Origin of the sequence: Methylocystis rosea SV97 (assembly GCF_000372845.1) — a bacterium.
GTDB classification, from domain to species: Bacteria; Pseudomonadota; Alphaproteobacteria; order Rhizobiales; family Beijerinckiaceae; genus Methylocystis; species Methylocystis rosea.
In genome coordinates this window covers 2,653,159-2,710,269 of sequence record NZ_KB889963.1, presented here as the reverse complement: position 1 = coordinate 2,710,269, position 57,111 = coordinate 2,653,159, and the positions used below count along the sequence as shown (strand labels likewise).

Here is a 57,111-nt window from a genome sequence, read left to right as displayed (position 1 = left end):
CGTAGTCCTGCGCCGGCGGCTGCTTGCGATAGTGTCGGATGGCGAAGGGCGTATTCTCTAGGATCTCCCATCCGACTTCGAGGGCCAACGCGATCATGAAGCGCTGCCCGACCGACAGTCCCGGCGCAGCAAGCCAAAGCAGTAAATAGAACAGCACGCCGTGAATGATATGCGTGAAGCTGTACCAGTCGGTGAGCTGCTGAGAGAGGCCGGGAGAGGAGGCGTCGCCCTCCCAGAGCTTGAATTTGCCGCAGGCGCAAAGAAACGGCCGGCCGAGCGCCCAAAGCGCGCCAGCCTGAACGATAAGCGCGGCGATCGTCGCCGCCGCGACGTCACACGCCGTCGATGCGCTGATACTCATATCTTCTCAACTGGAAAATCGGGCGATGGAAAACTAGTCTCCCAGTCCGACGACCTCGGCGTCTGGGGTCTTCTTGCCGGCCGCAATCGAGAACTCCTCCAGCTCCTCAGTCCAGCATTCAAATTGTCTGCGGCCGTAGCCGACCATGGCTTCGGCGACGTCGTGCGGCGATCTCGCCGCCCATACATCTTGCCCGAATTGCAGCGCCGACCGCGTGTTGATCAGGCCGAAGTCCATGAAACGCGATGCGCAGTCCTGACAGGTCTTGAGCGAAGTGAGGAGGAGGGAAGGCGCTGGCGAGATCATGTTATTTCCCCTGGAGCTGTCGCTGTGTGCGCGCCAATTGCAAAAGGGGGAGACGCGGCAGCGCCAGCGTCTCCCCAACGACTGAAAAGGGCTGCAATATACCCCCTAAATAGCGTCCGCTTGATACGAACCTATGACTGGAACACGAGTTTTGGCGCGAGGTCTTGAGCTAGGTCAAGCATATGAAACTATTGCATAATTTTCATTTTGGTTCTATCCCTCTTTCAGCGTGTGGCTGTTGACGGGCGACTCGTGAGGCGGAATTCTCTGGTCGGATGGCGGCGGCGCTGGGAGGCCACTGATGCATCGACTTGTTTATTTCAGTAACGCGGATCTTGATCTGAACCTCTCCGCGATCGAGGGAATGGTCGAGAAGTCCGCAGAGCGGAATCGGCCGCTGCGCATCAGCGGGGCGCTGCTCTACAACGGCCTGAATTTTTTGCAAATTCTGGAAGGTCCCAGACAAGCGCTGACGCCGCTCTATTTGCAAATCCGGAGGGACTCCCGGCACTCCGGCGTCGTCAAGCTCGTTCACGAACGCATTTCGATGCGCAGCTACCCGGACTGGGGCATGAAGCTCGTGTGCGGCGCGCCGGAATACACGGCCGCTACGCGGGAATCGGCGCCGCGCGACGGCGGTCTTTCCCCGATGGTTGACGGTTTTTTTAGATTTGGTCAGGCGTCGGCGTTCGCCGAGCTCAGGTGAGCGCAATTCTTGCTTAGGCAGTTCGCGGACATCGGGCGCGCTGTCCGCCCTTCGGAGCGACGAATGTTAGGAATTGCCAAGAAAATCGGCTCGTCTGAGAGCGAGATCAAGGCGGCGGCTAGGGGCCGGGACGGCCGGCTTTTATCCGGTTATTTGGTCAATCTGCATCGCGGCGCGGCGCCGGTGAGAGAACTGATGCTCGCCGACATCGAAAGGTTCCAGTCGCTGGGCGCGACAGGATATGCCGACGATTTGCGCACTGCGCTCAAACGGTTCACGTCCGAATTCATCGACCTGAAGGATAGACGCTAGGCTCCGCTTGCGCTCATTTTCTGTCTGCGCAGAGAGGAATTCGCCCAGTTCGCGGCCGAGCGTTCGGCCGCGCCAAGTTCGCCAAACCATCAGTCGATCAAATGCGCGCGAGTCTCGCGCTCATAGCTGGCGAGTTCGTCGCTAATCGCCACGTGATAGCGCGCCTCACGCGATTGCAGCATCCGCAGATGCGGCGGCAGCGCAGCGAGCTGCTCTTTCGCGTAATCGCGAATTTGCGGAAGGTCGCATGACTGCTCCGCGACCCGGCGACCTGACAGCATGAACGGCTGCAGCAATGGGACGCCTGGCAGAGTTTCGCCCTCTCGGGCGATGACGTCCCTCACCGCGACGCCGTCTCTAAACTCTCGAAAAACCTGCTTGCGGCCCGGCAGCGAGCGCTTGCCCGCCGAGAGTTTCATCCGTCCCTTGCCGGCGTATTCGGTCAGCTTATAGGCGATGTCGAGGTTTGGCGCGTCGCTCGACACCGCCATATCCGTCCCGACGCCAAAGACATCGATAGGCGCGCCGCCCGACGTCAGAGCGTCGATCTTGGTCTCCTCAAGGCCGCCGCTGGCGACGATCTGCACGTCGGTCAAGCCGGCTTCATCAAGGATGCGGCGCGTCTGGCGCGACAGCATGTCGAGATCGCCGGAGTCGAGACGCACCGCGCGAATGTTGAAGGTCGGCCCGCGCGCCTTCGCGAGCGCGACGACCTTCTTGACGCCTTCGAGCGTGTCATAGGTATCGACGAGCAATGTCGTGCCGGGAAAGACCTCGCTGAAAGATTGAAAGGCGTCCATCTCGGAGGCGCAGGCTTCGATAAAGCTATGCGCCATCGTTCCGGCGACGGGCAATCCATAGGCTTGCCCGGCCGCGACATTGGAGGTCGACTCGACTCCAGCGATATAGAATGCGCGCGCGCCCTTTGTCGCCGCATCCATGCCTTGCGCGCGTCTTGCGCCAAAATCCACGACGCTGGCGCCGCGCGCCGCGGCGACGACGCGCGCCGCTTTGGACGCCAGTATCGTTTGCAGTCCGATCTGATTGAGAACGAACGTTTCGATGAGCTGCGCTTCGGCGATGGGCGCTACCACTTCCAGGATCGGTTCGTTTTCAAAGAACGGCGTGCCCTCACGCATCGCATAGATGTCGCCGGAAAAGCGGAAGTCCGCGAGCCAGTCGAGGAACGGCTTCGAAGAAATTTTGAGCGAGCCCAGATAGTCGATGTGGTGCGGCTCAAAACGCCAGTGCTCGATCTCATGAAGAAGATCGTCCAAACCCGCGGCGATCAGAAAATTGCGTTGGGGCGGCATATTGCGCACGAAAAGGCTGAACGTCGCTTGCGCGTTCATGCCCAATTCGAAATAGGCGCGCAGCATCGCGAATTCATAAAGATCCACGAAGAGCGCGCTGCTGGACACGACCGCTCCTTTTAACGCGTCGACTGGATAGAGCTGGAAGCGCTCACGCGCCGGTCGGGACCATAGCTACGCCGCTAGGCACGGGCAAATCTTCATTGCTGTAATGTGCGCATGCCGTTCAAAATTCGTCTTGGCTATCTTCGACGAAGACGCCCGCCTTCCGCATCTTTTTGACAGCGTCTCTTCCGCCTTCCGGCGTTATGGCGCGCGCGCCGGAAAGCCGCACATGCGTTTCAAATTCTTCCGAGACGGCGTCCAGCGCCGTCTCGAGCACGCAGACGTCGAGCGCCAGTCCGACGATCAAGACGCGACGCACGCCAAGACGCCGCAGCCGCTCGCCGAGACCCGTGCCGTTGAGCGCGGAAAGCTGATCGCGCTCGAGCAATTCTCCTTTGCTGACGATGATGGCGCGCTCGGGCAGGCGCAGGTCTGGATGGAATTGCGCGCCGGCGCTGTCCTGAACGCAATGCGCCGGCCATGGTCCGCCGCAGTCGCGAAAGCTGGCATGGCCGGTTGGATGCCAGTCGCGCGACGCGACGATGGGAACGCCGGCGGCCACGGCTTCCGTGATGAGTTCATTGACAACGGAGACGATCTTGTCGGCCCCGGAAACTTCTAAGGCGCCGCCGGCGCAGAAATCGCGCTGCACGTCCAGGACGATAAGCGCGTCGCCAGGCCGTAGCCGGATCGCTTCGCTGGCCATGATGTTGCTCCGCGAGGAACGGCGCGCGCGCCCGGTTCTTATCGAAAGCGGGCGCAGGGCGTGTTCCTTGGGGATGATCCTAGCTGCGGGTGCGGCTCAGCGCGAGCGCCAGAGGCGGGCTCAGCGGTTTGCTAATGAGAGGGCCGCAATGAGCGAACTCGCTAGGGCCGTCGAGATTTGGCGCTGGCGGGATTTCGACGGTTCGTGCGCGTCGGGCTCCCGCCGCCGCGCCCCCAATCCAACTCGGCCATCACATCCATGATCCTCTTGGGCAGCGGCTCTGTGAGGACGTTGGCGAACTTGGATCTCAGCTGCTCGCTAATCGATTTCATTGCGGCGTCGGGCCGCTCTCCCATCTTGCCGCCGGCCGCGTTCCGCCAATCGCCCGGCGCTCTGTCCGGCATGACACATCCTCCTTGAAGGGAGAGAAACCGCGTCACATTTGCATTGTTCCCCTGCAAAGTATTTTAAAATTAAAGTCTTAGCGCAGCCAAAGCAGTGGATCGGATGCGTGGGCGGCGGCGCAGCCCAGTTCTGCCGCGCGATGTTGCGGCCTGGCTGAAGATTGCCCAATCGCGCGAGAGTAGCAGGCGCTATCCGGCGCTAGACATCCGACAGCTTTTGCGGCGCCGGTCTTCCGCTTCAGCGATCTGTACGTCATGGGGTCGCCGAAGTCGGCCGCTTCATCGAGCGGACGGACTCAATCTCAAGGGCCTCGGCCCCCAGCAAGAAACCGCTGCTGAATCTGGATCAAATTATTGTTTCATGAGTGGCAGGAGTGGCCGGGATCGAACCGACAACCCCCGGTTTTGCGATCGAGGCAATCAGGCCCGGCGCCAAGCGCAAGGAAGTTCCCGACGGCAAGGTGACTGGCCTTTATTGGGTCGTCCAGCCGAGCGGCGCCAAGTCATCGGCGCTCCGCTACCGGTTCGCTGGCCAGCCAAAAAAGCTCACGATCGGGGGGTATCCTGCCATCGGTCCGGCCGACGCCCGCAAGGCGGCGCAGGCCGCTCTGGGCGAGCTGGCGCGCGGGAATGATCCCGCGGCCCAGAAACGAGAGGCGAAGGTGGCCGCCAGGGCCGCCGCACGGGCCGAGGAGCGCGCGGAGCTCGACGTCGTCGAAAAGGTCGTCGACGAGTTCATCGAGCGGTATGCCAAACCCAACACGAGAGACTGGAAAGAGACGCAGCGCCTGTTACGCAAAGACGTTGTGGCGACATGGCAGGGCAGGCGGCTTTCCGAAATCGGCAAGGCCGACATTCATCGGCTTTTGGACAAGATGGTTGATCGCGGCGCCGCTGTGACGGCGAACAGGACATTCGCCCAGCTAAGAAAGTTGTGCCGGTGGGCCGTCAGCCGCGGAATCCTCGAACACAACCGCGAAGGTATCGAGGCCCCGACCACTGAGCGGCCGCGCGATCGAGTCCTTGACGAGCGCGAGTTGGCGTTGGTCTGGCGCGCCGCCGGAGAGCTTGGCTTCCCCTACGGGCAAATCGTTCGGCTCCTGATCCTGACTGGCGCGCGTCGAGACGAAGTCGCGGCGGCCCGATGGGAAGAAATTGATCTCGAAAAGCGCGTGTGGAATTTGCCCGCGGAACGCAGCAAAAATCGCCGCGCGCACTCCGTTCCGCTATCGCCGGCGGTTGTCGAGATTATCGAGCGCTTGCCACGATTCGAGGGCTCCGGCTTTCTATTCTCAGCGGGCAAGACGCCTCCGACCGCATTTTCGAAGGCGAAAGCGCGCCTCGACGCTCTAATCACGGAACAGAACGGCGGCGAGCCGATTCCGCATTTCGTCATTCACGACATACGGCGAAGCGTCGCGTCCGGCCTCGCGTCGATCGGCATTCCTCTCCACGTAATCGAACGCGCTTTGAACCATGTCAGCGGCTCTTTTGGTAGAATTGTCTCAGTTTATCAAAAACATAGCTACGCCGACGAAATGCGGTCCGCCTTCGAAGCGTGGGCGCGCCACGTCGAGCGCATCGTTTCGGGCCAGGCAGCTTCGAATATCGTCGCCCTGTCTTTGGCAAGGGGCTGATCGGTGGCAAGCCCGCGAAATAGGACGCCTGATGCCGCAAAAATCGAAATGCGCGATTCCGCCGGCCCGATAGATTTCGAGGGGGAAGCCTTCAAGGCGCTCCTGGCGCGCCTCAGAGCCTTGCTGATCGAAGGATCGAAGGACGGCGCGCCCGACGACCTGTCGAATCTCGAAACGAGCGTTAAAGGCGTAATTCTGGCCTACACGGCCGATCGCTACGCCGCCGACCATGCGGCGCGCTCGGACTTGCACGAAGCCGCGGAACCGTTGTCGCGCGCGCTCGCGATCTTGCGCAACGATGCGAACGCGCCCGCGATCTTCTCCGCGATCGCCGGCGACGATTTGATACTTGCGAGCCAGCGATACGAAACGCTGATCGGCGATCTTGAAAAGATCGCCGCCCGGGCGAACTCGTCGGCAACACGGAAGGCTGCAGCGAAGAGGCCTGCGGACGTCTGCTTGCGCCTGTTGGTCGGCGACCTTGCGAACATATGGCTTTGCGCGACAGGCGAGGAATTTTCAGCGAACTGGCACAAGGGCGAGCCCGTAAGCGCCGGCGCTCAATTCCTGCATGCCGTCGTGGCTTTCACAGACCCCGAGAAATTGCCGGCGCTTCGTGAAGCGCATCGCTGGACCATCGGAGAGCGCTGACAAGGTCGCGTGCCCGGTCCGTTCAGTGCTGAAAGCCGACGCGCCGCAATTTCCGTTAAGTCACGCGCGAGGGGATGACTTAACGGACACGCATTTGCTCGCAAGGCGCGGTCGATCGCCTCATCATCCGTCGTCAAATCAGGACGGAGTGAGCAATGGCCAACATACCGGAATTTCCCAAGCCGATTGAATTCAATGGGCGGAAAGTCTTCGCGCGCTCGCAGGTCGAATACTACAAGCGTGAAATCATCGCGGCTTCCGTCGGCGGAACCTTGCCAGCCTACGAACCGCCGGAAGTTGAAGAGTTCGTTCCTGCACGCGTCGTTGCGCAGGAAATAGGATTTGGACGCCGGACGCTCGGTCGTCGCATGGCGGAAATAACGAAAAGCGCCGCCAAGGTGGACTCCGACGGGGAGGCGGCCTGAGACATGCCCAAAATTGCGAAGAGCCCGCCGGCGGCGACCGGCGGGGCTCGGGAATGCATCGCTGTGGGGGCGAATGGTCCCGAAAGGAGCACCTCCCGACTCAATCTCAAGGGAATTCCGGGCCGCGCGACGCTCGTGCGGCGGTGGCAAGGACTGAAGATCAATCGCCTGACATGGCGCTGGGTCGACGACGCCAGCGGCGCCAGGGGCAACGATTTCGGGTCGCTGTTTGCCTTCATCAATGAGGGAGGCGTCGCGCAATGACGAGAATCATCGGCATTGACCCCGGCCTTGATGGCGCGCTCGCGGTTATGACCGAGGGCGGCGAGCTCGTCGAAATTCACGACATGCCGACGCTGCTCGACGGTGCGAAAGGTCGCCGCGCGGTCAACCCCGCGCTTTTCGCCAACATCGTGTATTCGACGCACGCGACTCGAGCCTTCTGTGAGTTGATCGGGCCTCGCCCGACAGATGGCTCTGCGGCCGCATTCGGCTTCGGCCGCACGCGGGGAATCATCGAGGGAGTCCTTGCGGCCGCCGGCATTCCTCTCGCCATGATCGCTCCACCGAGTTGGAAGCGAGTCGCTGGCATTGCGCCGGGCAAAGAAAACAAGGACAGCGCCCGAAGCGTCGCAATCAGCCGATGGCGCAGGCCACGCTCTTCGCGCGCAAGTGCGACTGCGACCGCGCTGAGGCAGCGCTGATCGGCCTTGCAGGACTGATGCGCGTCGCCGCGCTTCACGCTCAAGCGCCACCCCACGGGGAGGCGCGCTCATGAGCGACGATCACACGCGCACACTCCGCGGGTGCTTCCGATTTCGCTGTGCACTTCCGCGGCGCTCAGCGCATCGGCTTCTGACGCTGCGAACGCGATAACGACAGGAAAGATGCATTCCTCCAAAAAATGCTAACGCCGCTTCGAACGACCATTCCGCGAGATATCAACGAGCGGCATCGACCTTTGATCTAGCGAAGAGAGGCTCAGGCAGCGAGAGCTGCGTTGCTCACACGACATTCGACGACTAGCTCCGACGGGTGAACGCTGCTGCGGCCAGTCACGATAAGATATCGCAGCCTTCTCTTGAGAATGCATTCTTTGCACGGGCAATTCTCGATCGATGCCAAGGCAGTCGAGATCCCTGCTCGAACGAGGGTCGCTCCGGTAAAATCACTCACCTTAATAAAGGATCCTTCCGAGCTTGCCACACGAAGAGCAAGGGCTTCGACGGAAGGCCAAATCGCCTGGCCTTCAGGCAGCGACACGATCTCAGCCGGCAACTTCACCTGCCCCCACTCCACAATCTCGAGACGATACTCACGCATTTAGGAACCCTTTTCCCTCGTACGCCTGCGAGCGTCAGGGCAAAAAGCATGTAAACATGACAAAGAAGCTTCAGCGGCGCCGGAACCCGCAACAGTTGCGCGCCTGCGTGCGACCTTAGACATTTTTATCTGCGTGAGATGGAAGGCGTGCCGGCAATTGGGAACAGTTTGACGGCCGCTTTGGCGTCTATCTCTCTACGAGACGCAAATTCACGATGCGGGCGCTGCGCTGGAGTTGGCGAGCGGATCTCGAGTTGCGACAGAAAGTGCGATTCGCGGAAGACCAAGCGCGGCGCGGAAGCGCTGAAGCGTGCGGACCGTGTAAGGCTCCATATCGTCTACGGAGCCCGCTATGTATTCCACAACGTCTATCGCATCCTGGCGTCGGCGTTCGGGTATGAGATCCGGCAGTGTCTCTATGGCGCGATCGGGTTCGAACTCGGCGATGATTGATTGTTCTCGGATGAGCGCGGCGCGGCGCTCCGTCCCAAGCGAGGCGAAAGGCTCGTCGTTGGTTAGAACGTGCGCCGATCGTTGAAGCCGATCGCGGCGGACGGAGCCACGCGCCTCGGCAAGAAGAATCAGCATCCGGATGACGGCTTCCTCGAAGCCTCCGCGATCAATGCCCACTAGAATGGCTTGCACCTCGGGCAGCCACCGAAGATCCTTCGGATCCTTGCGCGTCCGCTCGAAAGCATGGGGAGCGCCGATCCAAGTCATCAAGGGCGAGCCGTAGGTTGAAAGAAAGATCGCTTCGTAGGCCGCGTCGCGGAAGTCGCGCATAAAATCTATGGTCTGCAAGACGCTCGAGGCCCACCACCTCTCAAGTGCGAGGAACGGATGGCTCGGATCCAAAGGTTCGCAATCCTTCGAAATGCGCGCTGCAAATTCACAAACCGGCTGCATTAGGGGATTTTGATCGGTGAAAATGAGGCGCTGAGCCCGGGCGGGATGCGTCGACTTGATCATTTTAGCGGTAAACGGCGTCACCATCGCTTGCACGAAAGGGCGCATCGCCAGATCGTAAAGCTCGACGCTCAACTCCGATAGGCGCGCAACCGCAGCAAAGCCGACTTCGTCGGAACGGTCTTCGTCGTCAAACGCGAGCACGTCGCTAATCGTGCGCTCCTCGAAGCTCACGAGGAAGCGCGCATCCAATCCTTCGCCAATCTGCTCGTCGATCTTCATTTCATAGAGCCCGGGGGACAGCGCCTCGATGGTTTTCATCGTCGAGGCGACTTCCGAGTGCTCCTTCTTTGCGATCGTGGAGGAGACGAAAATGCCAAGATGTCCCGTGGTCTCGTGCACCATGTAGATGATGCGCTGGCCGCGAATCTTAATCTCATGCTCGTCCGCATAGGTGTCGACGATCCAGTTGAGGGCCTGCTGGGGAGGAGTGATGTTGTCGCCCCGGCTGGTGAAGACAATGATCGGCGATCGGATCGCCTTGATGTCGAGCTGGCGCCCTCGCTCGATTCGCGCCTCTCCGCGCGAGAGACGATTCCCAATGAAAAGCTGTTCGACGATCCACCGGATTTCGGGCTCGTTCATGAAATGCAATCCGCCCCACCAGCGCTCGAACTCCAGGAAGGCGGCGCGATCGCGGTCGATATTTGCAAAGAGGTCGTAATATTTGCTGAAATAGTTGCGGCCAGGATTGAGCATTTCGAAATTGGTGACGAGATGCGCGCCGTCGAATTCTCCATATCCCAAGTCTGCGAGAACTAAGGTAGGCAAGGTTCCTCCAAAAAGCCCGCCAAGGTAGCGCATCGGGTTTTCGCCGATCCTGCCCGACCAGAAGGCCAGCGGCGCGCCATTGATGACCAATGGTCCGGTGATGTCCGGATTTGCCGCCGCAAGGATCATCGTCGCCCAGCCGCCCTGACAATTGCCGACGATAATCGGCTTGGGAGCTTCAGGGTGGCGCCGACGTATTTCGCTCACAAACGCCGCCTCGGCTCGCATGACGTCAGCGAGCGTTTGGTTCGGCTCGGGATGGGGACGAAACACCAGGAAATAAACCGGATGGCCGTCGCGGAGGGCGACGCCGACCTGGCTATCAGACTTGAAGCCGCCGATTCCGGCGCCGTGGCCGGCCCGCGGGTCAATGATCAGATAGGGGCGCTTCCAGTTCAAGCTTTCGACGCCCTTGGGAGGAATGATCCTCAAGAGGAGGTAATTCACCGGCCGTGGCAGATTGCGGCCGTCTACGACCACCTCGTTGTCATAGATGAGAGCAGGGGGCATGCCGGCGGCTTCGTGAGCGATGTCGTTGTTTCCCCTCTCGCGAAGCGTATCTAGCGTCAGCACAGTCCGTCGCCCGGCGTCGACGGCGTAATCATACGCGGCGCGATAAAGATCGCCCGCCTCTTGCGCCCTGTTCAATTCGGACCGTATCGCCTCGGCGTCTGTCCAGAACTGCTCTAGGCGCCGACCGTGGTCGCTCGCCATCTTCTCCATTCGCCGCGCATAGCCGGTCATGACGCGCTGCTGCGCTGTCGCAGCGACTTTCTGATCCTCGACTGAGCGTTTTGGAGCGTTCTGAAGACTGAAAAGCGGCGTCATCGCCCGAGTTCTCCTGTAAGCGGACGAAGGCGAGCGCATCTGTCGGGAGGCGGTTCGGCGTGGCTCCTTAGAGAGCCGTTCCGAGATTCGGGCGCTCGACGACAGGTGCAAGTCGCGTGCTTGATCCTAGCCCTGATGACAAGCGACTGCGCCCCTTCACGGGAGGACAACCTTCCGACGGGAAGGCGTCAGATCCCGTGTCAGAAGTCATTGTTGCGGCGTCAAGTGACAAAGCGGTGACTCCCTCGCTCTCCGCGCAGAGCGCCGCGTTATTCAGAGCGCGGTTTCATCAAGTTGTCATCTGACGGCCTCAAGCGACCCGGACAATAGACGCGCGAAGCGACTCCTTTACGCGTCGTCACGTCATTGCCGCGGGTCTACGAACGACGCCCGGCGCGAATTTGCATTCGAAGAAACGAAGATGTCCTCAGATGCGCGTCAAAACGGCGGCTCCGCTCCCTTCCTAATTTGCGGGCTTGGCGATGTCGGCCGGCAATGCGCCCGTCTTCTACGTCAATTCGATGTGAAGGTCATCGGTGTGGACAGCGCCGCTTCGCTCTCCCAGGAGGACCCCGGCTCGGTTGATCTCCTGGAAAGACTGATCGTCGGTGACTGCTGTCGAGCCGAAATACTGGAGCAGGCGGGCATCGTTCACTGCCGCGCGGCGCTCATGGTTACGGGAGACGAGCGAGCCAACATCATGGCTGCATTTGCGGCCCGGTCGCTCAATCCCAACGCGCGCCTCATCATCCGGTCGGCGCAGGGTGCACTTGGCTCCCTTCTTCAACAAAATATTGGGAATCTATTCGCGTTCGAACCGACGCAGTTTCTGGCAAACGCTTTCGCCCTCGCTTCTCCTCAGGGGCTTTTTGAGGTGGCGGGGGAAAAGATGCGGCTGACGCGGATACAAATCAGAAGAGACGATAGATGGAAAGGCCGATTTCTTTACGAGCTGAGCACTTCATCTCGGCGGATTCTCAGTCATGCCAGGCAAGCGGAAGCAGCGGCGCCGATATTTGCTTCCTGGATCCCGGATGATGTGCTCCGCGAAGGCGACACATTGGTCTATGTAGAGGACATATCTGCAGTCTCCCAAGCCCCATGGCGTGGTCGCAGCAAGACCGCCCAGCATCCTGTGTCCACGCGGTTTGCGGACCTCTTTGCCAGCTTAAGGCGGCTTCCGTTTAGCGCAGGCGTTCCCCGGGCGGCGCTGGCGTCGGCTGTCATCGTCGCCTTGCTCATCTTCGCCGGCACAGTCTTTTATCGTATCGAAAACCCGGGAATTGGCTGGTTCGATGCGTTCAACGTTTCGGTCGTCTTGGCGTTCGGCGGCTTTGACAACGTGTTTGGCGCTCTACGTGTGCCCTTTCCGATTTCTTCACGGCTTTACCTCTTCTCCGTGCTCGCGACAATCTCGAGCGCCGTGTTTCTGGGCATTCTGATCGCTACTTTGACGGAGCGGACTCTAAGCGCGCGACTTCAGATAGCGCGACGGCGGCCTCGCGTGCCTGACGCGGGGCATACGGTGATTGTCGGCATGAGCGCCACGGGACGACGTGTTGCGGCCATCCTTCAGGACTGGATGCATCCAGTGGTGGGACTTTCTGAGCAACCAATCGGCGAGGAGGTGCTGCCGGACGTCCCGATACTTGTTGGCTCGTTCCGCGACACCATGCAGCAGGCGAATGTTGCAACAGCCGAGAGCGTCATTGTCGTTACTGACGACGAAATCGCCAATCTGGAGGCCAGTCTTGTCGTCAGGTCCCTCAATCCGAACTGCGTCCTAATCTTTCGGGCCTTCGACCACCGACTTGCACAAGACGTCGCTTCTCTGATTCCCGCTTCAGTGGGGATCGGGGATTATGCGATCGCCGCAGAAGCAATCACCGCCGCCGCTTTCGGAGAAAACATTCACTGCGCCATTCATCTCGAGGGGCGCTCAGTCTTCGTCACGGAATATGCCATCGCAGCCGGCGACATGCTGATAGATCGTCTTTTAGCGGAAGTCGCCTACGGTTATGAGATCGTGCCGATCCTCCATCGGCGAGGAGAGCAAGTTCGTCTTATTCCAAGCGACGATATCCGTTTGGAGGCAAATGATCGCCTGGTGGCTCTCGCGACGATGGGCGGCTTAAAGCGCGTCGAAAATGGCGATCCAATCGCCGCCATGTGTTATCTGCAAGTCGACCGTTCGCACGTCGTTGACGCTGTCTTCGACGCCGCCAATACGATCGCACGAATATCAGGCTGCGATTTCCGCTTGGCGCGAGACGTCATGAACCGCCTTCCTTCAAAATTAGCTGTCCCACTCTACCGACAACAGGGTCTGCGACTGGTGCGAGAATTGAAGGCCCTCGGCGTCCTGTCTCGATTACAGGCGAATTAGATTCGTAATTGTCTCAATCACTTCACGAAAGTCTTGGTTCAGCGACGCATCTTAGAATCCACATTTTGCTTAACTGTCACATTGCCTTTGCGAATTTGTCGGGAGGCGCGAATATCGATGATCGGTCAGCCGCTGCATTGACGGAGGCGGGCGGCGGAGGAAGATTATGCTCCAAGGCAAGACAGCAGTCGTTACCGGCTCGACGAGCGGCATCGGATTGGCGATTGTGCGCGCCTATGCCGAGAAAGGCGCGAACGTCGTCATCAACGGCTTCGGCAAGGCCGACGAAATCGAATACAAGCGCAAGGGCATCGAGGAGGAGTTCGCCGTCAAGGCGCTCTACTCGCCGGCGGACATGTCTGCGCCGGCGCAGATTGCGCAGATGATCGCCGAGGCTGAACGCGCCTTTGGTTCGGTCGACGTTCTTGTCAACAACGCCGGGATCCAGCACGTCGAGCCGATCGAGCATTTTCCGATTGAGAAGTGGGACGCGATCATCGCCATCAACCTGTCATCGGCGTTTCATGCGATCCGCGCTGCTGCGCCTGGAATGAAAACCCGCCAGTGGGGGCGGATCATAAACACCGCTTCCGCTCATGCGACCATCGCGTCTCCTTTCAAATCCGCTTATGTCGCCGCGAAGCATGGCGTCGCCGGCTTGACCAAAACCGCCGCTCTCGAATTTGCTCGCGACCACATCACCGTCAACGCCATCGCGCCGGGCTATGTCTGGACGCCGCTCGTCGAGCATCAAATTCCCGAGACAATGGCGGCGCGGAACATGACTCGCGAACAAGTTATCCACGACGTTCTTCTTGAAGCTCAGCCGACCAAGGAGTTTGTCACGTCGGAACAGGTCGCCGCGCTCGCCGTCTTTCTTGCTTCTGAGGACGCTCAATCAATCACGGGAGCAATTCTGGCCATGGACGGCGGCTGGACAGCGCATTAGAAGGCCGGCGCGGTCGACAAGGAGAAAGCAAGCGAAGGCGACTGTCGAATTTGCAGTCGACATTCTTCTTCGCAGCAGTCTCTTGCTCACAGGCTGATGCGCACCGCCACAATCGCTTGCCAGTTTCGAAACAGTTGAGGGCCATTGAGATTTTGATAGATCGGAACGCCCGCTTCAATCGCGAACGTGGCCCTGTCCAACCCTAACAGGCTTCCGGCGATCGTCGCGCCGCCATAAAGCTCGACGCGCTGCCCGCCGTAAAAGAAGGGGTTGGCCGATTGCGATTTGCCGTCGATTTTCGGATCAAAACCGCGAATTGGGCCGCGAGTCGTGCCGGTCACGCGAAGCGTCGTTGTGAATTCGGGAATCCAGGAATATCCGATCCAGCCGTGGAAGTCGTGAAGATCGCCGTAACGGTAGCCCTCGGGATTTGGCGCCAAGGGCCAGCGTCCGCGATAAGCGATTCCCCATGAGTAGGGTCCGATCACGCCGCCATAGGTGAAGCCGGGAAGAAAATCATACGTCCCCGTGCCGGGCTGCATCGAATAGAACGCGCGCACTGTCCCATAGGCGCCGTCGCTGAGAAGCAGCCTGAACTGGGATTCGTTGCTCCCCGTCGGAAACGTCAATCCAAGCGAGATGAGAACGCGATGAACCTCGTCGCGATAGATGCGTAAGACCGCTGCGGCTTCGAGATCCGTGACGCCCGCGACCGTGGCGTAGCTTTGACCAAGAAAACGCGTTCCGCTCGGCGCGGCGTAGGTCAGCGCGGCGACTCTTTTTTCGACCGCCCCCGCCGCCAGGACGATCCCGAAATTTTCCGCCACGCCGTAGCTGAAGGAGATTGTCTGGATGGTCGCGAAGACGCTCGAGGGAACAAGCCGGACGGGTTTCCTGGGGTCGAAAAACCATGGCGTGGTCGAAACAATATACTTCGGCGATACGATTTTTGTCCCGATCCTTGAATTGGCGAGCCCCGTGAAGACGCCGGAAAACGCCACCGAAAATTTTCCGACAGCGCCGATATCGGAGCCGAATACGCCAAGCGGAGCCGGAGGCGCTTTTTGCGTTGCTGGGCTGGGCGAGCCGTCTGGAACTCCGCCGCTGCCGCCCGCCTCTTGCGCGAGGGCGGTCGCGCTGAAGAGCAACCCCAGAAAAGGCAAAACTTTTCCGGGAAAGCCCATCGCGTCACCCACCCGGAACTCGACGACCCTCGGATCAGTGCAGTATGCGCTGACCTTGTAGCGCGTCTGGCATAGGGCGCTTCTAAAACGTCCTAATGACTTGGCTTGCGAGAGGCTTGGCGAGAATTGCTTTTCCCAGTGTTGTTGCAACACTGTCACGCACACATGCTGCTTTAGGCAGACTGCCTCAGCGAAGGCTAAGATTGCCGAGAGTGGTAAGAGTGACTTCGACAACTGCGGCCAAACGGTCAGGGGACGCGCGCACTCGGCCGGCAGCTCGCGCCATCGACGCGACAACGTCGACGGCATCGAATGATCCAGGGCGTTTTGTCAATCGCGAATTGTCCTGGCTTGCCTTCAATCGACGCGTTCTCGAAGAGGCGTCCAACGAATCTCATCCGCTGCTCGAGCGGCTGAGGTTTTTGGCGATCTCGGCGAGCAATCTCGACGAATTTTTCATGGTCCGAGTGTCGGGCGTCATCGAGCAAATTGAGCGCGGCCAGACGCCGGGAATGGATGGTCTGACGCCGTCCGAGCTACTCGCCCGCATTTTCGAGTCGACCGATAAAATGAGCCGCGACCAGGAAGCGGCCTGGAGAATCTTGCGCGAAAAACTTGAAGGCGTTGGCGTCACGCTGGTGGAGCGCGCCGATTGGACGAGCGCCGATCTTGACCGACTCGACGCTCACTTCAATCGCCACATTTTTCCCGTGGTGACGCCCATCGCGATCGATCCGTCGCACCCCTTTCCCTTCATCCCCAATCTGGAATTGTCCCTAGCTGCGCAACTGGTTCGGGAGAACGATGGGCGCGACCTCACGGGTCTCGTTCGCATTCCGGGAAAGCTGACGCGATTCGTGCGCCTCGACGACGGTCCGAATGACGCTCTGCGTTTCGCGCGCATTGAGGACGTCATCGCACAATTTCTCGGTCGACTTTTTCCGGGGTGTGAGATCGGCGCCCTGGGCCTGTTCCGAGTCGTGCGCGATCTCGACATCGAATTCGCGGAGGAGGCGGAGGATCTCATCCGCGAATTCGAGGCGGCCATCAAAGAACGCCGGCGGGGCTGCGTCATCCGACTCGAAGTCGACTTATCAATGCCCTCGGCGCTGCGCGATTTTGTCGCGTCACAGGTCGACATCTCGCCAAGGGGGATGATCGTTCAAAGTGAAAAACTGGATTTAAGCAGTCTTTCGCAGATCGTCGGCGTCGATCGTCAGGACCTGAAGTTTCCATCTTTTTCGCCGCGTCATCCCGAACGCATCAGCGACTTCGATGGAGACTGCTTCGCAGCGATCCGCGCGAAGGACATAGTCGTTCACCATCCCTACGAATCCTTCGACGTGGTGGTGACGTTCCTCCAGCAGGCGGCGCGCGACCCCAAAGTCGTGTCGATCAAGCAGACGCTCTACCGGACTTCCTCGGACAGTCCGATCGTCCATGCGCTGATCGAGGCGGCCGAGAACGGCAAATCGGTGACGGCGCTTATCGAGCTCAAGGCGCGTTTCGATGAAGAAGCCAATATCCGCTGGGCGCGGTCCCTGGAGCGGGCGGGCGTTCAGGTGGTTTTTGGTTTCCCTGAGCTGAAGACGCACGCCAAACTTTGCATGGTTGTCCGCGAAGAAGAGAATGACTCCGTCGCAACTTATTGCCACATCGGGACGGGCAATTACCATCCAATCACCGCGCGCATCTATACGGACCTGTCGACATTTACCGCCGACCCGGCAGTCGGGCGCGATGTCGCGCGCATCTTCCATTACATCACCGGCTCGGGCGTTCTGGCCCCTCTGGAGCGGATGTTTGTGACGCCGGTCACGGCGAAGCAGCGGCTGCTTGAGCACATACGAATCGAGGCGGAGCATGCGTCCGCGGGTCGACCTGCCGCAATCTGGGTGAAGTGCAACTCCCTCGCCGATCCGGAGATTATTGACGCGCTTTATCGAGCCAGCGCCGCCGCGGTCGAAATAGACCTCGTTGTGCGGGGCATCTGCTGTCTGCGGCCCGGCGTGAAGGGGTTATCCGAAAACATTCGCGTGAAATCGATCGTTGGACGCTTTCTCGAGCATTCACGCATTTACGCTTTCGCCGACGGCCACGGTCTGCCGCACAACAAGGCCGCGGTCTATATCTCCTCGGCCGACCTGATGCCGCGCAATCTCGATCGGCGCGTTGAAACGCTGTTCCCGATCACGAACGAGACGCTGCACGAACAAATTCTGGAGCAGGTGCTGCTCGCCAATCTGCTCGACAATGTCCAGAGTTGGCAAATTCTCGACGACGGCTCGAGCCGGCGCATAGCGCCGTCGGAAGGCGAAAAGCGCTTCGGTGCGCAAGATTATTTCCTCGACAATCCGAGTCTTTCCGGCCGCGGCGGGGCGTTGCGCGCTTCGGCCCCGCGGCGCTTGACGAAGAACGAGGAGTCGGTCGAAGACGCCGCGGAATAGTATTCCTTATCGCGTTCGAAATTCGCGTCAGTGATCTGACGCAGTTAAATTTCGTCTCTCGGGCAAAGTTCACGGCCACGTCATTTACGCGGCCTAACCTTGAACCGTATCGACGGGGATCGTTGAAAAGATCAGCAACCGCGATCCATTGAGAGAGTCCGCGAGATCAGAACGCGGTGAGACACCGTCGCGCGACACCCATCTCATGCGAGGCGCCACTATGAACGACGTCGCTCTACTCTCTGACCCGCTACCCAAGGTTTGGAATCCCGAAAGCCGCATCGGAGACATGTTGCGCGGCAAACGGGGTCTTGTCGTCGGCGTCGCGAACGAGAATAGTATCGCCTTTGGATGCGCGTCTAAGCTGCGCGCCTTTGGCGCCGAACTGGCGGTGACTTACGCAAACGAGAAGTCCGAACGCTATGTTCGTCCGCTCGCCGAACAAATTCAGGCGAGCTTGATCATGCCTCTCAATGTCGAGCATCCCGGGGAGCTTAAGGCCGCTTTCGACCAGATTCGCACTGAATGGGGACGGCTGGACTTTGTTATTCACTCCATCGCGTTTGCGCCGCGCGACGATCTTCATGGACGGGTGATCGACTGTTCGCTCCAAGGCTTTCAGCAAGCGATGCAAATCTCCTGCTATTCATTCATCGAAATGGCGCGTCTCGCCGAGCCGCTGATGACGGAAGGCGGGGCGATACTGACGATGAGCTATTATGGCGCCGACAAAGTCGTCAATCACTACAACATCATGGGTCCCGTCAAAGCCGCGCTGCAGGCGACGGTGCGGTATTTGGCCGCGGAGCTCGGCGACAAGGACATCCGCGTCTACGCGGTTTCGCCCGGTCCGCTGAAGACGCGCGCCGCCAGCGGCATCGCGCAGTTCGACGAACTCGTCGACGCGGCTGTCGCACGCAGCCCCGCGCATCGACTCGTCGACATCGCCGAAGTTGGGCGCGTCGTCGCCTTCCTCGTTGGAGGCGGCGCGTCCGGAATGACTGGCGACACGATCTATGTGGACGCTGGCCTGCACAACGTCGCCTGAGGAGCACATAATGCAAGACGGCATTTCGGCTGAAAGGGCGGCGGCGATGATCCCTGACGGCGCCAGCGTCATGTTCGGCGGCTTCTTGGGCGTCGGCTCTCCGGAGCGTGTGATCGACGCTTTAGTGGCGCGCGGCGCGCGCGGGCTGACTCTGATCTGCAACGACACCGCCTCGCCGGGAAGAGGCGTCGGCAAGCTCATCGAGTCCGGATGCGTCGCACACGTCAAGGCGTCGCACATCGGGACGAACCCGATTACGCAGAAGAAAATGATTTCGGGCGAAATTGAAGTCGAGCTTGTCCCGCAGGGAACCCTCGCTGAGCGAATTCGCGCCGGCGGCAGCGGGCTTGGCGGCGTGTTGACGCGAACAGGCGTCGGAACGGTCGTTTCAGAAGGCAAGCAGGTGTTGGAAATCGACGGCGAGAGCTTTTTGCTCGAGATGCCGTTGCGCGCCGATTTCGCGCTGCTGCGTGCGCACGAGGCCGATCATTTCGGCAATCTTACCTACCGGCTGACGGCGGCGAACTTCAATCCGGTGATGGCCTTCGCCGCCGACTGCGTCATTGCCGAGCCCGAAGAGATCGTTCCGGTCGGCGTGATCCCGCCGGACGCCGTCCGCACGCCTGGCGTGCTCGTGCATCATCTCGTGAGGAGGCCGCAGTGATGGACTCTAAAGAGGTCATTGCGCGTCGGGTCGCTCTCGAATTGCGTGACCGCACCCTGGTTAATTTGGGAATCGGTCTGCCCACGCTCGTTGCGTGCTACGTGCCCGCGGGAATCTCGGTGGCGTTTCAGAGCGAAAACGGCATCATCGGCTTTGGCGAGCCGCCGCCGGATGGTCTGGAAGATCCTTACCTCACCGACGCCGGCGGCGGATACATTTCGGCTCTGCCCGGAGCCGCCGCATTTGACAGCGCGACCAGTTTTGCGCTGATCCGGGGCGGACATCTGGACATGACCGTTCTCGGCGGCCTGCAAGTCGATTCAAGCGGCCATCTCGCGAACTGGATGGTGCCCGGCAAACTCGTCCCAGGCATGGGAGGCGCAATGGACCTCGTCGCCGGCGCGAAGCGCGTCATCGTCGCCATGCAACACACGGCCAAGGGGCAACCGAAAATCGTCGAGGCTCTAACGCTTCCGCCCACGGCGGCGCGGCGCATCAGCCTCATCGTCACCGAACTGGCGGTGATCGAGCCTACGGACGAGGGGCTGGTATTGCGGGAGCGGGCGCCCGGCGTAAGCGTGGACACGGTCGTCGCAAGCACCGGAGCCAAGCTGTTGCTCGACGGCGATACGCCGACAATGCCGATCGTTTCGCCTGAGCGCGTGGCCGCCTGAGCGCACGCGTCCGCCCCGTGTCGAGAACGCTGCCGCATCGCTGCCGAGCGATCTTTTTGGAGAGAGCCTGCCATGTTGAACGTCTCGCCTAGAAATTTGGCTTCCTTCGAAATGGATGACAAATCGGGCGTTGCGCAAAAAGGAGCTCTCCTCAACGGCGACCTATCGAAGTTGGCGGAGCTGGCTCAATCTCTCGTCGAACTGAGCGGCAATCATTTCGAGAAGATCGCGTCCAGCTTTGGCGCCGACTTGCGTGCGCACCTCAGCGACTGGCAGAACATAAGCCGCGAACTATCGCAGTCAGGAGATCTTCCTGCGAAGTTCGCAGAATATGTGACCGACGCCGGCCAACGCTGGATCTTGTTTCTCGACATCATGCGCGAAGTCGGGAATTTCGCCGTTGAGCAAATGGAGGGCGGCGAGCGGCTCGTCCTGGTTTATGACTTTAACGTCGTGATCGACGGCCGCACGCTCGAGCGCCCGACGAATTACTTGCTTGTGCAAATCCAGCCGCCCGAAGGTGTCCAGACCGACCCGACGTTGCGGCCCTATATGATCATCGATCCGCGTGCGGGCCACGGAGCAGGGATCGGAGGCTTCAAGTCCGATAGTCAAGTCGGCGTCGCTCTTGCGCATGGCCATCCTGTCTATTTCGTGATTTTCCTTCCCAAGCCTCAGCCCGGTCAGACCTTGGCCGATGTTTGCATGGCCGAAGGCGCTTTCGTGCGCGAGATCGCCAAACGTCATCCCGTCGCGCCTCGGCCGGTGATCATCGGCAATTGCCAGGGCGGCTGGGCGGCAATGCTGCTTGCCGCGTCCAATCCCGATCTGACTGGCCCAGTGGTGGCGTCCGGCGCGCCTCTCAGTTACTGGGCGGGGGTGCGGGGAAAGAATCCGCTCCGCTATTCAGGAGGCCTTGCGTTCGGCGCGCTGCCGGCAGTGATCACGTCGGACATTGGCAATGGCGTTTTCGATGGCGCGCATCTGGTCCTCAACTTCGAGTTGATGAACCCGCACAACACCTGGTGGTCAAAATATTACGACGTGTTCGCAAAAGCGGACACCGAGGGGCCGCGTTTCAAGGGATTCGAGCGGTGGTGGTCGACCTTCTATTTCATGAACGAGGCCGAGATCCGTTGGATCGTCGAAAATCTGTTTATCGGCAACAAGCTTCAAGGCAGTCAGGCATTCCTCGGCGGGCGCGCCCCAGTAGACTTAAGGAAAATCAAAGCTCCCATCATTGTGTTCGCCAGCCAAGGCGACGACATCACGCCGCCGCAGCAGGCCTTGAACTGGATACCGGTGGTCTATGGCGACGAGCGCGAGATACGGGCGCGCGGCCAGCGGATTGTCTACATGGTCCACGAGGACGTCGGCCATCTGGGCATTTTTGTATCGGCCAAAGTCGCACAAAAACAGCACGACAGAATCGTCACGACGTTGGAGATGATCGAATCCCTGGCGCCCGGCCTTTATGAGATGCGCATCGAGAAAAAGATTGGTGAAGGCACGAGCGCCTACTACGTCATGTCTTGCGAAGAAAGGAACGTCGCCGATATCCGCGCGCTGGATGATGGCGCCGGCGACGAGAAGTCTTTTGCGTTGGTCGCGCGTTTGTCGGAATTCTGGGTCAATGCATACGAGTTCGGAGCGCGCCCCTACGTCAAGGCGCTGGCTTCGCCGGCCCTCGCGGACGCATTGGTATGGTCGCATCCGCTACGCGCGCGCCGTTACCTGCTATCGGACAAGAATCCGGCGGTGGCGCCGATCGGGACTTTCGCCGAGACGGTGCGCAAAGAGCGCAAGCCCGCGGATCCGTCCAACCCCTTCCTGAAGAGCGAGGCGTTGGCCGCCGGCTTGATCGAGCAAACATTGAAGTTCTGGAGCGACGTCGGCGCCGCCGCCAAGGAACTGATGTTTATCAGCCTCTACGCAAACCCGTTCCTGATGCGGATGAATGAGGGATACACGCCCGAGACGGACGCCAAGCTCGGCGAAACGCTGCGCGAATTGCCAGAGGTGGAGGCTGCGCTCGCGAAAATCGAGCAGGGTGGCTTCGCCGAGGCGGTCGTCCGCATGCTGATCCTGATGGCCCGCTCGCGCGGCGCGGTGCGCCAAAGCAGGCTTGAGCGATCCAACCTCATCCTCCGATCGACGGAGCCGTTCAAGAGCCTCGGGGACGAACTCCGCTCAGCCATAATTCATGAGCAGACGCTCATCATCGACTTCGAGCCCGAGGCCGCGATTGCGGTTTTGCCCAAGATGTTGCCGACATTGGACGAACGCCAGCGCGCGATCGCGCTCGTTGAAGAAATCGCCGGCGATCCATTGGAGATGGCCGAAGCAACGGCAAGGCTACTCACTGTTCTGCGCGAGACGCTGCAAACTCAAGCGCCTGTCGAACCGCGAGAGAAGTCCCTGCAAGCTTGAAACAAGAGTTAGAGATATGCGCTCGAACAAGCTCTTTAATGAATTGGCGGTGGGGCAGGAAGCGTCGATCGCCCGAGTCGTCGCGCCTGAGGACTTCATCGTCTTTGCCCACGCCAGCGGCAATCTCAATCCCGCCCACCTTCCGGACGAGAAAAATGATCGAGGTTCGGAAGCGGTGGCCCCCGCGATGTGGGTCGGTTCGCTTTTTTCCGCAGTTCTCGGCAATTTGCTGCCGGGCGCCGGAACGAGCTATCTGTCGCAGACCCTTCGGTTCAACGTCAGAGCCCATATCGGCGACTCGCTCCTCGTCTCGGTGCGCGTGGAGGAATTGCGACCGCCCTCGACCGTTATGCTGCGCACCCAGGTCCATCGTGGTTCCGAACTCGTTGTCGACGGTATGGCCGAGGTGCTCGCCCCGACCATCCGGCAGACAATCGATGAAGAGGCGCTCCCCGGACTGACGCTGCAGCTCCATGTCCATATGGATCGGCTGCTTGCCGCCTGCGCTTCGCTGGCGGCTCTGCCAACCGCCGTCGTCGCTCCGGAGGAGGCAAATGCGTTGCTCGGCGCGCTGGCCGGCGCCCGCGAAAAACTGATCGTGCCAATCCTCATCGGCGACGAGAAGATAATTCGTAGCGTCGCCGCGTCTTGCGACGCGGATCTTGCGGGCATCGCCATCGAGAACGCATGCAGTCATGATGCTGCTGCGGCGCGAGCCGTCGAACTTGTGCATCAAGGCGCGGTGGCTGCAGTGATGAAAGGGCATCTTCACACCGACGAACTGCTGAAACATGTGGTGAAATCACAGGGCGGCCTGCGCATTGGCCGCCGCATCAGCCACGTCTTCATCATGGATGCGCCGACGCTGAAACAGCTTGTGCTGGTGACCGACGCAGCGGTGAATATCGCGCCGACGCTCGAAGAAAAGGTCGACATCGTTCAGAATGCGATCGATCTCGGCATCGCCTTAGGGATCGAACGACCCAAGGTTGGCGTTCTCTCCGCGGTCGAGACGGTCAATCCGAAAATTCAGTCGACTCTTGATGCGGCGGCTTTGTCGAAAATGGCTGAGCGCAATCAAATCCGGGGCGGCGACGTCGACGGGCCGTTGGCGATGGACAACGCCCTCAGCCTCACCGCCGCTCGCAGCAAAGGCATCCATTCGCTGGTTGCCGGTAGGGCGGATATTCTCGTCGTTCCCAACCTCGAATCGGGCAACATATTGGCGAAAGAGCTGACCTACGCGGCTCAGGCCGAAGGCGCCGGCCTGATCATCGGCGCGAAGGTTCCGATCCTATTGACAAGTCGCGCGGATGACGAACAATCCCGTTTGTTCTCCTGCGCCGTTGCGGCCCTATACGCCCATTGGCTGTCGACCGGGCAAAGCGCAGTCGAGACGGAAGAAGCCCTGCGGGAAGCCGCACAGTGAGACGCCATGTCGTCACCTTGAACGCCGGCTCCTCGTCGATCAAATTCGCTTTGTTTGCGGCTGAGGATGACGAGGCGTCGCCGCTCGCCCTGGGCCTTGCGGAGATGACGGGAGAAGAGCGGCGGATAAGAGTACGAGATAACTCTGGCGCGACGCTTTACGACGACGTCTGGTCGCAGACGGACGGTGCGGCTTTCCATGAGGAAGCTTTGAGGCGAATCCTCTCGTGGCAGGACGAAGCATTTCCCAGCGCGCGCATAGACGCGGTCGGCCACCGTGTCGTTCATGGGGGCGTCCATTACGACGCGCCGGTGATCATTACCGGCGAGGTGATCGATCGGCTCGAGAAGCTCGTCCCGCTTGCTCCCCTGCATGAGCCCCACAACATCGCCGGGATCAAAGCAGCGCGTGAAGCTTGGCCCGAATCTATTCAAGTGGCGTGTTTCGATACGGCGTTTCACCGCAGTCATCCCTTTGTCAATGACGTCTTCGCGCTACCGCGGCAATATTATGCTGAAGGGGTTCGACGCTACGGATTTCATGGATTGTCGTACGAGTATGTGTCAACAAAGCTCAGGGAGGTCTCGCCGTCTCACGCCAAAGGACGGGTCGTGGTCGCACATCTGGGGAACGGTGCGTCGATGTGCGCGATGCAGAACGGCCGATCGGTGGCGAGTTCTATGGGGTTCACGGCGCTCGACGGGCTCCCCATGGGCACACGTTGCGGCCAACTCGACCCGGGCGTCGTTCTCTATTTGATGCAGGAGAAAAAGCTGGGAGCCGAGGAGATATCGAACCTCCTCTATAAGGAGTCGGGTCTGAAAGGCCTATCCGGGATCTCTCATGATATGCGTGAACTCGAAGCTTCGGATGCCTCCGAAGCGCTTGAAGCGATCGATTATTTTGTATTTCGCATTCGGCGCGAACTCGGCGGACTAACGGCTGTTCTGCAGGGAATTGACGCTGTCGTCTTTTGCGGCGGCATCGGTGAGAACGCGTGGCGGGTGCGCGAGCGGGTCCTTGAAGGCATGGAATGGCTCGGCGTCGAGCTCGATCGCCACGCGAATGAGCAGCAGAAGGAAGTCATCTCATCTGCGAAGTCTTCAGTGCGGGTGTTTGTCATTCCGACCAACGAAGAACAGATCATCGCGCGCCACGCGCTTCACCTAGCGGATACAAGTGCGGATGCGTTGGCCTGATTTGCTCAGCGTCTTCGACGCTTCGCAAGACGGCTGATTTTATTACCGCCTCTCGCCGCTCGATCGCGAAGCTTCACCTTCTTTGTCGAAGCCGGCGCAAGCGCGGAGGACGGCGTCGCCGTCTCCGCGAGGGCTTCATCATTTCCAGAACGGGCGAGTCTGCTCGAGATCTCTCCAGAGCGCCTTGGCGCCGGTCCAGCCCAACTCGGCGCGCGCCTGACTTGCCCCGATCATCCAGCCGATGGCGCGCTGTACCGATGGATCTTCGGCTCGAGCGAGCGCCGGGAGAGCTTTCGTTCGCCGGCCATCCGGCCATCACCCCTGCGCCAGATAGGGCGGCCAATCCGGCATCAGGTGCACGTCCCGGGAGCCGCACGCCGAGCGAAGCGCCGCGACCGCGCCAAAGTGATGAACGGCGTCCCTGGAGCCTGGCGTCGAAGGCGACCTTGCCGTGATGGGTGCAACGAAGTCCGGTGCACCAGACCCAGGCGCCAGCGACGCCCTCAGCGCGAAGATCGGCTATCGTCGGAGGGGCGGGGTGCTGCATGCATCCGGGGAAGATAGCGGCGGCAGGCGGCGCTCGTCGCTGCTACGATCAGAGCCCCAAGAACCCCAGAAAGCCCTTTTTCTTTTTGAGGCGTTGAACGTCCGCGGATTCTCGACGGACTGACTCTCGGAGCTCGAGGATTTTCTCGTCAGGAATCGAAAAGTCGATCGCGGCCAAGGAAAGATTCCGGCGAGACTCTTCGAATGTTTGCTGGACGTAGGCGGCCAGAGTCTTTTTCGCCATATCGCTCCCCATGATTGATCTTTTGCGGGTTACCCCAGCGATTACCCCAGAGAAGTTCTGCCACAAATTGTGTTGGAGTAAAACAGCGATAAGCTATTGATTTTAAAGTGGCAGGAGTGGCCGGGATCGAACCGACAACCCCCGGTTTTGGAGACCGGTGCTCTACCAGTTGAGCTACACTCCTGCGGGCGCCCAAAAGGCGCGCGTCTTCATTGCCGCAACGACGCCCCGGACGCAAGGGGGCGCGGCGGGCCTCCTATCAGGAATTGCCGCCGGAAAGCACCGTGACGGCGCGACGATTCTGCGACCAGCAGGAGATGTCGTCGCAGACGGCGACAGGACGCTCCTTGCCATAGCTCACCGTGCGGATGCGCGATCCCTGGACTCCGCGCGCGACGAGGTAATTCTTGGCCACTTCGGCGCGTCGCGCGCCGAGCGCGAAATTATATTCGCGGGTGCCGCGTTCGTCGGCGTGGCCTTCCATCGTGAAGCTATAGCGTGAGTACCGGTTGAGCCATTCGGCCTGCTTATCGAGCGTGGCCTGCGCGGTGGACGTCAGATCCGTGGAATCGGTCTCGAAGAAGATGCGATCTCCGACATTGACCACGAAATCCTGATGGCTGCCGGGACTCGCTACGCCGCCGCCGCGTCCATAGCCTCCGCCCGCCAGATCATTCGCGGCTTCATCCGCAGTGTTCTTGGCGCAGGCCGAGAGCGCCAGGACCGCCATGAACGCCGTCAGCGCGACGACGAGTTTGGCGCCGAAGGCGCGTTTCGAAAGCAGCATGAAGAACTCCTGTTACGACGACCGACTGGGCGATAGTCCTAGGCCTCCAGGGTTAAGCGAAGGTTCCGTCAACCTTGATCGCAGGTATCTTCGGCCTGTTGCATTTGAGCAATTTCGTCCCTTCGTTAATAACAGGTTAATTGGTTAACAGAAGCTTAACACGCTGTTTCGCCGCAGATTGACGACCTTCTGAGCGCCGCGCGTCTGCGCGCCATGCGGCATATAGCACATGCGTATTGCGTGGATTGATGACCCGCGCCGGGTCCATCGATTTCGCATCGCAGAAAAGAACATGCGCAGGCCGTCATGCGGCGGCGCGCGGTTGCTTTGCAGAGACTCCCGCTCTTAATATTGATCAATGACGCGCGATGCGGCGGCGCGCGCGGTCAGGAGCGTGACATGAATGAAGGCATCGCGCCTTTTTTGTCGCCGTTGACGCTGCTTCTGGGCGGCGGCCTTCTGGCGATAGGATTGCTGTCGCTACTCGATCTTCACTTCTTCAAGACCAAGTGGCAGGGCAAGTTGGCGCTGGCGGTCGGCCTCGTCTTCATTCTCGCGACAGAGGCGATGTTCGTCACGAGCGGCGCCAGCGGCCGCTATTTCGAAGGCCAGAAGATGGACGTCACCGACTGTGAATATCAGACGGAGCGGGATTTTCCGGCGGAGCGGCGATCCAACCCGAAGCTCATTCACGACAAGATCGTCGCCTGCATGGATACGCTCGGCTACGACTGGAGCAGGGAGCACTATCACTGCGTAGAGGCGCCGATCTCCACCAATGTCTTCTGCTATCTGCCGCGGGCCGCCATGCAGCGCAGCATCGTCGCGTGGCAGATGCGATTCGAATAGGTCAGAACAGCGATCCCTGATCGTCGCTGTCGGCTCGTCTCAGGCGGCGCCGCGGGCGCGGGCGCGCCGGCGGATCTGGAATCGCGATGCCAGCGCGCGCCTGGATTCTGCCGTCGGCGATCTCGATATCGAGACCCGTTCCAGGAGGAGCCTGCGCGACGCTGCGCACCAGCGCGCCGCTATCGTCGTGCACCAGCGCAAAGCCGCGCGCCAACGCCGAGCGATGGCTGAGCGACTCCTGCAGCCGCGCCAGTCGGTCGATCCTGTCCTGATGACCGCCGATCAAGCCAGCGACGGCGCGGTCGAGACGCTGCGCCGCCCCGGCGAGGCGCTGCCTGGCGGCGGCGTTCTCCTGACCCGCGAGAACGCGCCGGGCGCGATAGCCCTGTTGCAGCCGCGCGCCGAGACCGCGCAGCTGCTCGCGCACGCGCGCCAGCTCCGCCTGCGGCGAGTGGCGGGCGAGCAGCGTTGCGGCGCGCGACAGCCGCAGACGCCGTCCGTCTCGGGCGGCGCGGGCGCCGGCGCGCAGCCGCTCCGCCGCCCGGTCAAAACGCTGGCGCGGATTGGCGAGCAGGGCGTCGCCAGCCGGCAGCAGGCGCGCGTAGGTTGAAAGCTGGACGCGACGCTGATCCATGGCGCGGCGGCGCGCGCCCTCCAGCCGGCTTGTGCGGATGGCGAGATGTTCGAACAGCTCGACGCGCACCGGAACGGCTTTCTCCGCCGCGCCCGTCGGCGTCGGCGCTCGAAGGTCGGCGACGAAATCGATGAGCGTCGTATCGGTCTCATGACCGATCGCCGAAATAAGCGGAATGGCGCTCTCCGCCGCCGCGCGAACGACGACCTCCTCATTGAAGCCCCACAAATCCTCGAGCGAGCCGCCGCCGCGCGCGACGATCAGCACGTCGGGGCGGGGAATGGCGCCCCCGGCAGGCAGCGCGTTGAAGCCGCGAATGCCCGCCGCGACCTCCTCAGCGCAACTCTCGCCCTGCACCCGCACGGGCCAGACCAGCACGCGGCGCGGAAAGCGGTCGTTGAGACGGTGCAGGATGTCGCGGATCACGGCGCCGGTCGGCGAGGTGACCACGCCGACGACTCGCGGCAAAAAGGGTAGGGGTCGCTTGCGCGCTTCGTCGAAGAGGCCCTCGGCCGCGAGCGCCTTGCGGCGCGCGTCGAGCAGCGCCATCAGCGCGCCGACGCCGGCCGGCTCCAGCGACTCGATGATGATCTGATAGGAGGACTTGCCGGGGAAGGTTGTGACGCGGCCGGTCGCGACGACTTCCAATCCCTCCTGCGGCCGCGTGCGCAGGCGCAGAAAAGTCGACCGCCAGATCACCGCGTCGAGACGCGCATTCTGATCCTTGAGACAGAAATAGGCGTGTCCGGAGGCGTGCGGGCCGCGATAGTTGGAGATCTCGCCGCGCACGCGCACGCGCCCGAAGCGATCCTCGATCGTCTGCTTCAGCGCGTTCGCGAGTTCGGAGACGCTGATCTCAGGCGTATTGGTCTGCGGCGTGTCTCCGCCGATTTCGGTCAGGTCCGACATGGATGAGATATGCTCACGCTTTGCTTCTTGCTTCATCCTCACGCAAACATTGAACTGTCCGCGCGGTGGTCTAGCAGCACGATACGCGAGGCGCGAATGACCCCCAACATCATCATGTAAATGCCCAAAGCCAGCAAGAAAACAGCGCCCCCATTTATGCCGCTCAGAGCTTCGCGACGGTGGTCGCTGTGTGAGCGGCTGTTCGGCGCAGCCTATGGAAATTCTGAAGCGCCGAGTTCGCCATGAGCGCGGATTGCGGGACGACGCTCAACAAGGGATTTGGCTCCATCGTGGAAGTGCTTGGGGTCTTTCTGCGCCTCGGGGTGACGAGCTTCGGCGGGCCGATCGCCCATCTTGGCTATTTCCACGCTGAGTTCGTCACGCGCCGCAAATGGCTCGATGAGGCCGCCTACTCGGATATCGTCGCGCTCTGCCAGTTCCTTCCCGGCCCCGCGAGCAGTCAGGTCGGCATCATCATCGGCATGTTGCGGGCCGGCCTCGCCGGCGGATTGGCGGCATGGATCGGGTTCACCATGCCATCAGCGCTTGCGATGATCGGCTTCGCCTATGGAGTCGGTCGCCTCGGCGACCTCTCGCAGGTCGCTTGGCTGCACGGCCTCAAAGTCGTCGCTGTCGCTGTCGTCGCGCAAGCGGTGTGGGGGATGGCGCGAAACCTTTGTCCTGATCGGGCCCGCGCGACCATCGCCGTGGCGGCGACGCTGCTGACTTTGGCGGTCCCCACCGCCAGCGGTCAGATTGGCGCGATTGCGGCGGGAGGCGTCATTGGCTGGCTGTTCCTTTCGGGGGAAAACAAAGGCGCCACGACGCCTCTATCGATCCCCATCACCCGGCCCATAGCCATCGCCTCGCTCGCGCTGTTTGCCGTCTTGCTTGTGGGGTTGCCCATTCTGGCGAAGGCAATCCCCAATCCTACGATCGAGCTTATCAGCGGCTTTTATCGGTCAGGGTCGCTGGTTTTTGGCGGCGGGCACGTCGTGCTGCCGCTGCTGCAGCAAGCCTTCGTATCTCCAGGCTGGATCGACCGTGACGCATTTCTTGCCGGCTATGGCGCGGCGCAAGCGGCGCCCGGCCCACTATTCACTTTCGCGGCCTATCTCGGCGCAGCGATGAAGTCTGAGCCAAACGGCTGGGCGGGCGGTCTGATCTGTCTCACCGCGATTTTCCTGCCGTCTTTCCTTCTCGTCGTCGGCGCGCTGCCTTTTTGGGACGCTCTACGTCATCGAACGGCGGCGCAATCGGCGCTCAAGGGGATCAATGCGACGGTCGTCGGAATTCTGCTCGGGGCGCTCTATACCCCTGTTTGGACGAACGCCATCCTTGGCGCAGCGGATTTCGCGCTAGGCCTTCTTGCTTTCCTCTTGCTCGTGCTCTGGCGGACGCCGCCGTGGCTGGTCGTCATCCTCGGCGCATTTGGCGCAACGCTCATCGCCATGGTCGCCTAAGGCGCTTTAACACGCGCGCAGAACGGTCCGCCCTCGCGCATTGCTGAACATGAAATTGTTTTGGCCCGCGTATTTGAACGCTAGAGGCGCTCTAAACTTTGGAAATCGATCAATTTATCTGCATTTGGGCGATTCCGCCCAAATGCAGCATGATCTGGCGCAATTCGCTCATCGAATTTCGCTCATCGAATAATGCGTCGGTCGGGCCGGGCCATTCGCCAGGTCGAAGAGAAGGTTCGGCGGGAGCTGCGACTGCCCTTCCGTCAACTGCTCGGGCGCGTCGACATTGCCGCGAAGATACCAGCCGCTCACATCAAGAGGCGGTGGCGACGGCAGATTTTCGGCGCGCGCGTTTACAGCGCCAGCAATCAAGATGAACGACAGGAGGGCGATGGAGCGGCGCATGATGTGCTCCTATTTCGCGCGCGACATTGCGGTCGAATGGCGCAGCGCCGAAAAGGAAGCATGGGCGATAACGGTTAAGGGAAGGTTAACCCTATTGCTTAACCAAATTCCTTAACCCAGCGCGCGCCTGCAAAGCGTATCCGCGTCGCGCCGCGACCTTCTCGTGGCTCAGGCCGCCTCGGCGGATTCCTTCAAAACGCTGCAGATCCCGGCGACGAGAGATTCGACCAGTTCGCGGTCGTCGCCTTCGCCCATAACGCGGATCACGGGTTCAGTGCCGGAGGGGCGAACAATGAGTCTGCCGGAGCCGCCGAGGCGCGCCCGCGCATCGTCGATTGCCGAGACGACCGCCGTGCGTTCCAATTCGGCACGATGGGCGCGCACATTCTCCAATACTTGCGGCAACGGTTCGAACCGGTGGCAAACTTCGCTCACCGGACGATCCCGACGCTTCACCTCTGCGAGCACCTGCATCGCCGTCACGAGCCCGTCGCCTGTTGTGCAATAGTCAGAGAGAATGACATGGCCCGACTGTTCGCCGCCGATGTTGTAGCCGGCTTCGCGCATACGCTCGATCACATAACGGTCGCCGACAGGCGTTCGTTCGAGCGTGAGCCCGATCGCATTCAGATGGCGCTCCAATCCAAGATTGGACATGATGGTCGCGACCAGGCCGGGCTTGGACAGCAGCCCCTGATCGCGCCAGCTTTCGGCGACGACCGCCATCAGCTGATCGCCGTCGATCAGGCGCCCATTTTCGTCGACCATGATGACGCGGTCGGCGTCGCCGTCGAGCGCGATGCCCACGTCGGCGCGCAGCTCGCGCACTTTGTCGCGCAGCGCCTGCGGCGCAGTGGAGCCCACGCGATGGTTGATGTTGAACCCGTCGGGTTCGACGCCGATCGCGATCACTTCGGCGCCAAGCTCCCACAGCGCCTCGGGAGCGACCTTGTAAGCCGCGCCATTCGCGCAATCGACGACAAGGCGCAAGCCTTCCAAGCTCATATTGCGCGGCAGCGTGCGCTTGGCGAACTCGATATAGCGCGCGCGCACGTCGTCGATGCGGCGGGCGCGTCCGAGATCTCTTGGTCCCGCGCGCTTTCGCAACATATCGCCGTCGATGAGGCGTTCGATGTCGTGTTCGATCTCGTCGGAAAGCTTGTGGCCGTCCGGTCCAAACAGCTTGATGCCGTTGTCCTCGAAGGAATTATGGGAAGCGGAAATCATCACGCCAACGTCGGCGCGCATCGACCGCGTCAGCATGGCGACCGCGGGCGTCGGCATTGGCCCCAGCAGCAGCGGATCCATGCCGACGGACGTGAAGCCGGCGACAAGCGCATATTCGATCATATAGCCTGAGAGCCGCGTGTCCTTGCCGATGACGACGCGATGCCGACCTTCGCCGCGATGAAAGATCAGCCCCGCCGCCTGCCCAACCTTGAGCGCGAGCTCCGGCGTGATCTTCTCATTGGCGAGGCCGCGAATGCCGTCGGTGCCGAAATAGGTGCGGGTCATTCAAGATCCTCAGCGAGCGCCTCGGCGCCAAATCGGCGCATCCTTCACGCTATCTGTCACACCAAGTCGGCGCATCTATGGCCATAAGGCCAAATGCGCGTTTTCGCCAGCCTTACGAACGGGTAAGAACAGTCGCACATCGTCTGAACGGAAGTCCACATGGAAGTCAAAATCTACCATAATCCGGCCTGCGGCACCTCGCGCAACGTGCTCGCCGCGCTGAGAGAAGCCGGCTACGAGCCGCAAGTGATCGAATATCTCAAAAACCCGCCCGATCGGGCGACTTTGAAGGAGCTTCTGCGTCGCATGGGCAAGAACGTGCGCGACGTCCTGCGCAAGCGCGGGACACCCTACGAAGAACTGAAACTCGACGATCCCACCCTGTCAGACGTCGAGATTTTCGCCGCCATCGAAAAGCATCCGATTCTGATCGAGCGGCCAATCGTTTCGATGGGTGACAATGCCGCGCTCTGCCGACCCGCCGAGACGGTCAAGGATTTGATGGCGCGGTCCAAGACTTAGCGGTCCAAGGCTTAGAGGCGTTCTCGGTACCGGATGCAAAAAACCCAGCGGCCGGGACCGCTGGGTTTTTTCGTTAGATCGGATGCGGCTCCAGGCCGCCGACGTCCGGCTCTGGCTTTTGCCCCGTCGTCGGCACCGCGGAGCCGCGGGGGGGCGGCGTCGGCGTCGACTCTTCGCGCACCGGCCGCTTGCCGGCCAGCAGGCCCTTGATCTCGTCGCCGGACAGCGTCTCGAATTCGAGAAGCGCATTGGCGAGCGTATCCAGATCCGTACGCTTATCGACGAGGATCTGCCTGGCCTTCTCGTAAGCTTCCTGCACCAGCCGGCGCACCTCCGCGTCGATCGTCTCCTGCGTCTGTTCGGAGAAGGTCTGCGTGCGTCCGAGCGAGTAGCCGAGGAACTGCTCCTGCTGCGGGTCGGCATAGGCGACGGTGCCCAGCTTGTCCGAGAAGCCGAGCTGGGTGACCATCGCGCGGGCGATGCGCGTCGCCTGCTGAATGTCCGAGGCGGCGCCGGAGGTCGTTTTCGCCGCCCCAAAGATCAACTCTTCGGCGACGCGGCCGCCCATCGCCATGGCGAGCATCGCCACGAGCTGCTCATAGCTCTGCGAGATCTGATCGCGCTCGGGAAGGCCCTGCACCATGCCGAGCGCTCTGCCGCGCGGAATGATCGTCGCCTTGTGGATCGGAATCGAGCCCGGCACGTTCAAGGAGACCAGCGCATGGCCGCCTTCGTGATAGGCGGTGAGTTTCTTCTCCTCATCCGTCATCACCAGCGTGCGCCGCTCGGCGCCCATCATGATCTTGTCGCGGGCGTCCTCGAACTCCTGTTTCGTAACGATCCGCTTCGAGCGCCGCGCCGCGAGCAGCGCCGCCTCGTTGACAAGATTCATCAGATCGGCGCCCGAGAAGCCCGGCGTGCCGCGCGCGACGATCTTCAAATCCACGTCCGGCGCCAAAGGCACCTTGCGGGCGTGAACCTTGAGGATCTTCTCGCGGCCGATGAAATCCGGGTTCGGCACCTGGATCTGCCGGTCGAAACGGCCTGGACGCATCAGCGCCGGATCGAGCACGTCCGGACGGTTGGTCGCGGCGATCAGGATGATGCCCTCATTCGCCTCGAAGCCGTCCATCTCGACGAGCAGCTGATTCAGCGTCTGCTCGCGCTCGTCGTTGCCGCCGCCAAGGCCGGCGCCGCGATGGCGGCCGACCGCGTCGATCTCGTCGACGAAGATGATGCAGGGCGCATTTTTCTTCGCCTGTTCGAACATGTCACGCACGCGCGAAGCGCCGACGCCGACGAACATTTCGACGAAGTCAGAGCCCGAGATCGAGAAGAACGGCACGCCCGCCTCACCAGCGATGGCGCGCGCCAGCAGCGTCTTGCCGGTGCCGGGCGGTCCCACCAGCAGCACGCCGCGCGGAATGCGCCCGCCGAGCCGCTGGAACTTCTGCGGATCGCGCAGGAATTCGACGATCTCCTGCAGATCCTCCTTGGCTTCGTCGACGCCGGCGACGTCCTCGAAGGTGACGCGGCCTTGAGTCTCCGTCAGCAGCTTTGCTTTCGATTTGCCGAAGCCCATCGCGCGGCCTGCGCCGCCCTGCATCTGCCGCGAAAGGAAAATCCAAACCGCGAGGAATGCGACGAGCGGCAGCGCGTTGAGAAGAAGCGTCATCAAGAAGCTGCCGCCTTCATTGTTCGGCTTGGCGCTGATTGAGACGTTCTTGGCTTGCAGCCGCGGCACGAGATTGGCGTCGTCCGGCGCATAGGTCGTAAACGGCCGATTGTCGTTGAAGTGGCCGACGACCTCGTTGCCCGCGATCGTCACGTCGTGAACGCGGCCCTGATCGATCTGCGTCAGCAGTTCGCTATATGAAATGTCGCGGATCGGCGTGCGCTGGCCCGGCTGCTGAAACAGCATGACAAGCGCAACCACGAGCAACCCGATGATTGCCCAGAGCGCGAGGTTTCTGAAGTGTGGGTTCATGTGGGAAGCCTGTCGGGAGCCGCTCGGTCGGGCTTATCCCCCGAAGCGCTCCGGTCATGTGCTTAATTTAGGCGCACCAGGACGCGTTGCCAAGTCTCGGAAAAGCCCGTGAATCCAAGCGTCGTGGCGCGGCGACTTGGCCGTTTCGACAAGTTCTTCCCGCGAAAGCTAAATTTGCTAGGTCAAGCTTGAGCGGCGAGGCGGCGCCGGACGCAGCCGAATCCGTCCGCCGTTCGCTTCAATTGAAACATCCGCAAGGGTCAGGCGGACCGACCCGTGCGCAGCCAGCGCAGCGGCCACTCGCGCGCTGGCGCGCTCCAAGCGTTCGAGACGAAGCACAGCCGCGGGCGCGACACTCAGGATCGCGCTTGCGAGCACGCGTTGAAGAATTTCCAGCGGCGCTTTGCACAGCGTCGCAGCGTCGAGCTCAATACATGACGCTTCGTTCCGCTGCAGCGCGCGCGTCAGCATTTCGGCGGCGCAATGCGCCAACGCGGCATCGGCGCGCGCCGCACGCGATCCAAGCCGCAGAAGCGCGTCTCGATCGAGCCCCTGCGCGGCGAGCATGGGAGAAAGCCTTCGCAGCCGCACGCGCGCGAAGCTTTCGTCTTCATTGGACGGGTCGCGAAAGAACGGTTGATCTGCGCGGGCGCAGACCGCCTCCAACTCCTCTTTGCGAAAGTCGAGCAGCGGCCGCAGGAGCGCGACGTCCGCGCAACGTGCGACGCGCGCCATGCCGGCAAGCCCGGCGACGCCGGAGCCGCGCGTGAGACGAAACAGGATTGTTTCGGCCTGGTCTTCCGAGTGATGCGCAAGCACGATGGCCGATGCGCCGATGCGCTGCGCGCAGGCGTGAAGCAGCGCGTATCGCGCGCGCCGCGCGCGCTCCTGGAGGCGCGTCGAGGGCTTCTCTCCCTCCCACGTCAACAAATGGTGATCGTAGCCCAAAGCGCGCGCCCAGCGGCCGACCTCTTCAGCCTCCGCGCGCGCTTCTTTGCGCAAGCCATGATCGACCGTCGCCACGGCGATGTGGCGCGACGACCGCAAAGACCACGCCGCGCAAAGCAGCATCAAGGCGACGGAGTCGGGTCCTCCTGAAACCGCGAGCAGCAACGAGGGGTAGGGCGCGAGGAGATCGAGCGCGTTTTCACGATTTCCCTCGCGCGAGTCGTCGTCGATGGCGGCGAGGTCTTCCGTCTCCGTGCGCGGCATGCCCTAGGCCGTAAGGGCGCCGACCGCAGCGCGGACGGCTAGCATTGAATTTTTTTGCTTTCGCGTTGAGCCGCTTCGCGAACTCGCGTCGCCGCCTTGGGAAATTTAACGTTGATCTCGGAATAGGAGGCGCACGCCTGCTCCTTCGCGCCCATGGCGCTCAGCGATTGGCCGAGCCGCAACAGCGCTTCCGGCGCCTGCGCCGAGTCGCCGTATTTCGTCGAGATTTCTAAATATCTTTCGGCCGCCTCCCGGTGCCGTCCGCGCAAAAAGAAGCTCTCGCCCAGGTTGAATGTCGCGGCGGCGGCGAGCTTGCTCTTGCCGTTCTTCGATAAAAACGTCGAGAGCGACCTCTCGGCTTCTTCATATTTGCCGGCGCGCAACGCGCCCACCGCCTCATCATACTGCTCCTTGGGGCCGGCGACTGGCGGCGCGGCGGCGATCTCCGCGGGCGCCGGCTGGTCGCCAACAAGGCGGCCGTGGGCGATATCCAGCGGCTGGCCTGCTTCGCGCACAGGGGCCGTCGTCACCGAGCCCGTGGTTCGCGCAGCGCTTTCCAGCGGCGCTGACGGAGTGGTTGTGCCGAGCGGCCGCGGCGCGCCCGGCGCAGACGGCTGTATCGAGGGATCAAAGGCGTCGCCGCGCTTGCCGGCGTTGGCGCTCGTCTCGGGCGCCGTCTGCGCCACGGTTGAAGGAACCGTCGGCCCGTGCGGCGCAGCCTCCGAGTGCGGCTCGGGCTTTGCGGCGCGCAGCTGCTCTTCCAAAAGCTGCACCCTATGCTGCAGCTCCTCGTTCTGTCCGGTCAATCGGCGTAGCTCGCGCTCCAACCGATCGATCCGCATCGCCGCCGCACCCGGCCCCGGTCCGGCCTCGGGACTTTCATAAATATCCGACGGCGGAACATTGTAGGTTTGAGCGTGACGGAGGTCGGCCTCGGGTCGAGGATCCCCATAGACGTCGAACGCCTGAGCGGCGCCCGCCGCAAATAAGGGAAGGGCGAAGATGAGGGCGTAGCGTGTGAACATGGTCGCGAAGGCCGAGACTTGCGCTAGAGCAGGCTCCGAAAAAGGTGACAGACTTTTTCGGTGGGAACCTGCTCCAACATTCTGATGTTGAGCGATTCCTTATCGATCCCATGATTCCATGTGATCGGGAAGCGCTCTAAGGCGCCGCTCGATTCGACGCGGCGTGACAGCGCCTTACCATAGGCGCCCATTCGGCTAAAATTAGGCGATGCGGTCGTTTGGTCTCATTTGGGTTCAAAGAGTGGCGATGGCCTCGTTTGTCGCCGCGGCGTCGCCGTCGCGCGCCGAGCCGCTTCCCCCTGCCGCCGAAACCGGAGAGTGCTCGCTCGAAGGCGCGGTTCCGGCGACCGTCGCCGCCGTCGATGAGGATTTCGAACTGCTGCTCGATGACGGCCGCCGCGCCGCTCTCGCGGGACTCGACTTTCCGCCGCGGGAAATGGCGGAGCTGCGCGCCGCCATCCGCAGCCGCCTGTCGTCGTGGCTCGTCGGCCGAGACATATTCCTGGGCGCTTTTGCTTCGACACTGGACCGCTGGGGCAGGGCGCCGGCGAGAATTTACGCAAGTCCGGCCGACGGAGGCGATGCGGTGCCCCTCACCTCTGTGGCGGCCGCGCTGCTCTCGGCTGGCGAGGCGCGCTTTCGTCCGGATCCGACGGCCGCCGCCTGCGCCAAGGCGTATCTGGCCGCCGAAGCCCCGGCGCGCGATGCGGGCGTCGGACTTTGGTCACGGCCGGAGTTCCGCCCGATCGACGTCTCCGCGCCCGGCGCAGTGGAGGATTTGAAGCGCCGCAAGGGGATGATTGTCGTTCTCGGCGCCATCCGCTCGGTCGGCGAGTCGCGGCGCGCCTTTTACCTTAATTTTGGCGACAAATGGCGCGATAGCTTCACCGTCGTGATTCTGCGACGCAATTTGGCTGTATTCGGGCAAATCGAGCCCCGCTCGCTCGTCGGGCGGCGAGCGCGCGTACGAGGGCTTATTGAGACCGGGGCTCGCATCGAAATCGCTACGCCAGCCGAGATCGAGTTTGTTGACGGCGTCCCCTCTCGTTAGGCGGACGGCGCTCTCCCTGCTGGCCATCGTCGGCTTGGCGATCGGAGGCTGCGCGGAGCTCGAGCGGCAAGGTCAGATCTTTACCGCTCCATTGCCGCCGACGCGGCCGGCTGGTCCGCGAACCGATAATCGCAGCACGGTTCAGCATAAGGAGCTCGTCGCCCAATTCGGCGGCGAATATGAGGCTCCGGGCGCAGAGCATTACCTTGATGGCATTCTCGCAAAGCTCGCCAGCGTCAGCGAAACGCCCGGCCAGCCAACCTACAAGGTGACAATTCTCAATACCCCGGTCGTCAACGCCTTCGCGCTCCCCTCCGGCAATCTTTACGTCACGCGCGGACTGCTGGCTCTTGCCGGCGACGCTTCGGAGGCGGCGGCGGTGATGGCGCATGAAATCGCCCACGTCTCGCTGCGTCACAGCGCGCTCCGCGCCGAACGCGAGCGTGAGGCCGCGATCATCTCGCAGGCCGCGGCGGTGATTCAGAACCGCCAGAAAGGCGACGAGGTGCGTTCCAGTCAGCGGCTCTCCGTCGCGAGTTTCTCCCGTCAGCAGGAACTCGACGCCGACGCCGCCGGAGTCCGCGTCATCGCCAGAGCCGGCTTCGACCCGTATGGCGCTTCGCGCTTCCTGACGGCGCTGGGTCGGTCCTCGGATTTGCGCGCGGCGCTTTACGGAAAGAAGAAGTCGCTCGACTTCGACATTACCTCAACGCATCCTTCCACTCCCGACCGCATCACAAAGGCTGTTGCTGCGGCGCGACAAATCGGAGCGCCAGGGATCGGCGTCGCGGACCGCAGTGGCTATCTCGAGGCTATCAAGGGCGTCGCATTCGGCGACGATCCAATGGAAGGCTACGTCCGCGACCGCAAATTCATCCATCCGCGACTGCGCTTCGCCTTCATCGCGCCCGAGGGCTTTCTTCTGGAGAATTCCAACGAAGCGGTATTCGGGGTGCGCGAAGCCGACAATGAAGCCCTGCGGCTCGACAGCGTGCGCCCGCCGTCCGACGAGAATCTCGAAGCCTATGTCGGCTCGGGCTGGGTCGACGGCCTGCTTCCTTCCTCCGTGCGCAAGATGGACATCAATGGGCTACCCGCCGTCATCGCTGTCGCTCGGGCGGGGGAGTGGAATTTCCGGCTGGCGGTGATCCGGTCGGGTGAGTTTCTCTACCGCCTGATTTTTGCAGCGCGCACATTGACCGACCAGGCCGACGCGCTCTTCAAGGAGTCGATCAGATCCTTCCGCCGGCTCGGCCCCGATGAAACCACCGACGCACGGCCGTTGAGGATTGCGGTGGCCGTCGCCGCGCCGGGCGACACGATCGAAACAATGGCCGCACGGATGGTGGTTCCTAACCGGCCGGCCGAACATTTTTTGCTGCTCAACGGGCTGTCCGCCGGCGACGCCCTCACCGCCGGCGAACATTACAAAATCGTAACCGAGTGACGCCCGGTTTTTGCTCGCTTTGGGAACAACTGCCGCGCCTGACGGTTATCTCAACAAGGCAAATCTTGGCGCGCGGACTCCCACCATTAGTGGCGGATAGCCGCGTATGGAGGGCGTCATGGCTTATATGCCTGGATTGGGGCGCGAATTAATTAAGGCTGCGGCCGAGGCGCCCTTTTTGGAACGCGACGAAGAAAAGCAGCTTGCCATCGCGTGGCGCGAGAGGGGTGACGCTAAAGCGCTTCATAAGCTCGCCGCCGCACATATGCGTCTCGTCATCGCGCTTTCGGCCAAGTTCAGACATTACGGATTGCCGCTCTCGGATCTTGTCCAGGAAGGCCATGTCGGACTCTTGGAGGCCGCGGCGCGGTTCGCGCCGGAGCGAGACGTACGCTTCTCCACCTACGCGACATGGTGGATCAGAGCGTCGATCCAGGATTACGTGTTGCGCAATTGGTCGATCGTGCGGGGTGGAACCAGCTCGTCGCAAAAGGCGCTATTCTTCAATTTGCGTCGCTTGCGTGCGCGGTTGGCGCGCGAAAATCACGGCGCGAGTTCAGTCGACACCTATCAGACGATCGCAAACGCGATCGGCGTTTCGCGGGCTGACGTGGAGATGATGGATTCGCGTCTATCGGGTTCCGACGTGTCGCTGAACGCCCAGCTCGTCGACGACGACACGTCCGGCTCCGCGCAGAGGATGGATTTTCTTGTCGACCAGAAGCCGCTCCCCGACGAGGTCGTCGAAGAGACTCTCGATTCGGATCGGCGCGCGCGCTGGCTCAAGGATGCTCTGGCGATTCTCTCCGAACGCGAGCTGCGCATCGTGCGCGAGCGTCGGCTGGCGGAAAATCTGGTGACGCTTGAGACGCTGGGCGACCGCCTTGGCATTTCCAAGGAGAGGGTGCGGCAGATCGAAAGTCGCGCACTTATCAAGTTGAGGCGCGCGCTGTCGCGGATGCAAGAGTCGGCGACGCCAGATGAGCCGGCACGAGTGTAAGAAAAAAACCCCGGAAGTCGCTTCCGGGGTTTTTTATTGCTGATTAGGCGGCCCGGTCCACGTCAGCCTCATCCCCGCCGTCATCGCCCACGTCCCCCTCCGCCTTCGGCCCGCGGCGAGGGCCTTTCAGCAGAAAAGATTCGATCAACTTCAGCGATTCCGAATCGATGAGCTTGCGCACGGCGGCGACTTCACGCGCCATACGGTCCAAGGCGGCCTCGTAAAGCTGGCGTTCCGAGTATGACTGCTCGGGCTGAGTATCGGACCGGTACAGGTCGCGAACCACCTCGGCGATGGTGATGAGATCGCCCGAGTTGATTTTCGCCTCATATTCTTGAGCGCGGCGCGACCACATGGTGCGCTTGACGCGCGCGCGACCGCTCAGCGTTTGCAGCGCCCTGTCAACGATGGCCGTATCGGCGAGCTTGCGCATACCGACGCTGACGACTTTGCTGGTGGGCACTTTGAGGGTCATCTTGTCCTTGATGAAGCTCACGACAAAGAGCTCCAGGCTGAAGCCCGCGACCTCTTGCGTCTCCACACCGACGATCTGTCCGACGCCGTGCGCGGGATAGACGATGTATTCGTTGAGCTTGAAACCAGGCTTGGCGGAGGGCGTCGCCGGCTTCGGCTTGGCGGGCATGCCCGGTCGTGCGCCGACGCCGGGCGCCGCCGAGGGCTCCTGAGAAGTCGCTAGGGGCGGGGGCTCGACCGTCTCTCCAACGGGTTTCGGCTCCGCCTCCACGAGGGGACGCGGCTTTGCCGCCGCAGGCGCGACTGGCGCCGCCGGCTTCTGCTCGATGGGCTTCGCCACCGGCTGCTTGGCCACCGGCTGCTTGGCCACCGGCTGCTTGGCCACCGGCTGCTTGACCGCTGCCGTCGGCGTCGCCGCTTCGGCGGGCTTCGCCGCCGCGGTCTTGGGCGTGACTGGGTTCGCCGCCGGCGTCTTTGCGCTGGCGCTCACCTTTTCCACCGCCGTTTTGGCCGCCTTCGCGGCCACGGCGCGCTTCGTCGCGCTCTTACCGGCGACCGCAGTCTTGCCTGCGGCCGCAGTCTTGGCGCTCGTCGACTTCGCCGCCGGCTTAGCTGCGGAGGCGCGGGCAACGCTGCGAGCGCTCGCAGTCCGCCGCGTCGCCGTGGCGCGCGCCGGGGTCTTGGCGGTCTTGTCTTTTGCCGTTGATTTCGATTTCGTCGTCGTTGTTTTGGCTGTCATCGTTCTCGCGGCTTTTGCGGAGGTTTTTGCGCTTGCTTTCCGGCTCGAAGCGGCGGCGGCGCGCGCGGGCTTTGCTGCCGAGGCGGAGCGGCTGGCCGGCTTCTTCGATGTCGAATTCTTCGCTGCGGCGGTTTTCGTCGCGCCGCTCTTGGTGGCTCGCTTAGCGAGCGTCTTGGAGCGAGCGGCCGAGCCCTTGCCGCGTGCTGCTGCGGAGGAGGCAGTCGCAGGCGACTTTTTCTCGGTTTTGTTGGAGGGCATACGCGGGCTACTCCTATGCTGTCCCGCTGTGGAGACGGGACCATCGCTGCCTGACGACTCGCGCATACCGCCGGCGAAAAAGCCACGGAGGCGCCGCGAAGGCAGCTAGTGGAAACCTTGCTAGCGCCGCATACCCAACAGCCGACCAACCAGCCGGCCCTCGAGAAGAGAGGCTTTCGAATTTGTCGCGAGACGGTGACTGGCGCCGCATCGCCCCTTCGACAAGGCGTGCATTTAGTGTGTGATTTATAACACGCCCACACGTGAAAATCAAAGGCATATGCGCGCGAGCGGCGCCTGCGCTGAGACCGCAAACTACGCTAACTTATTATCATGCCTTACATTTTAGATTAATTAAGGATGTGGAAACTCATCACGGGCAACTTGCGCGCCAGGATTCGCAAGTTGGGCGCCAGACTCGCTCTGAACGCAGTTCAGTCTCCCTCGCCGGCCTCCGGCGAAAAGAACTGCTCGAATTTGCCCGGCTTGCCGTCCCATTCCTTGGCGTCGGAGGGCGGCTCCCGCTTGAGGGTGATGTTGGGCCAGTTCTGCGCCATCTCGGCGTTAAGCTGCAGCCACTGCTCCAAATTCTCTTCCGTATCAGGCTTGATGGCGTTAGCCGGGCACTCGGGTTCGCACACGCCGCAGTCGATGCACTCGTCCGGGTGGATCACCAGCATATTTTCGCCTTCGTAGAAACAGTCCACCGGACACACTTCAACGCAGTCCATATACTTGCACTTGATGCAGTTTTCCGTGACGACATAAGTCATAAGGGTGATCTCTCCCGCGACCTTGCCGCTTGCTAGCTTTTTTGCCAGCGTCACGCAAGGCGAGCAGAACGAGGGCGCGCGTCAGAGATATAATTGCGCTTGCAACCTACAAGGTCAGCAAATGGTCGAAACGATAAATTCGCCCGCGACGACCGCGATCAGCCGGCAGGCGCTGACGGCGCGCGCCCTGCTGCTTGGCGAGCGGATCGACACCGACGGGCTCGAACGGGCTGATCTCGTTTCCACGGCGCCTCTCGCGTTTCACGCCGGGCAGAGCGGATTCGCCGTGCTCTACCGCTTCGGGGTCGCCGTTCTCTTCGGCCTTTCTCCGTTGGAGGAGGATGAGATCGTCCAAAAGATCGGCCTTCGCGTTGCGGGCGCGTCGCGGGGCGACGACGAGACGTTGATCATCGAAGCGACTCCCGACGGCGAGGAGAAGGCGCTGCCGGACGGACGCCTCGCGGTAAAGGACCTTTCCGAAGCGCGGTTGCTGGTGATCGCCGACGTCTTGGCGAAAAGCGTCGCCCTGGGGCGTGACGAGCGGCGCGTCAACGCCGTTTTCGACACGATCGAGCCCTTCGCCGCGGAACTTGCGGCGAGGGGCAGCCCGCCATGGAAGCGCAAATCCATGTTGGAGCTCATGGGCCAGACACTGCTCGTGCGGCACCGCGTTTCAGGCCGCGTCGCCGTCGACGACAAGCCGGATGTGCTTTGGGATCGGCCTGACCTCGAAAGGCTCTATGCGCGTCTCGAGGATGAGTACGAACTTACGCCGCGGGCCCGCACGCTCAACGCCAAGATCGATGTGATTGGCGAGACCGCCCGCGCGCTGACCGATCTCATCGACGCGGCGCGCTCGGTTCGGCTGGAGTGGACGATCATCATATTGATCGCGATGGAGATCGTCCTCACCCTGTTCCAGATGTGGGTCGCGCGCATGAGCTGAGCGCTTCTTCGACGTCGCGCAGCGGCGTTTCGCCAGCAATCCATTCGAAATTCGGAAGCTGGTGTCGCGCGAAGGTGAACTGACGCTTGGCGTAGCGGCGCGTATCGAGCTGACTGCGCAAAATCGCTTCCGCAAGCGTTAGTCGTCCGTCGAGATAAGCGATGAGGTGGGGCACGCCATGCGCACGCATCGCCGGCAGCGACGGATCGAGTCCCCGCGCCTTGAGCGCCGCGACCTCGTCGAGCGCGCCCGCTTGCGTCATTCTCTCGAAGCGCGCGTCGATGCGCGCGTAAAGCGTCTCCCGCTCGGGCGCCAGGAAAAAGGCGGCGCATTCCGACGCCTTCAGAATCGGCGGGCTGCGCGGACCCTGAAAGGAAACGAGCGGCTTGCCTGTCGCCTCCAGGACTTCCAAAGCCCGCAACAGCCGCTGTGGATCGGTCTTGCGCAGCACGGCGGCCGTTGCGGGGTCGCGCGCGGCAAGTTCGGCATGAAGCTGCTGCGGGGTCTTGTCCTGCGCCCAGGCGCGCATCGCATCGCGCACGTCGCCGGGAACGGCGGGAATGTCCGAAAGTCCGTAAAGCACCGCCCGGAAATACATTCCCGTGCCGCCGACGAGAATCGGCGTCAATTCGCGCGCATCGAGGTCGCGTAGAACGCGTGCGAGATCCTCGAGCCAGCGTCCGACGGAATAGTTCGTCGCCGCATCGACGTGGCCAAAGAGAAGATGCGGCGCGGCGGCTTCCTCCTCGATCGTCGGGCGCGCGGTGACGATCCGCAGGTCGCGATAGACCTGCATCGAATCGGCGTTGACCACCGCGCCGCGCCGGCGGCGCGCGAATTCGAGCGCTAGCGCGGACTTGCCCGAAGCGGTTGGACCTGCAATGAGAATGGCGCGTGCGCGCATGGCGCTATTGCCGCTGAAACGGTGGAGATGTCAAAGCCCATCGAGTACGTCGCGACCTTCGTCGCCGGACGGGACGCGGCGCTGAACGAACGCGCGGTGTCGGGCGCGCTATACGACTCTGGATTGATCGACGCAGGGCGTGATTGGCTCGCGCCCGATCATGCCGTTGACGCGTTCCTGGCGGGGGCGGGGCATGACCTTGCCGACTTGCGCGCGCGGCTGCAGGTGGCGATCGCGGACGATCCGATCGACGTCATCGTTCAGCCGACGACGGGCCGGCGCAAGAAACTGCTGGTCGCCGACATGGATTCGACCATGATCGGGCAGGAGTGCATCGACGAGCTCGCTGACCTCGTCGGCTTGCGCGAGCATGTCGCGGCGATCACCGAGCGCGCAATGCGCGGCGAGGTCGCGTTCGAGGGCGCCTTGAGGGAGCGGGTCGCGCTGCTTGCGGGCGTGACCCTTACGCAGATCGAGACGCTGCTGACGCGCATCACTTTGACGCTCGGCGCGCGGCAGCTTGTGCGCACCATGCGGGCGCATGGCGCCCATACCGCGCTGGTGTCGGGCGGCTTCACGCAATTCACCGAGCCCGTCGCCGAGCGCATCGGCTTTCATGAGACGCGCGCCAATCGCCTCGAAATTGCTGACGGCGCGCTGACAGGCGCGGTCGTCGCGCCGATCCTGGGAAGCGAAGCCAAGCGCGCGTCCCTTATCGGATTGCGCGAGGCGCGAGGGCTGTCGCGCGAAGCGACGCTGGCGATCGGGGACGGCGCCAATGATCTTGCCATGCTGCGCGAGGCGGGTCTCGGCGTCGCCTTTCACGCCAAGCCGAAAGTGGCGCAGGCGGCGGATGCGCGTATCGACCATGCCGATCTGACCGCGGTGCTCTTCGCGCAGGGGTACAGGCGCGAGGAGTTTGTCGACTGACAGCCCCCTCCTTCTGCCTCGCCCGGCGTGAATCCCTCTCCCGCCGGAGGCGGAAGAGTGATTAATCACTCCACCGGCAAGGCGACGAAATGCGCGTCGCCCTGGCCGTTCGCGACGATCAGCAGCGCAGTCTTCTTGCCCGCGCCTTTCAGGGTCTTGATTTTCTTGAGCACGTCCGCCGGGTCGCTCACCGCTTCCTGATTGACCTCAAGCAGCACCTCGCCCGCCTGCAGGCGTTTCTCGGCCGCCTCCGAGCGCGGATCGACGGCGGTGATGACAACACCGACCTTAACGGTGTCCTTGATCTGATAGCGCGACCTCAACGCATCCGAGAGACGCGACAGTTCCAGCCCCAGCACGCTCTGCGAGGACCCGTCGCCGCCGCTTTCGGACTTCTCCTTTTCGTCGCCGTCCTTGGACGCGACCTTCTCCCCGTCCTCAAGGCGACCCAGCTTGACGGTCTTGGTCTGCTCCTTGCCGCTGCGCACGACGACGAGTTCGACATCCTTGCCGACCGGGGTCGCTGCGACGAGTTTCGGCAAATCGCGCGACTCCTTGATCGGCTTGCCGTCGAATTTGACGATCACGTCGCCCACCTTCAGCCCCGCCGGCTTGGAGGGTCCCTTGTCGTCGACGCCGGCGACGAGCGCGCCGCGCGTCGCGCCGAGATTGAGCGTATCGGCGATGGCGTCGTCGATGTTCTGAATCCGGACGCCGAGCCAGCCGCGGCGGGTCTCGCCGAATTGCTGCAACTGCACGATGACGGGCTCAACGGTATTTGCCGGCGTCGCGAAACCGATGCCGACCGAGCCGCCGGATGGCGACAGGATCGCGGTGTTGATGCCGATGACTTCGCCGTCCATGTTGAACAGCGGTCCGCCGGAATTCCCCTTGTTGATGGAGGCGTCGGTCTGAATGTAGTTGTCGTATGGACCGCTATCGATGTTGCGGTTGCGCGCCGAAACGATGCCGGCCGTCACCGATCCGCCGAGTCCGAACGGGTTGCCGACGGCGAGCACCCAATCGCCCACCTTCGCCTTGTCGCTGTCGCCGAACTTCACCGCCTTCAGCGGCTTTTCCGGCTTCACCTTCAGAACCGCCACGTCCACTTTCTGGTCCTTGCCCAGGACTTCCGCCTTGAGCTTCTGGCCGTCGTTGAGGATCACCGTCACCTCATTGGCGTCGGCGATGACATGGTTGTTAGTGATCACGATGCCGGAGGGGTCGATCACGAAACCGGAGCCGAGCGAACTTGATCTGCGCTGACGCGGCAGTTCCGGCATTCCCTGGCCACGCCGCCGGAAGAATTCCTCGAAAAGATCGTCGAAGGGCGCGCCCGGTCCGACTCCGGGCGGCAGGTTGGGGCCGCCTTCGTTCCGGGAGCTGCGTTTCGCATCTACCGTGGTGGCGGAAATATTGACCACGGCGTCCGAAACCTGGGTGGAGAGTTCGGACAGCGAATCGGGACCTTTCGCCTGCGCCGGAGCGACGACGAGGTAGAGTACGGGCGCGGTCGCGAGGATCGCTCTCGCGGCGCGACGAAGTGCGGGCGTCATGCGTTATGTCTCCTGTCAGGGACAAGATATGCCCGGGCGCGGCTCAACGCACGCGCTTGCGGGTCACTTTTTTTGGTTTCGCTCCGGTTCCAATTGGTCCGCGCTCAGCGCGGCGCTCGCCTCCGGAGCTGAGAAAAAACGGAAGAATTCCGATCGTGGACTGATCAAGAATCGCGTCTCCCCCGGCTTGAAAGCGCTCTCATAGGCTTGCATCGACCGATAGAAAGCGAAGAAGTCGGGATCCCGGCCGAAAGCTTCGGCGAAGATGCGGTTGCGCTCGGCGTCGCCTTCGCCCTTCATCTGGTCGGCCTTTTGTTGCGCTTCGGCTTTCAGCACAACGACGTCGCGGTCGGCCCTGGCGGTGATTTTTTGCGCCTGCTCCGAACCTTGGGCGCGATATTCGGCGGCCTCGCGCTGGCGCTCGGTCTGCATGCGCCCGAAAACCTTTTCGGAGATCTGCTGCGGGAGATCGACGCGGCGAATGCGCGCGTCGACGACCTGCACCCCGAACTTTCGCGCCTCGCGGTCCGCCTGCTCCTTGATCTTCACCATCAATCCGGCGCGCTCGTCGCGCACGATCTGCTGCTGGTTGGCTTCGCTCAGCACGCGTCGGACGGCGGAGTTCAACACTGAACCAAGCTGATTGTTCGCGCCCATGACGCTGTTAACGGTCTGATAGAACCGCAGCGCGTCGACGATGCGATAGCGGATGAAGCTGTCGACCTCGAGTCGCTGATTGTCGGCGGCGAGAACTTCCAGATTCGGGCTCTCAACGTCGAGAATGCGGTTGTCGAAGGTGACGACATTCTCGACAAGCGGAAATTTGAAGTGGAGGCCGGGCTCGGTGATAAGTCCTCGGCCGGGCACGGGTTCGCCGAACCGCAGCACCACCGCTTGTTCGGTTTGCGATACGGTGAAGAGGGCTCCGCCGACGGCGATGACGCCGATAAGTAGCGCGACGGCGAGCGCGAAGAGAAGGCCAGACCTCATTTGCGGCCTCCTTGGAATGGCGTAAAGGCGGGCAGGGGCACGAAGGGCGTCACGCCGCCGCCGGCTTTCGACGGATCGTCGAGAATGATTTTCTCTGAGCCGCCCAGCACGCGCTCCATCGTTTCAAGATAGAGACGCTGGCGGGTGATCGCGGGCGCGTTTTTATATTGAGCGTAAATTTGCTCAAAACGCGACGCCTGGCCGCGGGCCTCTGCGACGATCTGTTCGCGGTAGCCCTCGGCCTCCTGCAGAATGCGGGCGGCGCCGCCGCGCGCTTCCGGAACAACTCGATTGGCGTATGCTTCGGCCTCGTTGCCGAGACGCTGCAGATCCTGCTGGGCGGCGGTCACGTCGCGAAAAGCCGCGATCACCTGCTGCGGCGGATCGACCGAAAGCAAGAGCACCTGCAGCACCAGCACCCCGGCGTGATAGTCCTCGAGCACCTTCTGCATCAACGCCTGACTGGCGGGCTCGATCAACTTGCGATCGGCGGTCAGAATTTTTTGAATTTGCGTCTGGCCGACGATCTCGCGCATGGCGCTTTCGGCCACGGCCTTCACTGTTCCTGGCTGATTGGCGACGTTGAAGGCGTAATCTTCCGGCTTCGCGGGATCAATTTGCCAGATGACGCGAAACTTGACGTCGGCGATGTTCTCGTCGCCGGTCAGCATCAGGCTTTCTTCGGGCGCTTCGGGGCCTCGAGGCGCGGAGACCGACCCCCGGCGACGCCCTTCTGAGACGACGCTCGGCTCTTCGCGGAAACCGACGTCGGTGATGTTACGGTCGGTAACCGCTAGCTTGACAACGGATCCGATCGGACCCGGAAGATTGTAGTTCAGGCCCGCCTGAGTCTTTCCCATATATTTGCCGAAGATCAGGTTGAGGCCGATCTCGTTGGGTCCGACGGTGTAAAGCCCGGAGAGCAGCCATGCGAGCACGGCGACCAGCACAAGTATCGCGAGCCCGCGTCCGCCGAATCCGCTCGGCAGAACCTTTTTCAAGCCTTCCTGGCTACGGCGCAGCATCTCTTCGAGGTCCGGGGGCTGCCCGCCGGAACCCTGTCCCCAGGGACCTCCGGGCTGACCCCACGGATTGTTATTCTGATTGCGCGGCCCGCCTTGATCGCTCCAGGGCATGTCGTCTCGCATAAAGAGGAATGGGCGGCGCTCGCGCCGCGTTTGGCAATGTTATAGGCATTCGCCGGCGCTGCGGCAATGACGCGACCGATTAGCGTTCGTGCGGAGGAGAGGGCATGATTCGCGATTACACCAATATCGCGGCCAATGAGCGGACCTTCCTCGCTTGGGTGCGGACAGGCATTGCGGTCATCGCTCTTGGCTTCGTCATTGAGCGATTCAATCTCTTCCTGTTGACCATCGCCGGCGCGGTGAGCGTCGACGCCATACGACTGCACCTCCATCGTTTGGATCATCCGGCGGGCCGTTACGGCGGCGAGGCGCTCATTGGCGCGGGCGTGATGCTGATCGTCATTTCGACGATTCGTTTTATCCATACCGCACGATTGCTCGCGCGCGACGAGCCCTATACGGCGCGCGCGACGAGCGTCAGCCTGTATTTCCTCGCCGTGCTGCTGCTCACGATCGCCGCGTTTAGCGCCTATCTCGCGATCGCGTGAGCTTCACTTTTGCTCCAACCTCCAGGACCCGTCCCAGTCGTTTTCCGGCGGCGCCGCGATCAGAGCGTCGATTCGCCGGATGAAAGTGAGCGAGGGCCCGTCCTCCGGCGCAATCGCGAGAGCTTGCAAAAATGCGCGCCGCGCCGCGTCCCAGGATCGTTCGCGATAGGCCTCAAGGCCCTCTAAGAAGCGCGCGCGCAGCTCCTCCTGCTCGCTGGTCAAGCAACCCTTGCGAGCCATGATCTCGTAAATCCGCTCAGGCCTGGCCTGACCGGCCATCGCGACGAGATCGATCTCGCGCGTTTCGACGACATCGGCGGCGCCCATCGCAGTCGCTTCCGATGCGAGTATCCGCGATCCGTAAATCTTATTGGCGCCCTCCAGACGCGCAGCGAGATTGGCGGTGTCCCCGATCACCGTATAATTCATCATGTGCTCGGAGCCGATGCTGCCGACGAGCGCCTCTCCCGTCGCAACGCCAATGCGCAGATCGAAAGATATCGGCGCATTGCGCATGCCGATTATCTCAGGAAAGGAATCATGCAATCTTGCAAGGCGATTGAGCATGTCGATTGCTGCAAGAGCGGCGAGACGCGTCTGCTCGCTATCCTCGTTAAAGGGCGGACCCCAATAGGCCATAATCGCGTCGCCGATGTATTTATCGATGATCCCCTCGTGCTCTCTGACCGGGGCCGACATCGTCGAGAAATATTGGTTGAGGATTTTTACGAGGCCCTGCGGCGTCATGCGTTCGCTCGTCGTGGTGAAGCCGGCGACGTCGCAAAAGAGAACCGTCATGACTCGGCGCTGACCTTCGGCCGCCAGCGTCGGGGCGTCGATTAGTCCCTTCACCACGCGCGGATCGATATATCTGCCGAAAGTGTCGAGGATGCGCTTTTTCAATCGCAGTTGCTCGACCATGCGGTTGAACGCGGCGGTCAAATGACCAATCTCGTCGAAGGTGGTTACGGCGATCACTTCGTCAAGTTGGCCCGCCTCGACAGCGCGCGTCCCTTCGAGGAGCCGTCGAACCGGAACCGTGACGCCATTGCTGACCAACATGGCGAACAAAACGCCCAGCGCCGCGGCGAACAGGGTTAGCGCGGCCGCGACGACCATGACCTGACGTTGCATATCGACCGTGACCGCGCTGTCGGCTTGCAGCAGGGCGAGCATATCGCTGCGGACGGCGTCCAGGCTTCGATTGACGTCGTCACGGAACTCGTCGACGCGCACGAGGTTTTCCGATACGGCGCGCGCGTCGTTGGCTTCGAGCGCCTTGAGCAGTCGGTCGATCTCTTCGTTCAGATGGCGGCGTGAATCTCTTAAGAGGCTATCGAGACGACTGTCGATGCGCACCAGCGCCGACTCGTCGCCGAAGGTGCTGCGGTCCTGGATAAGTCCGCCAATCAGGGCGCGCGCGGAGCGGATTTCGCTCTCAACAGCGGCGCCCTTCTCTTCGAGCACCTTCTTCAGAGCTTCAAATTCGCCGTGATCATTCGACGAGACCGTTCGCGCAATCACCATTCGACGGAGAGTCAGCGCTCGCTCCAGAGAACGAATATTGGCGCGCGCCAGATTGCCGTAGGCGGGCATGTAGTTCGACGACAGCTGCGCGAAGTGCTCGCCGGTGCGTCGAACCATAATCATGGAGAGAAGGGACGTCAGGACCATCAAAACGATCAGCGCCAGAGCGATGCCCATAATCTTTCTTCTGATGGAGAGCGAAAAGGCGCGGACGGCAAAACGTTGCGACATCGGATTCCGGGCGTTGAGAGGAGGAGCGGCGCAATCCTAGCACCCCTGGAAGTTGTTGCACGTCGACCGGGCCAGCCTCGCCGCTTTATCCTTGGACATGCCGGGGGAAAAACCCGCAGAACGCGCTTCAGGTCCTGAACCTGAGCGTCGGGCGCGGCTGACATATTGGGGGCGGACGGGAGCAGGGCCCCGCGGCGACGCGTCAACCGAGTCGTCCAACAGGCCCAAAACCGTATTTTGACTGGCGGAGACGGTGTCCGCTTCTCCGCCGTTTTTGGCGTCCTTACCGTCTCTAAGTGCTTGATTGATACGCATCGGTCGCTATGGTCGATTTCGCGGTTATGGCAAAGGGACGCGAAATTGGCGAGACGGTTGCTTTCCGAAACGAGGATTCGAACCCTCGATAAGCCGGGCATTTACGCCGATGGCGACGGGCTTTTCCTGCGCGTTCGCAAGGGCGGCTCGAAGCAGTTTGTTTTCATCTTTCGGCGCGGCAAGACGCGCACAGAGTTGGGCCTCGGCGGCTTTGGGCGGGGCACGGCGCCCGTCCCCCTCTCTCTGGCCAGAGAGAAGGCCGACGCCATCCGCGACAAGCTGGCGCGCGGCTTCGACCCCGCGGCGGAACGGAAGCCGCCGCGCGTCGTCACCTTCAAACATTGTATGAACGAACTGCTATCTGCGAAGGCGCCGGAGTGGCGCAACGCTAAGCATTGCCAGCAATGGGAAATGACCTTGCGCGAGTATGCGGCGCCACTTCACGATATGCCGGTCGCGGACATCGCGCTCGGCGACGTCAAGGCCTGTCTCGCGCCACATTGGCAGGAACGGCCGGAAACGGCCGACCGGCTGCGGTCGCGGATTCAGGCCGTTATTGATTACGCGATCGCCCACCAGTGGCGTACGGCGGGCAATCCAGCAGTGTGGCGCGGCTTGCTCGATAAGGTCATGCCGGCGCGCCAGAAGCTCTCGCGCGGCCACCATGTGGCGCTTGCTTATGCCGCGGTCCCGGAAATGATGGCCGCTTTGCGGACGTCGAGCGGCGTGGCGGCGCGCTGCGTCGAATTTCTCGCGTTGACGTGCGCGCGCAGCGGCGAGGCGCGCGGGGCGACCTTTTCAGAAATCGACAGAGAAGCCCGCACATGGACCGTTCCGGCTGAGCGCATGAAAGCAGGCCGCGCGCATGTTGCGCCGCTCTGCGACCGCGCGCTGGAGATCGTCGAGGCCATGCGCCAGCGTGCGACCTCCGACCTCGTTTTCGGCGGCGGCGTCGATAGCCGCCCGATTAGCGACACAGCGATGACGAAGGCGCTTCGCCTCGCTTCGCCCGACAAGGCCGCAACGCTGCATGGGCTGCGGAGCAGCTTCCGAGATTGGGCCGGCGACAAGACAGGATTCGAGCGCGAAATCGCCGAGGGCTGTTTAGCTCATGCTGTAGGGAATCAGGTCGAATTGGCTTATCGGCGCTCAACGGCGCTCGAAAAGCGGCGGGAATTGATGGAGGCTTGGGCGGCTTACTGCGATATTTAGGTTAGTTTTGTCGCCTAATTAATACTTCCTGGTTAGTTTTGTAGCCAAATAATATGGTTGGATTTGTCGCCGTAAATACTTGAATTGTCTAGCTTCCATTAGATCAATACTTGTGATTGTTTAGGGCTGCTTAACCAAAGCGGCCCTTGCGTCCCCGGCCGCTCATTTTGAAAGGAGCGGCACAGTGGAGCACCCCATCCTCATTACTTTGGACCAGTGCGCGCGGCTAACGTCGTTGTCACGCACGGCGATCAATCGCTTGCGCGACGAAAACCGTTTTCCGGTCGCCGTGTCTCTCGGCTCTCGGCGAATTGGATTCGTCCGCGCCGAAGTCATCGCGTGGCTTGAGGCACGCATTGCTGCGCGCGGCGCCGAGCGGGAGGCTGCATAATCATGCGGCGTCCTAAAACGCGAAATCCAGCCCCCTACAATCCGTGGGCCGGGACTTGCCGGCAATCGGGCGACGAGGGCAGGCCGCGCAGGAGCCTTCGGCGCCGTGACGCTAAAATCCTCCGCCGCGGAGCGAAGAAAGCGCCGGTCAATAAACGATCCTAGCGACGCTTAGAAAACGAGGGGCGCGCCCTGCGACCGGCGCGCCCCTCAAAACATTCTCTTACGACATACGGAAGCCGGAAGAATGGCACGAAACGCCGAGGCGAGCAATGCGCCGCCCGTCACGCTTACAAATCAGGAGTTTTTGGAGGCTATCGCAGGCGACGACTGGCGCCGCGTTCCGATCTCCTGGGGCGAGAATTCGTGGTGGGTCCGCCAAGCCGGCAAGAACATCGCCAAGCCAACCGTCGAGACCTCCAACTATTTCACGGTGTCGCTCTTCAAGCCCGCCGGTGACGGCAAGTTCGCGCGCAAGAAAGAGCTGTTCGAGCGCCAATTTGTCTTCGTCATCGACGACGTCGGCACGAAGCTGCTCGAAGCCGAGGTGCGCGCCGTCATGCCGCCCGCGACCTACGAGCTGGAGACATCGCCTGGCAACTGGCAATACGGCTACCGGCTGTCCAACGGGACCGACGCCCGCGCGCTCAACGCGCTGATCTGCGCCATAGTCGATGATCCCGACATCAACCCGTCGCTCAAAGATCCGGGCATGAAGGGCGTCACGCGCGTCGCGCGCCTGCCCGTCGGGTCGAACAACAAGGACAGCGTCAAGGCGAAGAACGGCGGCGCCGGCTGGCCGCACCAAATGGCGGTCTGGGCTCCGGAGATCGCCTATTCGGTCGAGGACCTCGCCTTCTGGCTGGGCGTCGACCTGAGCGAAGACGCGCTCGTGAAGTTCAAAGACATTGCTGGCGCGCGGCGCGCCACCGCTGAGGAGCTCGGCGCCGACCCCATTCTGAAGCTCTTCGATATTAAGGAGATGCTGCTCGACGCCACCCCCAACGATAATGGCTTCGTCTCAGTCATCTGCCCTTGGGCGGCGGAGCACTCCGATTCGCGCAACGAGGCGGGCTACCGGCCGGGCTCGGGCGGCTTCCAATGCCACCACGGCCACTGCGAGAGCCGCAACATGAACGACCTGCGCGCCTGGGTGGCCGAGAACGTCACGCCGGCCGAGCAGGCGCAGGCGCTCGCGGAGACCTTTGATGCGTTTCCGATCGATGAGAACGCTTTGAATGCGGAGATCGTCAGGATTGATGACTACCGTCAGAAAGCTCAAGAGCGCGCCGAGGCGCGCATAACAGAAGCCCTCGGCGCGCCGCCAACGGCACGTGACGAACTGCGGATATCGAGCTGGCTCACGCGCGACTTGCCGCCACGGGACTTCGTCTCCGGCGACGTCCTATCTACCACGTCGCGCCTGCTTCTGATCGGCCCGACTGGAATCGGTAAAACGCTATTCTCGCTTGCATGGGCTGCGGCGATCGCAGGAGGCGCGGATTTTCTCGGCTGGCAGGGCCGACGCGCGGCGCGCGTCATGTATCTCGACGGCGAAATGAGTGCAGACCTTTTCAAAGAACGCTCAGAGATCGTCGCCGGGCTCTACGGCGAGGGCATTGCTCTATTCGGCTACAACCGGGACGTTCTCGGCCCCAACGAAATGGCGCCCCTTAACAGCGACCTTGGGCGCGCATGGCTTTGGCGAGAGATCGATATCGTAAAGCCGGACGTGATCTTTTTTGACAACATCATGTCCCTGCTGGCGGGGGCCATGGGTGACGAAGAGGCGTGGGGCCAAGTCAAAGACCTTACGTTGCAAATCTCGGCGCGCCGCATCGCGCAAGTATGGATGCACCACACTGGCCACGATGCTTCGAAAGGCTTCGGAACCAAAACCCGCGAATGGCAGATGGAGAGCGTCATCATGCTCTCCAAGCTGGATGGAGCGGAAGAGGATACCTGTGCCGCGCAGTTCAGACTCGAATTCACAAAGGCTCGAACACGCTCACCGGCGAACTATCAGCAGTTCGCGCCTCGAATCGTCCGCTCCGATCCTGACGCGGGATTCGTGGCTGAAGAGGCGTCCGCCGGCGTGAAGGGCAGAGCGAGCAGCGAATTGGACTTCGTCCGGCGCAGCTTCATCAACGCCTACGAGGAGCTGGCGAGCGCCGCCGTGCTTTCGCAGGGCTTGGACAACGTCCCCGCTCGCCGCAGGGTCTCTATCGACGCCTTGCGCGACATACTCAAAAGCCGCGGCATCCTCGACAAAAACGAAACGGGGCAGCTCTCGGCGACGGGGCGGTCGCACTTCCGCCGCGTGAAGAACGGGCTCTTGGATAAAGGCGTCTTCGCCGAGGACGAGGACCTTATATGGAAAATCCCCCAGATCCCCTCGTGAGTGCGTTGCACGTTGCACCCCTAAAAGGGTGCGTGCAACGCAACGCACGTCGCAGGGCGCGTTGCATGCAACGCAAGTGCAACGCAGACGCAACGGAGCAATTAGGCGACAAATTCAACCCGAAACGAACAGAACTTGATGGCCTTGAATCTTGACGAACGGAGAGGACAGAACGGCAATCGCATATTGCGCTTGCCGCGCAACCCCGACGCGACGCCCGAACACACGGCGACAACGCCCCAACCGCCCGCCGCGGCGCCGCCGACCGCGCCAGACGCACTCGATCCGTTCGAAGTTTTGCGTGACTCCACACCGCGCCTGGCGACGAAGGAGCAGCTTCAAGCGCTTGCGGATCGGTGGCGCCGATGATCGACGTCGACGATCCCGCGACGCTCGTTGAACTCTTTCGGCAGGCCGAAAATCTCGCCGTGCTCAACGACGCGCGGCTCGAGCGTGCGCTCGCGACGATTCATGAGCGCACGATCGCGCAGTTCATCGCAGGCGGCACCACCGATATTGAAGCGTTTTTCAGCGCCGACGCGATTGTGGCGCGGCTTCGGTCGCTTGTCGCGAATCGCCGCCGCGCGCATGCGCTCGCAGGTCTGCCTGGGGGGTGCAATGAAAGCCATGCTAACGGATGCGCGCGACCGGTTAAGGAAGAAAATATTTTCCCGTGCAAAATGAAACAGAAAAGATGACCGCGGCCGAGCGCATGCGCCGCAGTCGCGTGCGGAGGGCGAGCGGCCGCCGCGTGCTGCGCGTCGAAGTCGACGAAGTTGCGCTCGAGCATGTGCTGCAGGCGCACGGCTACTCGCGCCCTCTTGACGCCGATAGCCCGCCAGCTGTTGAGGAAGCGCTCCCGGGCGCAAAGCGTCCGATCGGCTCGCGCACATCGCCTTCGCCGGCGCAGATGAGTCTCGCAATCGAAGATTCTCGCGATGGCGTTACCGAGAACGTCGGCGCCGGATCCGAGCGAAAGTGAACGCCAATGCAAGGACCGGACTTTGAC

Annotated in this window: 51 protein-coding genes and 1 tRNA gene (1 of these 52 only partly in view); 31 read left to right on the top strand and 21 right to left on the bottom strand. The window is 62.0% G+C overall.

Going from position 1 to position 57,111, the window contains the following annotated elements:
• On the bottom strand, positions 1–361 hold the 5' portion of the coding sequence (locus A3OO_RS0114335) for a DUF2585 domain-containing protein (protein ID WP_018408525.1). 215 nt of this gene lie to the left of the window's left edge; the window shows 361 of its 576 coding nt (coding positions 1–361); its start codon is at positions 359–361; its stop codon lies beyond the left edge, outside the window.
• Between the two features lie 33 nt (positions 362–394).
• The gene (locus tag A3OO_RS0114330; RefSeq protein ID WP_018408524.1) at positions 395–667 is read right to left on the bottom strand and encodes a hypothetical protein; all 273 of its coding nucleotides are present in this window, start codon (positions 665–667) and stop codon (positions 395–397) included.
• A 301-nt stretch (positions 668–968) separates the two neighbouring features.
• Between A3OO_RS0114330 and A3OO_RS0114325 the strand changes: the two genes are divergently transcribed.
• Both A3OO_RS0114325 and A3OO_RS0114320 read left to right on the top strand, forming a co-directional pair.
• Positions 969–1,373: a BLUF domain-containing protein gene (locus A3OO_RS0114325; RefSeq protein ID WP_018408523.1), complete on the top strand. Its 405-nt coding sequence runs from the start codon at positions 969–971 to the stop codon at positions 1,371–1,373.
• A gap of 63 nt (positions 1,374–1,436) precedes the next feature.
• Positions 1,437–1,685, top strand: coding sequence for a hypothetical protein (locus A3OO_RS0114320; RefSeq protein WP_018408522.1), 249 nt, complete (start codon positions 1,437–1,439; stop codon positions 1,683–1,685).
• 89 nt (positions 1,686–1,774) lie between these two features.
• On the opposite strand, the gene A3OO_RS0114315 is transcribed toward A3OO_RS0114320, so the two are convergent.
• Both A3OO_RS0114315 and A3OO_RS0114310 read right to left on the bottom strand, forming a co-directional pair.
• On the bottom strand, positions 1,775–3,106 hold the full coding sequence (locus A3OO_RS0114315; protein ID WP_018408521.1) for a nicotinate phosphoribosyltransferase: 1,332 nt from the start codon (positions 3,104–3,106) through the stop codon (positions 1,775–1,777).
• 118 nt (positions 3,107–3,224) lie between these two features.
• Positions 3,225–3,809: an isochorismatase family protein gene (locus A3OO_RS0114310; protein ID WP_018408520.1), complete on the bottom strand. Its 585-nt coding sequence runs from the start codon at positions 3,807–3,809 to the stop codon at positions 3,225–3,227.
• Positions 3,810–4,587: 778 nt separating this feature from the next.
• Here A3OO_RS0114310 and A3OO_RS0114300 point away from each other — a divergent pair.
• From A3OO_RS0114300 to A3OO_RS21755, 5 genes are all read left to right on the top strand, one after another.
• Positions 4,588–5,850, top strand: coding sequence for a tyrosine-type recombinase/integrase (locus tag A3OO_RS0114300; RefSeq protein WP_245257163.1), 1,263 nt, complete (start codon positions 4,588–4,590; stop codon positions 5,848–5,850).
• 48 nt (positions 5,851–5,898) lie between these two features.
• Positions 5,899–6,501, top strand: coding sequence for a hypothetical protein (locus A3OO_RS0114295; RefSeq protein ID WP_018408517.1), 603 nt, complete (start codon positions 5,899–5,901; stop codon positions 6,499–6,501).
• A 155-nt stretch (positions 6,502–6,656) separates the two neighbouring features.
• A complete protein-coding gene (locus tag A3OO_RS0114290) occupies positions 6,657–6,926 on the top strand; it encodes a hypothetical protein (protein WP_018408516.1) in 270 nt (89 codons plus the stop codon).
• A 3-nt stretch (positions 6,927–6,929) separates the two neighbouring features.
• Complete coding sequence (locus tag A3OO_RS0114285; protein WP_018408515.1) at positions 6,930–7,190, top strand: hypothetical protein; 261 nt, start codon at positions 6,930–6,932, stop codon at positions 7,188–7,190.
• Positions 7,187–7,630 (top strand): RuvC family protein, encoded by a 444-nt coding sequence (locus A3OO_RS21755; RefSeq protein WP_051080356.1) that lies wholly within the window; start codon positions 7,187–7,189, stop codon positions 7,628–7,630. The genes A3OO_RS0114285 and A3OO_RS21755 overlap by 4 nt, the downstream gene beginning before the upstream one ends.
• Positions 7,631–8,459: 829 nt before the next feature.
• Here the strand turns inward: A3OO_RS21755 and A3OO_RS0114270 are convergent.
• The gene (locus tag A3OO_RS0114270; protein ID WP_018408513.1) at positions 8,460–10,814 is read right to left on the bottom strand and encodes a DUF3141 domain-containing protein; all 2,355 of its coding nucleotides are present in this window, start codon (positions 10,812–10,814) and stop codon (positions 8,460–8,462) included.
• 421 nt (positions 10,815–11,235) lie between these two features.
• Here A3OO_RS0114270 and A3OO_RS0114265 point away from each other — a divergent pair, with 421 nt between their 5' ends.
• Both A3OO_RS0114265 and A3OO_RS0114260 read left to right on the top strand, forming a co-directional pair.
• Entirely contained in the window at positions 11,236–13,200 is a 1,965-nt protein-coding gene (locus A3OO_RS0114265) for a potassium channel family protein (protein ID WP_018408512.1), read from the top strand.
• A gap of 166 nt (positions 13,201–13,366) precedes the next feature.
• Entirely contained in the window at positions 13,367–14,149 is a 783-nt protein-coding gene (locus A3OO_RS0114260; protein WP_018408511.1) for a 3-hydroxybutyrate dehydrogenase, read from the top strand.
• 86 nt (positions 14,150–14,235) lie between these two features.
• Here A3OO_RS0114260 and A3OO_RS0114255 read toward each other — a convergent pair whose 3' ends face one another.
• Complete coding sequence (locus A3OO_RS0114255) at positions 14,236–15,345, bottom strand: alpha-amylase (RefSeq protein WP_198008815.1); 1,110 nt, start codon at positions 15,343–15,345, stop codon at positions 14,236–14,238.
• 209 nt (positions 15,346–15,554) lie between these two features.
• Here A3OO_RS0114255 and A3OO_RS0114250 point away from each other — a divergent pair, with 209 nt between their 5' ends.
• From A3OO_RS0114250 to A3OO_RS0114220, 7 genes are all read left to right on the top strand, one after another.
• Complete coding sequence (locus tag A3OO_RS0114250) at positions 15,555–17,780, top strand: RNA degradosome polyphosphate kinase (RefSeq protein WP_018408509.1); 2,226 nt, start codon at positions 15,555–15,557, stop codon at positions 17,778–17,780.
• 220 nt (positions 17,781–18,000) lie between these two features.
• Positions 18,001–18,828 (top strand): enoyl-ACP reductase FabI, encoded by an 828-nt coding sequence (gene fabI, locus A3OO_RS0114245; RefSeq protein ID WP_018408508.1) that lies wholly within the window; start codon positions 18,001–18,003, stop codon positions 18,826–18,828.
• A gap of 10 nt (positions 18,829–18,838) precedes the next feature.
• On the top strand, positions 18,839–19,492 hold the full coding sequence (locus A3OO_RS0114240; RefSeq protein WP_018408507.1) for a CoA transferase subunit A: 654 nt from the start codon (positions 18,839–18,841) through the stop codon (positions 19,490–19,492).
• A complete protein-coding gene (locus A3OO_RS0114235; protein ID WP_018408506.1) occupies positions 19,492–20,166 on the top strand; it encodes a 3-oxoacid CoA-transferase subunit B in 675 nt (224 codons plus the stop codon). The genes A3OO_RS0114240 and A3OO_RS0114235 overlap by 1 nt, the downstream gene beginning before the upstream one ends.
• Positions 20,167–20,277: 111 nt before the next feature.
• On the top strand, positions 20,278–22,596 hold the full coding sequence (locus A3OO_RS0114230) for a DUF3141 domain-containing protein (protein WP_198008813.1): 2,319 nt from the start codon (positions 20,278–20,280) through the stop codon (positions 22,594–22,596).
• Positions 22,597–22,612: 16 nt separating this feature from the next.
• Entirely contained in the window at positions 22,613–24,025 is a 1,413-nt protein-coding gene (locus A3OO_RS0114225) for a bifunctional enoyl-CoA hydratase/phosphate acetyltransferase (protein WP_018408504.1), read from the top strand.
• Entirely contained in the window at positions 24,022–25,224 is a 1,203-nt protein-coding gene (locus A3OO_RS0114220; RefSeq protein ID WP_018408503.1) for an acetate/propionate family kinase, read from the top strand. The genes A3OO_RS0114225 and A3OO_RS0114220 overlap by 4 nt, the downstream gene beginning before the upstream one ends.
• Positions 25,225–26,122: 898 nt before the next feature.
• Here the strand turns inward: A3OO_RS0114220 and A3OO_RS0114205 are convergent.
• Positions 26,123–26,198, bottom strand: a tRNA-Trp gene (locus A3OO_RS0114205).
• A 75-nt stretch (positions 26,199–26,273) separates the two neighbouring features.
• On the bottom strand, positions 26,274–26,801 hold the full coding sequence (gene pal, locus A3OO_RS0114200; protein WP_018408500.1) for a peptidoglycan-associated lipoprotein Pal: 528 nt from the start codon (positions 26,799–26,801) through the stop codon (positions 26,274–26,276).
• A 399-nt stretch (positions 26,802–27,200) separates the two neighbouring features.
• Here pal and A3OO_RS0114190 point away from each other — a divergent pair, with 399 nt between their 5' ends.
• Positions 27,201–27,650, top strand: coding sequence for a hypothetical protein (locus tag A3OO_RS0114190; RefSeq protein WP_026222996.1), 450 nt, complete (start codon positions 27,201–27,203; stop codon positions 27,648–27,650).
• Between the two features lies 1 nt (position 27,651).
• On the opposite strand, the gene xseA is transcribed toward A3OO_RS0114190, so the two are convergent.
• A complete protein-coding gene (gene xseA, locus A3OO_RS0114185) occupies positions 27,652–29,193 on the bottom strand; it encodes an exodeoxyribonuclease VII large subunit (RefSeq protein WP_040573903.1) in 1,542 nt (513 codons plus the stop codon).
• A 242-nt stretch (positions 29,194–29,435) separates the two neighbouring features.
• Here xseA and chrA point away from each other — a divergent pair, with 242 nt between their 5' ends.
• The gene (chrA, locus tag A3OO_RS0114180; protein WP_018408496.1) at positions 29,436–30,656 is read left to right on the top strand and encodes a chromate efflux transporter; all 1,221 of its coding nucleotides are present in this window, start codon (positions 29,436–29,438) and stop codon (positions 30,654–30,656) included.
• A 168-nt stretch (positions 30,657–30,824) separates the two neighbouring features.
• Here the strand turns inward: chrA and A3OO_RS0114175 are convergent, their stop codons facing one another.
• A complete protein-coding gene (locus A3OO_RS0114175; protein ID WP_018408495.1) occupies positions 30,825–31,061 on the bottom strand; it encodes a hypothetical protein in 237 nt (78 codons plus the stop codon).
• Between the two features lie 168 nt (positions 31,062–31,229).
• Complete coding sequence (glmM, locus tag A3OO_RS0114165; protein ID WP_018408494.1) at positions 31,230–32,576, bottom strand: phosphoglucosamine mutase; 1,347 nt, start codon at positions 32,574–32,576, stop codon at positions 31,230–31,232.
• Positions 32,577–32,735: 159 nt separating this feature from the next.
• On the opposite strand from glmM, the gene arsC reads away from it, so the two are divergent.
• Positions 32,736–33,098 carry an arsenate reductase (glutaredoxin) gene (gene arsC, locus A3OO_RS21750; protein WP_018408493.1) on the top strand — a complete coding sequence of 121 codons (363 nt, stop codon included), beginning with the start codon at positions 32,736–32,738 and terminating at the stop codon, positions 33,096–33,098.
• A gap of 73 nt (positions 33,099–33,171) precedes the next feature.
• Here the strand turns inward: arsC and ftsH are convergent, their stop codons facing one another.
• From ftsH to ybgF, 3 genes are all read right to left on the bottom strand, one after another.
• Positions 33,172–35,085 carry an ATP-dependent zinc metalloprotease FtsH gene (gene ftsH, locus A3OO_RS0114155; protein ID WP_018408492.1) on the bottom strand — a complete coding sequence of 638 codons (1,914 nt, stop codon included), beginning with the start codon at positions 35,083–35,085 and terminating at the stop codon, positions 33,172–33,174.
• Positions 35,086–35,262: 177 nt separating this feature from the next.
• A complete protein-coding gene (gene tilS, locus A3OO_RS0114150; RefSeq protein WP_018408491.1) occupies positions 35,263–36,297 on the bottom strand; it encodes a tRNA lysidine(34) synthetase TilS in 1,035 nt (344 codons plus the stop codon).
• A 38-nt stretch (positions 36,298–36,335) separates the two neighbouring features.
• On the bottom strand, positions 36,336–37,322 hold the full coding sequence (gene ybgF / locus A3OO_RS0114145; RefSeq protein WP_018408490.1) for a tol-pal system protein YbgF: 987 nt from the start codon (positions 37,320–37,322) through the stop codon (positions 36,336–36,338).
• A 247-nt stretch (positions 37,323–37,569) separates the two neighbouring features.
• Between ybgF and A3OO_RS0114135 the strand changes: the two genes are divergently transcribed.
• From A3OO_RS0114135 to A3OO_RS0114125, 3 genes are all read left to right on the top strand, one after another.
• A complete protein-coding gene (locus A3OO_RS0114135) occupies positions 37,570–38,373 on the top strand; it encodes a thermonuclease family protein (protein WP_040573900.1) in 804 nt (267 codons plus the stop codon).
• Positions 38,351–39,820: a M48 family metalloprotease gene (locus tag A3OO_RS0114130; RefSeq protein WP_018408487.1), complete on the top strand. Its 1,470-nt coding sequence runs from the start codon at positions 38,351–38,353 to the stop codon at positions 39,818–39,820. Before A3OO_RS0114135 ends, A3OO_RS0114130 begins: the two co-directional genes overlap by 23 nt.
• 118 nt (positions 39,821–39,938) lie before the next feature.
• Positions 39,939–40,820: an RNA polymerase factor sigma-32 gene (locus tag A3OO_RS0114125; protein WP_026222993.1), complete on the top strand. Its 882-nt coding sequence runs from the start codon at positions 39,939–39,941 to the stop codon at positions 40,818–40,820.
• 43 nt (positions 40,821–40,863) lie between these two features.
• On the opposite strand, the gene A3OO_RS23005 is transcribed toward A3OO_RS0114125, so the two are convergent.
• Complete coding sequence (locus A3OO_RS23005; protein WP_342446761.1) at positions 40,864–41,784, bottom strand: CarD family transcriptional regulator; 921 nt, start codon at positions 41,782–41,784, stop codon at positions 40,864–40,866.
• Between A3OO_RS23005 and A3OO_RS24690 the strand changes: the two genes are divergently transcribed.
• On the top strand, positions 41,744–42,400 hold the full coding sequence (locus tag A3OO_RS24690) for a hypothetical protein (RefSeq protein WP_342446760.1): 657 nt from the start codon (positions 41,744–41,746) through the stop codon (positions 42,398–42,400). The two genes, A3OO_RS23005 and A3OO_RS24690, sit on opposite strands and share 41 nt — an antisense overlap.
• Positions 42,401–42,725: 325 nt before the next feature.
• On the opposite strand, the gene fdxA is transcribed toward A3OO_RS24690, so the two are convergent.
• Positions 42,726–43,064, bottom strand: coding sequence for a ferredoxin FdxA (gene fdxA, locus A3OO_RS0114110; protein ID WP_026222991.1), 339 nt, complete (start codon positions 43,062–43,064; stop codon positions 42,726–42,728).
• Positions 43,065–43,185: 121 nt separating this feature from the next.
• On the opposite strand from fdxA, the gene A3OO_RS0114105 reads away from it, so the two are divergent.
• Entirely contained in the window at positions 43,186–44,010 is an 825-nt protein-coding gene (locus A3OO_RS0114105; protein ID WP_018408482.1) for an RMD1 family protein, read from the top strand.
• Here A3OO_RS0114105 and miaA read toward each other — a convergent pair.
• Entirely contained in the window at positions 43,973–44,914 is a 942-nt protein-coding gene (miaA, locus tag A3OO_RS0114100; protein ID WP_018408481.1) for a tRNA (adenosine(37)-N6)-dimethylallyltransferase MiaA, read from the bottom strand. The two genes, A3OO_RS0114105 and miaA, sit on opposite strands and share 38 nt — an antisense overlap.
• A 27-nt stretch (positions 44,915–44,941) precedes the next feature.
• Here miaA and serB point away from each other — a divergent pair, with 27 nt between their 5' ends.
• Positions 44,942–45,844, top strand: a complete 903-nt coding sequence (gene serB / locus A3OO_RS0114095) for a phosphoserine phosphatase SerB (RefSeq protein WP_018408480.1) — start codon at positions 44,942–44,944, stop codon at positions 45,842–45,844.
• Between the two features lie 65 nt (positions 45,845–45,909).
• Here serB and A3OO_RS0114090 read toward each other — a convergent pair whose 3' ends face one another.
• The 3 genes from A3OO_RS0114090 to hflK form a co-directional block, all read right to left on the bottom strand.
• Positions 45,910–47,400 carry a Do family serine endopeptidase gene (locus tag A3OO_RS0114090; protein WP_018408479.1) on the bottom strand — a complete coding sequence of 497 codons (1,491 nt, stop codon included), beginning with the start codon at positions 47,398–47,400 and terminating at the stop codon, positions 45,910–45,912.
• A gap of 63 nt (positions 47,401–47,463) precedes the next feature.
• A complete protein-coding gene (gene hflC, locus A3OO_RS0114085; protein ID WP_018408478.1) occupies positions 47,464–48,390 on the bottom strand; it encodes a protease modulator HflC in 927 nt (308 codons plus the stop codon).
• Positions 48,387–49,526, bottom strand: coding sequence for an FtsH protease activity modulator HflK (gene hflK / locus A3OO_RS0114080; RefSeq protein WP_245257161.1), 1,140 nt, complete (start codon positions 49,524–49,526; stop codon positions 48,387–48,389). The genes hflC and hflK overlap by 4 nt, the downstream gene beginning before the upstream one ends.
• 116 nt (positions 49,527–49,642) lie before the next feature.
• Between hflK and A3OO_RS0114075 the strand changes: the two genes are divergently transcribed.
• On the top strand, positions 49,643–50,026 hold the full coding sequence (locus A3OO_RS0114075) for a YidH family protein (RefSeq protein WP_018408476.1): 384 nt from the start codon (positions 49,643–49,645) through the stop codon (positions 50,024–50,026).
• A gap of 3 nt (positions 50,027–50,029) precedes the next feature.
• Here the strand turns inward: A3OO_RS0114075 and A3OO_RS0114070 are convergent, their stop codons facing one another.
• Positions 50,030–51,730, bottom strand: coding sequence for an adenylate/guanylate cyclase domain-containing protein (locus A3OO_RS0114070; protein WP_245257160.1), 1,701 nt, complete (start codon positions 51,728–51,730; stop codon positions 50,030–50,032).
• A 426-nt stretch (positions 51,731–52,156) separates the two neighbouring features.
• Here A3OO_RS0114070 and A3OO_RS0114065 point away from each other — a divergent pair, with 426 nt between their 5' ends.
• From A3OO_RS0114065 to A3OO_RS0114040, 5 genes are all read left to right on the top strand, one after another.
• The gene (locus A3OO_RS0114065; RefSeq protein WP_018408474.1) at positions 52,157–53,311 is read left to right on the top strand and encodes a phage integrase central domain-containing protein; all 1,155 of its coding nucleotides are present in this window, start codon (positions 52,157–52,159) and stop codon (positions 53,309–53,311) included.
• Between the two features lie 184 nt (positions 53,312–53,495).
• A complete protein-coding gene (locus tag A3OO_RS0114060) occupies positions 53,496–53,702 on the top strand; it encodes a helix-turn-helix transcriptional regulator (protein ID WP_040573447.1) in 207 nt (68 codons plus the stop codon).
• A gap of 246 nt (positions 53,703–53,948) precedes the next feature.
• Entirely contained in the window at positions 53,949–56,102 is a 2,154-nt protein-coding gene (locus A3OO_RS0114055; RefSeq protein WP_018408472.1) for an AAA family ATPase, read from the top strand.
• Positions 56,103–56,467: 365 nt separating this feature from the next.
• On the top strand, positions 56,468–56,800 hold the full coding sequence (locus A3OO_RS0114045) for a hypothetical protein (RefSeq protein ID WP_156824832.1): 333 nt from the start codon (positions 56,468–56,470) through the stop codon (positions 56,798–56,800).
• The gene (locus A3OO_RS0114040; protein ID WP_018408469.1) at positions 56,797–57,084 is read left to right on the top strand and encodes a hypothetical protein; all 288 of its coding nucleotides are present in this window, start codon (positions 56,797–56,799) and stop codon (positions 57,082–57,084) included. The genes A3OO_RS0114045 and A3OO_RS0114040 overlap by 4 nt, the downstream gene beginning before the upstream one ends.
• Positions 57,085–57,111 lie beyond the last annotated feature (27 nt).

Bases quoted from the DNA above. Each gene is read 5' to 3' on its own strand.
- A3OO_RS0114330 (WP_018408524.1), bottom strand. From the start codon at position 667: ATGATCTCGCCAGCGCCTTCCCTCCTCCTCACTTCGCTCAAGACCTGT.
- A3OO_RS0114325 (WP_018408523.1), top strand. From the start codon at position 969: ATGCATCGACTTGTTTATTTCAGTAACGCGGATCTTGATCTGAACCTC.
- A3OO_RS0114320 (WP_018408522.1), top strand. From the start codon at position 1,437: ATGTTAGGAATTGCCAAGAAAATCGGCTCGTCTGAGAGCGAGATCAAG.
- A3OO_RS0114310 (WP_018408520.1), bottom strand. From the start codon at position 3,809: ATGGCCAGCGAAGCGATCCGGCTACGGCCTGGCGACGCGCTTATCGTC.
- A3OO_RS0114295 (WP_018408517.1), top strand. From the start codon at position 5,899: ATGCGCGATTCCGCCGGCCCGATAGATTTCGAGGGGGAAGCCTTCAAG.
- A3OO_RS0114290 (WP_018408516.1), top strand. From the start codon at position 6,657: ATGGCCAACATACCGGAATTTCCCAAGCCGATTGAATTCAATGGGCGG.
- A3OO_RS0114285 (WP_018408515.1), top strand. From the start codon at position 6,930: ATGCCCAAAATTGCGAAGAGCCCGCCGGCGGCGACCGGCGGGGCTCGG.
- A3OO_RS21755 (WP_051080356.1), top strand. From the start codon at position 7,187: ATGACGAGAATCATCGGCATTGACCCCGGCCTTGATGGCGCGCTCGCG.
- A3OO_RS0114270 (WP_018408513.1), bottom strand. From the start codon at position 10,814: ATGACGCCGCTTTTCAGTCTTCAGAACGCTCCAAAACGCTCAGTCGAG.
- A3OO_RS0114265 (WP_018408512.1), top strand. From the start codon at position 11,236: ATGTCCTCAGATGCGCGTCAAAACGGCGGCTCCGCTCCCTTCCTAATT.
- A3OO_RS0114260 (WP_018408511.1), top strand. From the start codon at position 13,367: ATGCTCCAAGGCAAGACAGCAGTCGTTACCGGCTCGACGAGCGGCATC.
- fabI (WP_018408508.1), top strand. From the start codon at position 18,001: ATGAACGACGTCGCTCTACTCTCTGACCCGCTACCCAAGGTTTGGAAT.
- A3OO_RS0114240 (WP_018408507.1), top strand. From the start codon at position 18,839: ATGCAAGACGGCATTTCGGCTGAAAGGGCGGCGGCGATGATCCCTGAC.
- A3OO_RS0114235 (WP_018408506.1), top strand. From the start codon at position 19,492: ATGGACTCTAAAGAGGTCATTGCGCGTCGGGTCGCTCTCGAATTGCGT.
- A3OO_RS0114230 (WP_198008813.1), top strand. From the start codon at position 20,278: ATGGATGACAAATCGGGCGTTGCGCAAAAAGGAGCTCTCCTCAACGGC.
- A3OO_RS0114225 (WP_018408504.1), top strand. From the start codon at position 22,613: ATGCGCTCGAACAAGCTCTTTAATGAATTGGCGGTGGGGCAGGAAGCG.
- pal (WP_018408500.1), bottom strand. From the start codon at position 26,801: ATGCTGCTTTCGAAACGCGCCTTCGGCGCCAAACTCGTCGTCGCGCTG.
- A3OO_RS0114190 (WP_026222996.1), top strand. From the start codon at position 27,201: ATGAATGAAGGCATCGCGCCTTTTTTGTCGCCGTTGACGCTGCTTCTG.
- xseA (WP_040573903.1), bottom strand. From the start codon at position 29,193: ATGTCGGACCTGACCGAAATCGGCGGAGACACGCCGCAGACCAATACG.
- chrA (WP_018408496.1), top strand. From the start codon at position 29,436: ATGAGCGCGGATTGCGGGACGACGCTCAACAAGGGATTTGGCTCCATC.
- A3OO_RS0114175 (WP_018408495.1), bottom strand. From the start codon at position 31,061: ATGCGCCGCTCCATCGCCCTCCTGTCGTTCATCTTGATTGCTGGCGCT.
- glmM (WP_018408494.1), bottom strand. From the start codon at position 32,576: ATGACCCGCACCTATTTCGGCACCGACGGCATTCGCGGCCTCGCCAAT.
- arsC (WP_018408493.1), top strand. From the start codon at position 32,736: ATGGAAGTCAAAATCTACCATAATCCGGCCTGCGGCACCTCGCGCAAC.
- ftsH (WP_018408492.1), bottom strand. From the start codon at position 35,085: ATGAACCCACACTTCAGAAACCTCGCGCTCTGGGCAATCATCGGGTTG.
- tilS (WP_018408491.1), bottom strand. From the start codon at position 36,297: ATGCCGCGCACGGAGACGGAAGACCTCGCCGCCATCGACGACGACTCG.
- ybgF (WP_018408490.1), bottom strand. From the start codon at position 37,322: ATGTTCACACGCTACGCCCTCATCTTCGCCCTTCCCTTATTTGCGGCG.
- A3OO_RS0114135 (WP_040573900.1), top strand. From the start codon at position 37,570: ATGGCCTCGTTTGTCGCCGCGGCGTCGCCGTCGCGCGCCGAGCCGCTT.
- A3OO_RS0114125 (WP_026222993.1), top strand. From the start codon at position 39,939: ATGGCTTATATGCCTGGATTGGGGCGCGAATTAATTAAGGCTGCGGCC.
- fdxA (WP_026222991.1), bottom strand. From the start codon at position 43,064: ATGACTTATGTCGTCACGGAAAACTGCATCAAGTGCAAGTATATGGAC.
- A3OO_RS0114105 (WP_018408482.1), top strand. From the start codon at position 43,186: ATGGTCGAAACGATAAATTCGCCCGCGACGACCGCGATCAGCCGGCAG.
- miaA (WP_018408481.1), bottom strand. From the start codon at position 44,914: ATGCGCGCACGCGCCATTCTCATTGCAGGTCCAACCGCTTCGGGCAAG.
- serB (WP_018408480.1), top strand. From the start codon at position 44,942: ATGTCAAAGCCCATCGAGTACGTCGCGACCTTCGTCGCCGGACGGGAC.
- A3OO_RS0114090 (WP_018408479.1), bottom strand. From the start codon at position 47,400: ATGACGCCCGCACTTCGTCGCGCCGCGAGAGCGATCCTCGCGACCGCG.
- hflC (WP_018408478.1), bottom strand. From the start codon at position 48,390: ATGAGGTCTGGCCTTCTCTTCGCGCTCGCCGTCGCGCTACTTATCGGC.
- hflK (WP_245257161.1), bottom strand. From the start codon at position 49,526: ATGCCCTGGAGCGATCAAGGCGGGCCGCGCAATCAGAATAACAATCCG.
- A3OO_RS0114075 (WP_018408476.1), top strand. From the start codon at position 49,643: ATGATTCGCGATTACACCAATATCGCGGCCAATGAGCGGACCTTCCTC.
- A3OO_RS0114070 (WP_245257160.1), bottom strand. From the start codon at position 51,730: ATGGGCATCGCTCTGGCGCTGATCGTTTTGATGGTCCTGACGTCCCTT.
- A3OO_RS0114055 (WP_018408472.1), top strand. From the start codon at position 53,949: ATGGCACGAAACGCCGAGGCGAGCAATGCGCCGCCCGTCACGCTTACA.
- A3OO_RS0114045 (WP_156824832.1), top strand. From the start codon at position 56,468: ATGATCGACGTCGACGATCCCGCGACGCTCGTTGAACTCTTTCGGCAG.
- A3OO_RS0114040 (WP_018408469.1), top strand. From the start codon at position 56,797: ATGACCGCGGCCGAGCGCATGCGCCGCAGTCGCGTGCGGAGGGCGAGC.